Source organism: Akkermansia massiliensis, from assembly GCF_023516715.1.
Taxonomy (GTDB): domain Bacteria; phylum Verrucomicrobiota; class Verrucomicrobiia; order Verrucomicrobiales; family Akkermansiaceae; genus Akkermansia; species Akkermansia massiliensis.
This window is the reverse complement of record NZ_JAMGSI010000001.1, coordinates 687088-744758: the sequence shown is the minus strand read 5'-3', so window position 1 is coordinate 744758 and position 57671 is coordinate 687088. Positions and strand designations below refer to the sequence as shown.

General features: G+C 59.9%; 38 protein-coding genes (2 of these 38 only partly in view). 24 read left to right on the top strand and 14 right to left on the bottom strand.

The features are described 5' to 3' along the window. From ptsP to M8N44_RS03045, 5 genes are all read left to right on the top strand, one after another. Positions 1–1036, top strand: the 3' portion of a protein-coding gene (ptsP, locus tag M8N44_RS03065; RefSeq protein WP_022398069.1) for a phosphoenolpyruvate--protein phosphotransferase. Its footprint begins 743 nt before the window's first position; 1036 of the gene's 1779 nt are visible here — the last part of the coding sequence; the start codon falls outside the window, past its left edge; the stop codon is at positions 1034–1036. A 127-nt stretch (positions 1037–1163) separates the two neighbouring features. Beyond that, complete coding sequence (locus M8N44_RS03060; RefSeq protein ID WP_102721723.1) at positions 1164–2852, top strand: sulfatase; 1689 nt, start codon at positions 1164–1166, stop codon at positions 2850–2852. A 115-nt stretch (positions 2853–2967) separates the two neighbouring features. After that, positions 2968–3885, top strand: coding sequence for an ornithine carbamoyltransferase (argF, locus tag M8N44_RS03055; RefSeq protein WP_102728409.1), 918 nt, complete (start codon positions 2968–2970; stop codon positions 3883–3885). A 27-nt stretch (positions 3886–3912) separates the two neighbouring features. Further along, entirely contained in the window at positions 3913–4332 is a 420-nt protein-coding gene (locus M8N44_RS03050) for a SufE family protein (protein ID WP_022398072.1), read from the top strand. A 10-nt stretch (positions 4333–4342) separates the two neighbouring features. Next, positions 4343–4726 carry a PEGA domain-containing protein gene (locus M8N44_RS03045; protein WP_102727506.1) on the top strand — a complete coding sequence of 128 codons (384 nt, stop codon included), beginning with the start codon at positions 4343–4345 and terminating at the stop codon, positions 4724–4726. A 129-nt stretch (positions 4727–4855) separates the two neighbouring features. Here M8N44_RS03045 and M8N44_RS03040 read toward each other — a convergent pair whose 3' ends face one another. Both M8N44_RS03040 and M8N44_RS13895 read right to left on the bottom strand, forming a co-directional pair. After that, positions 4856–6895, bottom strand: a complete 2040-nt coding sequence (locus M8N44_RS03040; protein ID WP_102721725.1) for an alpha amylase C-terminal domain-containing protein — start codon at positions 6893–6895, stop codon at positions 4856–4858. Between the two features lie 159 nt (positions 6896–7054). After that, positions 7055–8026, bottom strand: a complete 972-nt coding sequence (locus M8N44_RS13895; RefSeq protein ID WP_275539874.1) for a LicD family protein — start codon at positions 8024–8026, stop codon at positions 7055–7057. A gap of 492 nt (positions 8027–8518) precedes the next feature. Here M8N44_RS13895 and M8N44_RS03030 point away from each other — a divergent pair, with 492 nt between their 5' ends. Then, positions 8519–10360 carry an aminotransferase class I/II-fold pyridoxal phosphate-dependent enzyme gene (locus tag M8N44_RS03030; protein WP_102728408.1) on the top strand — a complete coding sequence of 614 codons (1842 nt, stop codon included), beginning with the start codon at positions 8519–8521 and terminating at the stop codon, positions 10358–10360. Between the two features lie 52 nt (positions 10361–10412). After that, positions 10413–11465: an NAD/NADP-dependent octopine/nopaline dehydrogenase family protein gene (locus tag M8N44_RS03025; protein ID WP_102728407.1), complete on the top strand. Its 1053-nt coding sequence runs from the start codon at positions 10413–10415 to the stop codon at positions 11463–11465. A 115-nt stretch (positions 11466–11580) separates the two neighbouring features. Here M8N44_RS03025 and M8N44_RS03020 read toward each other — a convergent pair whose 3' ends face one another. From M8N44_RS03020 to M8N44_RS03005, 4 genes are all read right to left on the bottom strand, one after another. Beyond that, positions 11581–12936, bottom strand: coding sequence for a Gfo/Idh/MocA family oxidoreductase (locus M8N44_RS03020; RefSeq protein ID WP_102728406.1), 1356 nt, complete (start codon positions 12934–12936; stop codon positions 11581–11583). Next, positions 12933–13814, bottom strand: coding sequence for a LicD family protein (locus M8N44_RS03015; protein ID WP_180972985.1), 882 nt, complete (start codon positions 13812–13814; stop codon positions 12933–12935). Before M8N44_RS03015 ends, M8N44_RS03020 begins: the two co-directional genes overlap by 4 nt. A gap of 470 nt (positions 13815–14284) precedes the next feature. Next, positions 14285–14875 carry a tetratricopeptide repeat protein gene (locus M8N44_RS03010; protein WP_102721729.1) on the bottom strand — a complete coding sequence of 197 codons (591 nt, stop codon included), beginning with the start codon at positions 14873–14875 and terminating at the stop codon, positions 14285–14287. Between the two features lie 102 nt (positions 14876–14977). Further along, positions 14978–15826: a hypothetical protein gene (locus M8N44_RS03005; RefSeq protein WP_102721730.1), complete on the bottom strand. Its 849-nt coding sequence runs from the start codon at positions 15824–15826 to the stop codon at positions 14978–14980. A 156-nt stretch (positions 15827–15982) separates the two neighbouring features. Here M8N44_RS03005 and M8N44_RS03000 point away from each other — a divergent pair, with 156 nt between their 5' ends. From M8N44_RS03000 to M8N44_RS02985, 4 genes are read left to right on the top strand one after another with little or no spacing between them, the layout of a single operon-like run. Next, entirely contained in the window at positions 15983–16777 is a 795-nt protein-coding gene (locus M8N44_RS03000) for a methyltransferase domain-containing protein (RefSeq protein WP_102728405.1), read from the top strand. A gap of 43 nt (positions 16778–16820) precedes the next feature. Then, positions 16821–18206: a UTP--glucose-1-phosphate uridylyltransferase gene (locus M8N44_RS02995; RefSeq protein WP_102721732.1), complete on the top strand. Its 1386-nt coding sequence runs from the start codon at positions 16821–16823 to the stop codon at positions 18204–18206. Next, positions 18193–18747: a hypothetical protein gene (locus M8N44_RS02990; protein ID WP_102728404.1), complete on the top strand. Its 555-nt coding sequence runs from the start codon at positions 18193–18195 to the stop codon at positions 18745–18747. Before M8N44_RS02995 ends, M8N44_RS02990 begins: the two co-directional genes overlap by 14 nt. Further along, a complete protein-coding gene (locus M8N44_RS02985) occupies positions 18734–19096 on the top strand; it encodes a peptide chain release factor family protein (protein WP_022398086.1) in 363 nt (120 codons plus the stop codon). Before M8N44_RS02990 ends, M8N44_RS02985 begins: the two co-directional genes overlap by 14 nt. 15 nt (positions 19097–19111) lie before the next feature. On the opposite strand, the gene coaD is transcribed toward M8N44_RS02985, so the two are convergent. Beyond that, entirely contained in the window at positions 19112–19621 is a 510-nt protein-coding gene (gene coaD / locus M8N44_RS02980; RefSeq protein WP_102721836.1) for a pantetheine-phosphate adenylyltransferase, read from the bottom strand. A gap of 193 nt (positions 19622–19814) precedes the next feature. Here coaD and M8N44_RS02975 point away from each other — a divergent pair, with 193 nt between their 5' ends. The 3 genes from M8N44_RS02975 (at position 19815) to M8N44_RS02965 (ending at position 23911) form a co-directional block, all read left to right on the top strand. Beyond that, positions 19815–21419 (top strand): DUF4153 domain-containing protein, encoded by a 1605-nt coding sequence (locus M8N44_RS02975; RefSeq protein ID WP_102728403.1) that lies wholly within the window; start codon positions 19815–19817, stop codon positions 21417–21419. Between the two features lie 88 nt (positions 21420–21507). After that, positions 21508–22683 (top strand): 1-deoxy-D-xylulose-5-phosphate reductoisomerase, encoded by a 1176-nt coding sequence (locus tag M8N44_RS02970; protein WP_102728402.1) that lies wholly within the window; start codon positions 21508–21510, stop codon positions 22681–22683. A gap of 4 nt (positions 22684–22687) precedes the next feature. Continuing rightward, positions 22688–23911, top strand: a complete 1224-nt coding sequence (locus M8N44_RS02965; protein ID WP_102728401.1) for a DUF418 domain-containing protein — start codon at positions 22688–22690, stop codon at positions 23909–23911. 31 nt (positions 23912–23942) lie between these two features. On the opposite strand, the gene M8N44_RS02960 is transcribed toward M8N44_RS02965, so the two are convergent. The 4 genes from M8N44_RS02960 to M8N44_RS02945 all read right to left on the bottom strand — a co-directional run bounded on the left by M8N44_RS02960 (position 23943) and on the right by M8N44_RS02945 (position 27535). Continuing rightward, positions 23943–24362, bottom strand: coding sequence for a GNAT family N-acetyltransferase (locus tag M8N44_RS02960; protein ID WP_022398091.1), 420 nt, complete (start codon positions 24360–24362; stop codon positions 23943–23945). A gap of 76 nt (positions 24363–24438) precedes the next feature. Continuing rightward, positions 24439–25011, bottom strand: a complete 573-nt coding sequence (gene infC / locus M8N44_RS02955; protein WP_240454308.1) for a translation initiation factor IF-3 — start codon at positions 25009–25011, stop codon at positions 24439–24441. Between the two features lie 105 nt (positions 25012–25116). Next, positions 25117–27009 carry a threonine--tRNA ligase gene (gene thrS / locus M8N44_RS02950; protein ID WP_102728400.1) on the bottom strand — a complete coding sequence of 631 codons (1893 nt, stop codon included), beginning with the start codon at positions 27007–27009 and terminating at the stop codon, positions 25117–25119. Between the two features lie 127 nt (positions 27010–27136). Further along, entirely contained in the window at positions 27137–27535 is a 399-nt protein-coding gene (locus tag M8N44_RS02945) for a hypothetical protein (protein WP_102728399.1), read from the bottom strand. Positions 27536–27614: 79 nt separating this feature from the next. Between M8N44_RS02945 and M8N44_RS02940 the strand changes: the two genes are divergently transcribed. From M8N44_RS02940 to M8N44_RS02910, 7 genes are all read left to right on the top strand, one after another. After that, the gene (locus M8N44_RS02940) at positions 27615–29237 is read left to right on the top strand and encodes a hypothetical protein (protein ID WP_102728398.1); all 1623 of its coding nucleotides are present in this window, start codon (positions 27615–27617) and stop codon (positions 29235–29237) included. A 59-nt stretch (positions 29238–29296) separates the two neighbouring features. After that, positions 29297–30289 (top strand): porphobilinogen synthase, encoded by a 993-nt coding sequence (gene hemB, locus M8N44_RS02935; protein WP_180971058.1) that lies wholly within the window; start codon positions 29297–29299, stop codon positions 30287–30289. A 56-nt stretch (positions 30290–30345) separates the two neighbouring features. Continuing rightward, positions 30346–30717, top strand: coding sequence for a hypothetical protein (locus M8N44_RS02930; protein WP_102728397.1), 372 nt, complete (start codon positions 30346–30348; stop codon positions 30715–30717). A 123-nt stretch (positions 30718–30840) separates the two neighbouring features. Further along, positions 30841–31545 carry a response regulator transcription factor gene (locus tag M8N44_RS02925; RefSeq protein ID WP_022398097.1) on the top strand — a complete coding sequence of 235 codons (705 nt, stop codon included), beginning with the start codon at positions 30841–30843 and terminating at the stop codon, positions 31543–31545. Positions 31546–31548: 3 nt separating this feature from the next. After that, on the top strand, positions 31549–33186 hold the full coding sequence (locus M8N44_RS14035) for a sensor histidine kinase (RefSeq protein ID WP_102728396.1): 1638 nt from the start codon (positions 31549–31551) through the stop codon (positions 33184–33186). Between the two features lie 271 nt (positions 33187–33457). Continuing rightward, the gene (locus M8N44_RS02915; RefSeq protein WP_102721743.1) at positions 33458–34390 is read left to right on the top strand and encodes a UDP-glucuronic acid decarboxylase family protein; all 933 of its coding nucleotides are present in this window, start codon (positions 33458–33460) and stop codon (positions 34388–34390) included. Positions 34391–34631: 241 nt separating this feature from the next. Next, positions 34632–35381, top strand: a complete 750-nt coding sequence (locus tag M8N44_RS02910; protein WP_102728395.1) for an acyl-[acyl-carrier-protein] thioesterase — start codon at positions 34632–34634, stop codon at positions 35379–35381. Positions 35382–35721: 340 nt separating this feature from the next. Here the strand turns inward: M8N44_RS02910 and M8N44_RS02905 are convergent, their stop codons facing one another. After that, positions 35722–41628, bottom strand: coding sequence for an autotransporter domain-containing protein (locus M8N44_RS02905; RefSeq protein WP_215709543.1), 5907 nt, complete (start codon positions 41626–41628; stop codon positions 35722–35724). 482 nt (positions 41629–42110) lie between these two features. Next, positions 42111–51632, bottom strand: coding sequence for an autotransporter-associated beta strand repeat-containing protein (locus tag M8N44_RS02900; RefSeq protein WP_215709544.1), 9522 nt, complete (start codon positions 51630–51632; stop codon positions 42111–42113). A gap of 617 nt (positions 51633–52249) precedes the next feature. Here M8N44_RS02900 and M8N44_RS02895 point away from each other — a divergent pair. The 3 genes from M8N44_RS02895 (at position 52250) to M8N44_RS02885 (ending at position 56248) form a co-directional block, all read left to right on the top strand. Further along, complete coding sequence (locus M8N44_RS02895) at positions 52250–54412, top strand: AMP-binding protein (protein WP_022395996.1); 2163 nt, start codon at positions 52250–52252, stop codon at positions 54410–54412. A 3-nt stretch (positions 54413–54415) separates the two neighbouring features. Beyond that, positions 54416–55780, top strand: a complete 1365-nt coding sequence (xseA, locus tag M8N44_RS02890; RefSeq protein ID WP_102728363.1) for an exodeoxyribonuclease VII large subunit — start codon at positions 54416–54418, stop codon at positions 55778–55780. 141 nt (positions 55781–55921) lie between these two features. Continuing rightward, positions 55922–56248 (top strand): hypothetical protein, encoded by a 327-nt coding sequence (locus tag M8N44_RS02885; RefSeq protein WP_022395994.1) that lies wholly within the window; start codon positions 55922–55924, stop codon positions 56246–56248. A gap of 363 nt (positions 56249–56611) precedes the next feature. Here M8N44_RS02885 and M8N44_RS02880 read toward each other — a convergent pair whose 3' ends face one another. Next, positions 56612–57671: the 3' portion of a tetratricopeptide repeat protein gene (locus M8N44_RS02880; RefSeq protein WP_102728361.1), read on the bottom strand. It continues 533 nt past the right edge of the window; only the last 1060 of its 1593 coding nucleotides appear in the window; its start codon lies beyond the right edge, outside the window; its stop codon occupies positions 56612–56614.

Genomic DNA, 57671 nt, shown 5'->3' with positions numbered 1-57671 from the left:
GGAGTACTACAACCGCCTCCAGGTGGAAAAGGAAAAGGCCTACAAGGCGCTGGAAGCGCTGCGGGACCTGCCTACCATCACCAGGGACGGCCGCAACATCCGCCTTTCCGTCAACGTGGAATTCCCCCATGAATACTCCGGCATCAAGGAGGTGGGGGCGGAAGGCGTGGGACTCTTCCGCACGGAATTCTTCCTGCTGGGCAATCCAGCCGGCATGCCGGACGAGGAGGAACAGACACGCTACTACAAGAAGCTGGCGGAAGGCTGCGCGCCCCACGGCGTCATCTTCCGCACGCTGGACTCCGGCGGCGACAAGCTGCCGTGCGAACGGCTCTGTACGCCGGAACCTAATCCCTTCCTGGGCTGGCGCGGCATCCGCGTCTCCCTCAGCCGTCCGGAGCTCTTCAAGCAGCAGCTCCGCGCCATTCTCCGCGCCTGCGCGGACACGCCCGGCTGCGGCATCATGTTCCCGATGATCTCCGGCTATACGGAGGTGGTCACCGCCAAGCACATCCTTCAGGAATGCCGGGAGGAACTGGAAAAGAAAAACGTTCCCTACGCGCGGGACCTGAAGGTGGGCATCATGATTGAAGTGCCCAGCGCCGCCATCATGACGGACGTGCTCGCCCGGGAGGTGGACTTCTTCTCCGTAGGCACGAACGACCTCACGCAGTACACCATCGCCGTGGACAGGGTCAACAACCGCGTCGCCAACATGTTCCGCCCCACGCACCCCGCCGTGGTGCGCATCATCGGCATGACGATCACCGCCGGAGAACGGGAAAACGTCCCCACGGCCATCTGCGGGGAAATGGCGGGGGACATCACCCTGCTTCCCCTGCTGATCGGGCTGGGCGCCACCTCCATGTCCGTGGGCGTGCATCTGGTCCCCATCATCCGGTACGCCATCCGCAACCTGGACTACGGCCAGTGCCGGGACATGGCGCAGAAGGCGCTTCAGGCGCCCAACAGCAGGACCATCGTGGACCTGAGCACGGCTCTGGCACGGAAATCCTATCCGGCCCTGTTTGAATAAGGCCTTCCCTTCCGGCGCATGCCGTACCGGAAAAAACGGCTCTTATCCCCGGCAAACTGCCGCGGGAACACGAATCCTTGACAGAATAGCCCGTTTCATGCGTTATATGAGTACTGGTCTTTTTATCATGAAAACTTTCCGCATTGCATTTTCTCTCATCCCGTTCCTGCTGGGAAGCGCCCTGTCCGCTTCCGCAGCACCCTCAAACGCGCCCCGCGCGGAAGCCCAGAAGCGCCCCAACATCATCCTTTTCCTGGTGGACGACATGGGCTGGCAGGATACATCCCTGCCCTTCTGGAGGGAAGCGGACGGCACGCCCAAGCCCACCTTCCTGAACAAGCGCTACCGCACGCCCAACATGGAGGCCCTGGGCAAGCAGGGCATGGTCTTCACGAACGCCTATGCGCAGCCCATCTGTTCCCCCAGCCGGTGCAGCCTCATCTCCGGCATGAACTCCGCCCGGCACCGCGTCACCAACTGGACGCTCCTGCGGGACCAGACCACGGATGCCGGCCACAAGGCGCTCAAAGCTCCTGCGGACTGGAGCATCAACGGCGTGCAGCCGCTGGGCACCAAATCTTCCGGCACCACCCTTCTCCCCCTGACGGAAGAGAAAATCCAGTACAAGATGGAAAAGCCCTTTACCCCGGTGCTGGGGCTGCCCGCCCTGCTCAAAAAACAGGGCTATACCACCATCCACTGCGGGAAGGCCCACTTTGGCTCCAAAAATACCCCGGGGGCCAATCCCAAACTCTTCGGCTTTGACTACAACATCGCCGGCACGGAAATCGGCGGCCCGGCGGACTACCGGGGCTCCCAGAAATACGGCACGGGTAACTTCCACGTCCGCGGCCTGGATGAGAACAACTATTATGAAAACGACGTCTTCCTGACAGAGGCCCTGACGCAGGAGGTGCTGAAACGCCTGGACGCCATCAGGAACAACCCCAAGGAGGCGGACAAGCCCTTCTACCTGTACATGTCCCATTACGCCATCCACGCCCCCTTCGACATGCGCGGCTATGACAAGCGCTTTGCGGAAGACTACTCCAACCCGAACGACGGCCACAACTGGTCCGATAACGAAAAACGCTACTCCGCCCTGATCCAGGGGATGGACAAGAGCCTGGGCGACATCCGGCAGTACCTGGAAAAGAACAATCTGGATAAAAACACCGTCATCATCTTCATGGCGGACAACGGCGGCCTCGCCATCAGCGGGCGCATGGGCAACAAGGAATCCAACTACCCGCTGAGCTTCGGCAAGGGCTCCAACCGGGAAGGCGGCATCCGGGAGCCGATGATCGTTTACTGGCCCGGAGTCACCAAGCCGGAAAGCGTCTGCACCACTCCCGTCATCATTGAAGACTTCTTCCCGACCATTCTGGAAATGGCGGGAGCCAAAAAAATCCAGGCTCCGCAGGTCGTGGATGGCAAAAGCTTCGTCACCCTGCTGAAGGGCGGCAAAATGAACCCCAACCGCCCCCTGCTCTTCCATACGCCCAACGTCTGGGGGGAGGGGAACGGCAACAACTCGCTTTATTCCCCCAGCACGGCCATGCGCCAGGGGGACTGGAAGCTGATTTACTGGCACCCCACCCAGAAGTTCGAACTCTTCAACATCAAGGAAGACATCAGCGAGGAGCACAACCTGGCGGAACGGCATCCGGACCGCGTGAAAGCCATGGCAAAAACCATGACCGCCCTGCTCAAGGACCGCAAGGCCCAGATGCCCACCTACAAGAAAGACAACCCCGCCGGAGCCCGGGAAGGCTCCCCCGTGCCGTGGCCGGACCAGGCGGCGGCCAGGCTGTAAAGGCATCTCCACCCCTCCCCGGAAAGCCGCATTATTCCCTTTTCTTTTAAGGAAACAGGGAGTATGGTGCGGCTTTCCTGTTTTTATTCCCTTTCTCCATTCTCTTTACAATATCATGAAAAACCTTCTTTCCATCGAACAGCTTACCGGAGACGAAATCAAGGACCTGCTCGCGCTGGGCCACAAGCTCAAGGCGGAACGCGGCCATCACGAACGCCTGCCCCTGAAAGGCCAGACCTGGGCGCTTATTTTCTCCAAATCCTCCACCCGCACCCGCGTTTCCTTTGAAGTGGGCATCAGCGAACTGGGCGGACGCCCCATGTTCCTTTCCGTCCATGACATCCAGCTCGGGCGCGGAGAACCCATCAAGGACACGGCCCGCGTGCTGGGCCGCATGATCCACGGGGCCGCCATCCGGACTTACGGCCAGCAGGAAGTGGAGGAATTCGCCGGCTTCTCCGGCATTCCCACCATCAATGCCCTGACGGACGAGGAACACCCCTGCCAGATCCTGGCGGACCTGCTCACCATTGAGGAAATTTACGGCCCCGGCTCCTGGAAGGACATGAAGATCGCCTTCGTAGGGGACGGGGACAACAACATGTCCCGCTCCTGGATGTGGGCGGCCAAGCGGCTGGGCTTCACGCTCGCCATCGGCGCGCCGACCAACTACCTGCCGCTGGAAGACTTCCGCAAGCATCTGGACTGCGAGAACGTCATCTTCACCACGGACCCCGTGGAAGCCGTGAAGGGAGCCTCCGTCATCAACACGGACGTCTGGCTCTCCATGGGCCAGGAAGCGGAAGGCCTGTCCAAGGAAAAACACTTCTACCCCTACCAGGTGAACAGGGAGCTGCTGGAACACGCCGCCCCCAACCACTCCGCCTTCCACTGCCTGCCCGCCTACCGCGGCAAGGAAATCACGGAAGACGTGCTGGAACACTTCGCCCCCGTCATCTTCCGTGAAGCGGAAAACAGGGTCCACGCCCAGAAAGCCGTTCTCGCCACGCTGGCGGACGCCAACCGGGCATAACCGGCCTTTCCCACCAAAATCCGAGCCATGAACTACGAAGAACGCCTGCAAGACCTGCTGGATGAACTGGACCTGTTCCAGGACTGGACGGAACGCTACGAATACATCATCAGCCTGGGCAAGAAGCTTCCAAAGCTGGACGAAGCCCACAAGACGGAGGACTCCCTCATCAAGGGCTGCCAGTCCCGCGTGTGGCTGTACACGGAGCCGGACAAGGGCGTGCTGAAGCTCTACGCGGACAGCGACTCCCTCATCACCAAGGGCCTCATTGCCGTCTTCATCCGGCTGCTCTCCGGCCTTCCCCCGGAAGAAATCCTGAAAGCGGACATGTCCAAGCTGGACAGGACCGGCCTGAAGGACCATCTGGCGCCCACCAGGGCGAACGCCCTCAACTCCATGGCCGCCCAGATCAAGCAGGCCGCCATGAACATGGTGGAACACCATTGATTTTTCCGGTATGATGACCCACGGCCTTCTCCCGCATCTCTTCCTTCTCTCCGCGGCCTGTTGCGCGTGCCTCTCATGCAGCAGCTCTTCCAGGGACATCACTATCCGCAGTGTCCCTTCCGGGGCCAGCCTGCGCGTGAACGGAGACTATGCGGGGCAGGCACCCGTCACGCTCTCCCTGAACAGGCACAAGTCCGTGCACGTGGCGGCGGACAAGCCCGGCTTCCTTTCCACGGAAAAAACCTTTTATCCGGAGATGACCACGCAGGGGGCCATCCTGTGGGGCCGCAACAACGAAAAGTCAAAAGACTTCAAGACGGACACCCTGACCATTCGCCTGAAAAAGGCGGACTCCGGAGCGCCGCCCCTGAGGGAACTGCCCGCACAGTGGTAACGGCCTCCCGGCCATGCCTCTCCCCGGGCACGGCTCCATTCCTTCCCTGACGCGCGCGGCACGTGCCGCGCGCCCCCTTTGGGTCCTCTCCGCATCCGGCCTTGATACGCCGGTTTTTCGCGGTAATGGCTATCCTTCCTCCTGCCCCAGGTGCCGGGCCATGACGGCGGAACCCACCCTTTTCAGGACCAGGGCCGTACGCGGCAGCAGGTACAGGGAAAGATTCCCGTCTTCATCCGTAAAATGCGGCATGGAATCGTCCTGCCTTCCAAAGCCGCCGAAGCGGGCGCCGTCCGTATCCAGCACGACCCTCCATTCCCCCTTCTGGGGAGCGGGCAGCACGTAATCCATGATCGCCCTGTCTCCGGACCAGTTGAACACAAACAGCAGGCCGCCGCGGTGGAACGCCATGACCTGGTTGTTTTCGTCAATATTCAGCGGGAACGGCGGCGGATTGTTCAGCAGCCGTGCATCCAGGGCCAGGCGGACCATGGCCTGGTCAAAGGCATTCAGGAACTTGAACCTGAGGGACGGATTATCCACCAGGGACCACTGGCGGCGGCAGTGCTCGTAAGACCAGCCGTTGCCTTCACGCGGAAAATCAATCCATTCCGGATGCCCGAACTCGTTGCCCATGAAATTCAGCCAGCCTTCCCCCCCGGTAGCCAGCGTCACCAGGCGGATCATCTTGTGCAGCGCCATGCCGCGGTCAACAACAAGGCTCTGCTGGTCCACGGCCATCTTCCAGTACATCTCCGCATCCATCAGGCGGAACGCCAGGGTCTTGTCCCCCACCAGGGCCTGGTCATGGCTCTCGCAGTAAGCCACGTGCGGCTCGCCGTAACGCCTGTTGGTCAGCGTATGCCACATGTCGCCCATGCTCCATTCCTCGTCCTTCTTCTCCTTGAGCAGCTTGATCCAGTAATCGGGAATGCCCATGGCCAGCCGATGGGAAAAGCCCAGGCCCCCTTCATCCACCGGGCGGCACAGCCCCGGCATGCCGGACATGTCCTCCGCAATCGCGACGGCGCCCGGTCTTACCCGCTGGATCAGCGTGGAGGCCAGCTGCAAATAAGCCACGGCGTCCAGGTCCACGGACGGCCCGAAGTACGCGCCCAAATCCCCGAACGGCTCGTGGCCCCGGTGGAAATACAGCATGGACGTCACGCCGTCAAAGCGGAACCCGTCAAAGCGGAACTCCTCCAGCCACCAGCGGACATTGGACAGCAGGAACTCAATCACCTCGTCCCGCCCATAGTCAAAGCAGCAGGAATCCCAGTCCGGATGATGGCCGCGCTCCCCGGGCAGGAAATACATGCCTCCGGAACCGTCAAAATTATTCAGACCTTCCGCCTCATTCTTCACGGCATGGGAATGCACCACATCCAGCAGCACGGCGATGTTCAGGCCGTGCGCCTGGTCAATCAGGTACTTCAGATCCTCCGGCGTGCCGAAACGGGAGGAAGGAGCGAAAAAGGAGGAAACGTGATAGCCGAAGGAGCCATAATAGGGATGCTCCTGGACGGCCATCAACTGGACGGTATTGTAGCCCAGTTTGGAAATGCGGGGGAGAACTTCATCCGCAAACTCCCGGTACGTATGCACGCGCTGCTCTTCCCCGCCCATGCCCACATGCGCCTCGTAAACGAACGGCACCTCTATCCGGGAAGGGTCAAAGCCGTTGTTCCTCCATTCATAGGGGTGCTCCGGCATCCATATCTCCCCGGCAAAATCATAAGTGGCGGGGTCCTGCACGGCCCTGGTGATCCACGCGGGAATACGGTCCTTCCCCGTGCCGTCCGCGCCGATCACGTGCACCTTCACCTTCTGCCCGTGGGCCAGCGCGTCAGGCGGCAGCGTTATCTCCCACACGCCGCGCTCATTCCGCACCAGCGGGTGGCTCTCCCGGTCCCAGCCGTTGAAATCCCCCGCCAGGAACAGTCCGCGGGCGGCGGGCGCCCATTCCCGGTACGTCCATGCCCCCGTCTCCGGATCACGGTTGAAGCCGTAATAGCGGTACCCCTGCGCATACCCCTCCAGAGAGCCGGAACGCTGGCTGATCCTTTTCATTTTCAGGTCAAACAAACGCTGGCGGTCGCGTATCTGGCGGGAATACGGCTGGAGCCAGCCGTCCGCCATCACCAAACCGGGAATCGGGGGTCTTCTCATTATCCGATGATACTCCGCCCCAATCAGCAGGGTCAAGGAGAAAGACGTTCTTCCGGGCCTCCCCGCGCATGTCCTGCGCCCGCAGCGTCAGGAACACCTTCTTTCCGGAGAATACGCCACGGCGGAACGCCGGAACCACGCAGCTCCTCCCATGCGCCCCTAGTCACATTCCGGCAAACGCCCGGTATCCCGCATGTACAGCATCCTGAGCAGCACTTCCTTGGAAATCCGGTTCAGGTCAAAATGCACAGGCGGCGAATCAGGAAGGACACCCCAGTCTCCATATTGCCCGTATAAAACCATTTCAGGCACCCGGGGCCCGGGAAAAGTCTTTCCTTCAAACAGGACGCTGGACAGGGGAAACATCCATTCATGACGGAAGGAATGGCGGCACGGTCCGGCAAAGGGAATTTCAAAACCCAGACAGACGTTTCCATCCTCCACAGGCTCCTTCCCTTCCATCACCAACTCATCCCTGATCTTCATTTTATCCTCATAAGAACACAGCGTTTGGTAACGGCGCGACGTGTTAGCTTCATAATCAATCAGCTTAGAAGCCTTGTAATTACGCAGCATCCATTCCCGCTCCTCCGGATCATCCGGAGACCAGGAGCCGGGAGCAACATCGTACGGGAAAATGTCCACATTGCACAAGGTGCCCGGCAGCCCAATCTGGATAAACGGCTCCAGGCTGACGGAAAAGCCGCGGGAACCAAACAACTCGGCAGCGCCCGCCCTCAGTCGTTCATAGTCGCTTCGCAGCATGGAAATATCCAGATCATCATCCCAGGGAATAAACCCCTTATGCCTGACCGCCCCCAGAAGGGTCCCGAAATCCAGCCAGTACTGGTAGCCGTTTTCTTCAAGAATACTGCCCACTTCCTTCAAAAAAAATGCCATGGCCTGCTGCACAACCCTCAGCACGCCGGACGCCGCCGGAACTTCCTCCGCCCGGACGGTGGACTTCACCAGCTTTCTCATCTGTGCATGCTCATTTTCCTTCCCCACCCTGAACCGGGCGCAGGGAATGCCGAACAACCTGATGGTACGCTTCTTTCTATCCGTGATTGAAGAAAGCACCGTCAGGCCGCAGCAGCGTACTTCCGTCACCCACAGATGTTTATTTTTCATTAGCTTTCCGGTTCTTCCGGCAGTGATGAACGAAGGCAATCTCATGGTGGGCAAATCTAGGCAGTGAATACGGGAAAATATCAATCTTTCCGTAAGCGAACAACGGGGGGGTCCTGAAACGGACCTTATCCACCGGATACCATAAGTCAATGAAAAACAATGCGGCTTTTTAATGAAAAACAACCATTTCCGTATATTAAAACCATTTTCTCCAAGATGCAGCTTTTGAAAAAAACCCTCAATTCTCTTTTCCCCAACTTCCATAGCATGCGGATTGATCATCCGTTAAACGGATCGCCATCTCCATTTGAAGTTAAATCAATGAAAAGCGGGAAAATAGGGAAGGAAAATGAATTACGTACTTTTCCTTTTTCACCAATGTACTTTCCATTAACATGTTTTTGCAGAAATTTTTACTTTGACGGCGGATGATCAATCCGTTAAACATTGTTCTTAGTTCTTTTTAAGTTCTGAAGACAAATTAGAGTATTTATGCAGGCGATCATTTTAGCGGCCGGAATGGGAAAAAGACTGGGGCATCTCACCCAGGACAACACCAAATGCATGATTCAAGTGAACGGGGTAACGCTGATTGAGCGAATGCTGAGGCAACTGGACAACCTTTCCCCTTCCCTGGAGAAAATCGTCGTCGTCACGGGATACAAGGGAGCAAAACTTAAATCCTTCATCTCTCTTCTGGACATTTCCACGCCCGTGGAATACGTGGACAATCCCCTTTATGCCGCCACCAATAACATTTATTCCCTTTACCTGGCCAAGGAGCACCTGCTTCAGGACGATACGCTGCTCTTTGAATCCGACCTGATTTTTGAAGACTCCGTCATTGACGCCCTGCTCCACCATCCCTATCCCAGCCTGGCCCTCGTCGCCAAATTTGAAAGCTGGATGGACGGCACCGTCGTCACGCTGGATGAAGACGACAACATCAAGCAATTCATTCCCGGCAGCAAATTCTCCTATAAGAAAAAAACGGAATACTTCAAGACCGTCAACATTTACAAATTCAACAGGGATTTCTCCCGTACCCACTACGTCCCCTTCCTCACCGCTTACAGCAAAGCCCTGGGCAACAACGAATATTACGAGCAGGTGCTGCGGGTCATCGCCCTGCTGGACAAACCGGAAATCAAGGCCCTGCGTCTCGGCAGCGAAGCATGGTATGAAATAGACGACATCCAGGATCTGGACATAGCGGCTTCCATGTTCACACCAGACCGGGAGGAACACCTGCGCCTGATGGAGTCCCGGTACGGCGGCTACTGGCGCTACCCACGCATCAGGGATTTCTGCTACCTGGTCAATCCATACTTCCCCAACAAGCGCCTCATGTCCGAACTCAAGGCGAACTTTGAGCACCTGGTGCGGGAATACCCGTCCGGCATGAGGGTCAACAGCCTGCTGGCCGCAAAATACTTCGGCGTCAGCCAGGAATACATCTGCATCGGCAATGGCGCGGCGGAACTCATCAAGGCGCTCATGTCCCGCATGGAAGGGAAAATGGGCGTCGTCTACCCCACCTTTGAGGAATATCCCAACCGGGCGGCCCCGGATATGGTGGTGCCCTTCCATCCCGCTTCCTGGAATTTCAGCTACACGGCGGACGACCTGATGGAATTCTTTTCCGGCAAGGACATCAGCACCCTGCTCCTTGTCAATCCGGGCAATCCTTCCGGCTTCTTCCTCCCGAAGGCCGACGTGCTGCGCCTCTGCCTGTGGACGAAGGAGCGCGGCATTCGCCTGATCGTGGATGAATCCTTTGTGGATTTCTCTGAAGGCATGCCGGACAACACGTTGCTCCGGGACACCCTCCTTGAGGAGTACCCCCATTTGGCGGTGGTTAAAAGCATTTCAAAGTCCTACGGCGTTCCAGGCCTCCGCCTGGGGGTTCTGGCCTCTGCAGACAAAAAGCTGATTGCATGGATAAAAAAGGACGTTTCCATCTGGAACATTAATTCCATTGCCGAATTTTACATGCAGATCTTCGGGAAATATGAACAATCCTACGTGCGCGCATGCCGCCGGTTCATGGAGGAAAGGGACCGCTTCATGCAGGAACTCTCCCGCGTTCCCTTCCTGAACGTCCTCCCCTCCCAGGCCAACTACTTCATGTGCGAGGTAATGCCGCCCATGAAAGCCCGTACCCTCACGGGCCTCCTGTTGAAAAACCACTCCATCCTGATCAAGGATTGCAGCCGGAAAAAGGGCTTTGAGGGTAGGGAATTCATCCGCATCGCCGTCAGGAACAAGGCAGATAACGACGCCCTGGTACGCGCCATGCACGCGGAAGCCGCTTCGGAACCGCTTTCCATCTGACCACGCTGGCGGAAACCTCCCTTTTTTCATCCTTCTCCATTACTGCTTTTTCATGAACGCTACTTCTGCGCCCATCATAGGCATCTGCGGCGGCGGCAACTTGGCCCATGCCATGGCCGGGTGGCTGGGGGCCCGTGGCCTGCGCGTCAATATCCTGACCCGGAAGCCCGAACAATGGAATAAAACCATCTCCGCCTCCTTTCCGGACGGAACCGCGCTCCGGCCCCCCCTGGGCCGAATCAGCAATCATCCGGAAATACTGGAGGAATGCAGCCTTGTGCTGGTGGCGGTCCCCCGTTTCGGCATCCGGGAAATATGCCTGCGCATCAAGCCCTTTCTGCGCCGTGATCAGGGGCTCGCCATCGTGCCGGGCACTCCGGACGTCATGGACATGGCGGAAGACGCCTCATGGACTTCCTCCGTCAGCCTGATGGGAATATACAAGGTTCCCCTGATCTGCCGTACGCTTGAATATGGCCATTCCGTCTCTATTCTCGGCAGCCGCCCCCTCAACAGGATATGGGTTGCCCCCGGGAACGACGCCGGCCATTGGTCCGCATTGCTGGAAACTCTGTTTGATACTCCGCTGGAACTCCTTTCCTCCCCATGGCCTTTCCTGCTGAACAATTCCAATCCCCTTCTGCACCCCTCCCGCTGCATGAGCCTGTTTCGCCATTACAGGGAAGGAACCTTCTACGACAGGCAATTTCTGTTCTATGAAGAATGGACGGAGGAAGCCAGCGAACTGTACATCCGAGCAGATCAGGAACTTCTGGCTCTTTGTTCCCGCTGTCCCGGCATGGAGATCGGCAGGGACATCATTCCTGTTCTGAACTACTATGAATCCCGGAATGCCGCGGAACTAACCGGGAAAATCCGTTCCATCCCGGCGTTCCGCGGAGTCAAGGCACCCATGGTCCTCCGGGAACAGGGCTGGGCGCCGGACTTCGCCTCCCGCTACTTTACGGAAGACGTTCCCCTGGGCACCGGGCCGATTTGTCGTCTTGCGGAAAAACTGGGCGTTCCGTCGCCCACGCTCCATTCCTTTGTGGAATGGAACACTTCCATGCTGGACAGGTTTTCTCCGTTGCAGGAAAAATCATAAAACGGCTGACGACAACGCAGTTCAAGACAGGCCTTTCATACCGGACAGCTCCCCGGAAAGCACCGGCTCATTCCGTCAGGCGGGTTCAACGGTCCGGGAACGGCATTTTTCCTGTTCAGTTGATCTCTTCAACATCGCCGCCTTCGCGGAACCGGCAGGTCACGTCAGCCATGAACAGGGAATCATCCCGGGACATGAGGGAAAACTCATGACGGCAGCCGTGAATCAGGCGCAAAAACGCGGCCAGCTCATAGCGAAGGCCGTCGCCCTCAAACCTGATAAAATATTTCCTGTTCTGCCGGGGGTCTTCAAAACGCACCTCAAATATCTCCGTCTTCCACCACGGGGAGGGCACGTAAATATAGCCGCGCGTTCCCGTGACGCACAGGTCCCCCTCCCGCTTGGCTCCGATGGCGACCGTAGCGGAGGCTGCCGCATTGGGATAAAGGAAATCCGCCCGCGTAAAAAGGTCCACGCCCGTTTCCGGCTTCCTGCAAGTCGTGAAGCGGATGCGGCGGCTTTCCGTCCCCAGCAGCTTTCCGATGACGAAAACGGGATAAGCCCCCAGCTCCGTCCACGCCCCCCCGGCCTGCATGGGATCGAACTCCCTGCTTGAATCATCCTCAATCAATTTGGTGAACGCGGCGTCCACCGCCTTGATGGAACCGATAACTCCGCTTTCCGCCACGCCTATCAACTGCTGGAAAGCCGGGAAAAAAGCCGTTTTCAGCGCTTCCAGTAAAACGCATCCCCTCTCCGCGGCCAGCAGGAACAGCTCTTCCACCTCTTCCCGGGAAAGGGCAAGCGGCTTTTCGCACAGCACATGCTTTCCTTTCAGGAGGGCTCTTTTGACCAGTTCATAATGCAGATGATGCGGAACGGCCACGTAAACGGCATGGACCTTGTCCAGGAACCGTTCATACTCCGTGTAATATTCCAGCAGTTCATACGATTCCGCAAACCGGCGCACCTTCTCCTCGTCGCGTCCGTAAACGGCCGTTATTTCAATGCCGCTGACGTACTTGGACTCCTGGAGAAAACGGCCCGCTATGCGCCCGTGGCCGGCAATTCCCATGTGGACAATGAAATTCCGGGCGGAACGGAGGTCGGTTGAAGAAACGCCCTTCGTGCGCTCCAGGTAAACCACCTCGCAATGTTCGCGCAGATAATCGAACTTGCCCGTCCAGTCGGAACCGATCACGAAAATATCCGCCCCATACTTCTGGATGTCGTGCAGCTTCTGCCCTTCCAGCTCCTCCGTGATAATAAGGTCCGCCAATCCGGTCTTCCGGACATTTTCCACGCGTTCCTCCAGGCTTTCCAGCACATTCAGCTTGCCCCGGCTCTGGTCGTAGCTGTCTGTGGTCACGCCGACGATAAGGCGGTCCCCCAGCGCCCGTGCTCTTTTCAGAAGATTGACGTGCCCCGTATGAAGCAGGTCGAAAGTGCCGTAGGTGATAACCGTTTTCATGACTGGGATATGTCAATCTGCTTTCCGTAGACGTCAATGAAACGGTTCACCGCCGTCTCAAAGGGGACATGTTCCATCATGCGCTTTACGGAAGGGTGCTTGAACTGGATGCGGTCCGGATAGGACAGGTAATCGCCATAAAAAAATTGCAGGTACTGGCGCGCATGGTTGGGCACGGAGAATTTCATCCCCTCAAACTCCATGGATCCCAGGGGAAAGAACGTCTCATAGGGCAGATGAGTGTTTTTCGTAAATGTGATGGCCGGGGAAAGGAAAATTCCGGGGGTGTCCTCCTCCGCCGCCGGGTCCTTGCCTTCCAGAATCTCCCGGCGGATTTTCTGCTGGATCTGGTCATCGGTCATGTTCATCCGGCCATCCACCAGAACCACGTCTTTTTTAAACGCAGTAAGCCGCCTGTCCAGGCTGCCGTGCTGTTCCGGGGACACGAGGCTTTCCGAATAAAAATGATAAGGGTATACGTCAATGTTGAGAGGAGTGCCCTCATACCCTATTTGCAGGAAGGCATGCCTTTTCCAGGTAAAACCTTCCTCCCGCGGAAAGAGGGAGGGCAGCAGTTCCAGAAGGCGGTCGTACTCCGGCCTCATCATGCTTGCGTCCAGATCATCGTCCCACGGAATAAAGCCCCTGTGCCGCACCGCGCCCAGCAACGTTCCGTAATCCAGCCAGTACCGGAGGCCGTTTTCCCGGCACTTCCGCGCAAAAAGAGCCAGCAAAACGGTATTGCCTTCCTGAAGCAGCCTCAGTTTGCCCGTAGCCGGAGGAACCTGGGAAACGGGATGGTTGTAAATGAGAAGATTGCGGATATCTTCCAGCTTTGACGCCAAAGATTCGTTTCTTCTTCTCCTGAAACCATTCATAAACCGATTGATGATTTTCCGCCCATAATAAGGGAGCTTACAGAGAACCATATATTTTATATGGTTTAATTCCATCATATTCAATCAGTTTTAAAAAATTCAAACCATCTGCCGAAATCGAACGGCCTTTAATCATTGAAGAGGAATCAGTATAATGCAACCTTTCAGCTATGCAACGTTTATTATATTGATTTTCATCAATAAAAAGCTTCTTTCACTCTGGCTAGAAGCTTGAAAATACAACTTTTACCTGAAAAGAAAAAAAAGAGGGAAGCTTTCCTGAAATTCTTTTTTCCTTTTTTCTGGAACGCATTAAAAAATTACTGGAGCAACCGCTCCGTGAAAAATAACAGGCCGCATGAACAAAGACACTCCGCCAGCCGGGAAAAACCATGCGCTGCCGGTCAGCTACACAGCCCTAACCAGGCAAACTTTCCATAGCAAATGCCGCTACTTCAGCACGGGGTTATTTACAGCTTGTCCAGGGCGGAACGGCCGTAAGCCGTGTTGGGATACCTGTCCGCGGCTTCCTCCCAGTATTTCCGGGCCTTGTCCGGATTGTTGAGCTGGGAATCATAAATCACTCCTATCTTGTACAGGAACAGGGCCCGGTCCTCCTTGCGCCATCTTCTGGACTCCAGGCCTTCCTGAAGGACTTCAACGGAATCCGCATACCGGCGCATATCGTTCAGCAGGCTGGATTCCATGAGCCAGGAACGCACCAGCCCCGAATTTTCCTTCCGGTAGCGCTCCAGCAGTTCCAGGGCTCCCTGCGGATCCCCGGAATTCAGCATGCGCCGGGCGGCATCCACCAGCACTTCCTCATCCGTGGTGATGTTGGAGGAATACAGCGTCTTGGTCACCAGATCGCCCATCACGGGCAGCAGGTACTTGACCACGAGCCACACTTCAAAGGCAATCACCGGAATCAGGACGACCAGGGATTGCAGCGGGGAAAGGGGAATAGCCTGCGCCAGGAACGCAAAGAGGCCCAGGGGAAGCAGCACCAGCAGCAGCCGTATAAACGTGCGCCGGGCCAGCAGCAGAATCATTTTCAACATGGCGGGATTGTTCAAGGGAGTTAGAGGCCGTCCGGGCGGCTCCGGAGAAAAAGGAACGCCTCCGCGGCCCCGCCCGGAGGAAAGGGCCGCGGAGGCTTCCGTTTAAAAGCGGTAAACGGCTTCCACGCCCACGCGGATGCGGAAGTCCTCAATCGTGCTCATGCCGGTGTAGCGGCGGATTTCGGAACGGGTGTTTCCGGCCCAGTCCAGCTGGATGAAGGGAATGACGCGGAACCCGCGGCTGGCATCCACGCCCGTTACGCGCACGGGAGCCGCCAGCTTGATGTTCACCTGGTCAAATCCGGCCACGCCGGAGCCCCAGTAGCTGGAAGAATAGCCGGTTCCGGCGCTCAATTCCAGGTCCACCTTCTCATGAATCAGGCCGCTCCAGCGCTTGCCCGCGTTCAGGTCGATACGCCAGCCAATCATGCCGTAAAAGCCGTACTGCACGTCCAGGGAGCCAAAATAGCCGTGGCCCGGATCGTCATACGCCAGGCCTGCCGTCACGGACTGAGCCACGGAATGGGGGGCCTTCCCCATGTACTTGCTCAAATAGCCCGGCAGGCCGCCGTAATTGAATTCGTACCCCCCCCGGAAAGACAGGTTGGGGAACAGCTCCTTGACGGCCTTCCAGTTGGCGTCAAAGGCATCCTTGTCGCTCAGCAGGCCGTCGCAGAAGGCCATGTATTCCGCGCCGATTTCCTGCTTCCAGTCCCGGGCCAGGTTGAGATTCAGCTCACCGCCGATGTTGAACACGCCGCTGCGGTTCAGCAGGGAGGATGCCACCACGTCCTTGTAGGCATACCGGGAATCATAACCGATGTGGGCCGCGCCGCTGACCGTATCATTGTAGGAACTTGCGGGACGGGGGTCATAACCGTATCCGTCATAGGCGCCGGCGGAAACCGCGGCCAGGGCTGAGGCCGCCATGAACAGGGCTGTTGCTTTCATAGTAAGCTTATCTTAATCATTTCAACCCCGCCAACGCAAGCAGAATCCCGGAACGGCACGGAGAAACGGACCTTGGCGGCAGCAGCGGGAAAATCCCTTGAAAAAAGACAGGGTCTTTCTTGTAAAGAATCCCTTTCCTCCTATGATGGGGCAGTGATGGACTGGAACGCTGATTTGTACGAAAACAAGCATGATTTTGTCGCGGAATATGGCAGGGACCTGCTCTCCAACGTGCCGGAAAACCCCGGCCAGGCCATTCTGGACCTGGGCTGCGGAACCGGTACGCTGACGCACGCCCTGCTGGAAAAATCGACCTCCGTCGTCGGGCTGGACGCCTCCCCGGAAATGATTGGAAAGGCACGGCAGCTTTATCCCGGCATGGACTTCCGCGTGCTGGACGCCTGCCTCATGCCCTGGAACAACTGGTTTGACGTCATTTTTTCCAATGCCGCCTTCCATTGGATACCGGACCACGGGGCTCTTTTGAAAGCCGTCTCCCGCGCCTTGAAACCGCAGGGAAAACTGATCTGCGAATTTGGGGCCCACCGCAACATCCTCCGCATCAGGGAGGCCTTCCGGCCCAGCCTGGAGCGGATGAACCTCCCGTACAAGACACGTTTTTACTTCCCCACCGTGGAAGAATACCGCAGCATGCTGGAACAGGCAGGACTGCGCCCGGAAGTGGTAATGGACTTTGACCGCCCCACGCCGCTGAAGGACGGGCCGTACGGCTTGCGCAACTGGGCGCGCCAGTTCTTCTGGGCGGACCTGAAGTGCCTCCACGAAAAACGGCGCGTCCGGATTTTCGAGGAAATGGAAAAGGCCCTGCGGGACGAGCTGTGGGACGGCACCCAATGGGTGGCGGACTACCGGCGCATCCGGGTGATCGCTTCCAAACAAGCCGAAGGCCCCCACAGGGGGAAAGGCGCGCGGACGTGCCGGATACGCTGATAATGCTTGAGCCTCCAACGGGCATTTTGTACAAAAGCCGCCAATGAGTACGTTCACTCCTTTTGAAGAAAAGATGGAGTCCGCCGGCGTTCCGGCCGCAGCCGTCAAAGCTTTCTCCCGCTGTTACGAAGCTCTCGTCTCCAACCACTCCGGCATGATTCCGGAAATGGACATCCAGCCCGCCGACCAGGTGGAGGACTGGCAGGACATCACGGCCTCCACCCCCGCGGCGGACAAGGACCTGATCTCCCAGTGCGTGTGCATCAAGCTCAACGGCGGCCTCGGCACGAGCATGGGCCTCCAGAAGGCGAAAAGCCTGCTGAAGGTAAAGGGTGAAGATACGTTCCTGGACTTGATCGTCCGGCAGGTGAAGCACCTGCGCTCCATCTCCGGCACGCCCGTGCGCCTTCTGCTGATGAACTCCTTCTCCACCAGCGCGGATACGCTGGCCTACCTGGAGAAATACGCGTCTGACGGCTTTGCGGACCCCGCCCAGGTGGAGCTGATGCAGAACCGCGTTCCCAAAATCCTGGCGGACGGGCTCGCCCCGGCCAGTTGCCCGGAACAGCCGGAACTGGAATGGTGCCCGCCCGGCCACGGTGACCTGTACCCGGCGCTGCTGGGCTCCGGCTGGCTGGACCGCCTGCTGGCGGACGGCGTCAAATACGCCTTCGTCTCCAACTCCGACAATCTGGGCGCACAGCTTGACATGAACTTCCTGCGCTGGTTTGCGGAGAGCGGCGCCCCCTTCGTCATGGAAGTCACCCGCCGCACGGAGGCGGACAAGAAAGGCGGCCACCTGGCCGTCAGGAAGGCGGACGGCCACTTGATCCTGCGGGAAGTTGCCCAGTGCCCGGATGCGGACATTCCCGAATTCCAGAACATCTCCAAGCACCGCTATTTCAATACCAACACGCTCTGGATACGCCTGGACGCCCTCAAGGAAATCCTGGACGCCAACGGCGGCGTGCTCCCTCTGCCCATGATCCGGAACAGCAAGACGCTCAACCCCCGCGACCCGGAATCCGCCCCGGTGTACCAGCTGGAAACGGCCATGGGCGCGGGCATCGAGTGCTTCCCCGGCGCAAGGGCCGTCAACGTTCCGCGTTCCCGGTTCTTCCCCGTCAAGACCACGTCCGACCTGCTCCTGCTGCGTTCGGACGCCATCGCCGTGGATGAAGACGGCAAGGTGGCCCTGGCTCCGGAACGGGAAGGAAAAACTCCCGTTGTGGACCTGGACTCCAAGCTGTACAAGCTGGTGGACTCCCTGGACAGCCTGGGCCTGCCTTCCCTGATCGGGCTGGACAAGCTGACCCTGCGCGGCCGCTTCCACTTCCAGGACGGAGCCGTTCTCCAGGGCACGCTGCTGATGGAAAACGATTCCGAAGAAACGAAGGAAATCCTCCCGGGCGTTTATGCCGGAGCCTGAACTCCATTCTTCCGCCTCCGCCCCCCGCCCGGTCAAAGCCGGGCTGGGCGTGGAGGACATCCGGCACATTCCCGCCCGGGAAAGGGAGCTGCGCTTCACCCGCAACCGCGCGGGCTCCGTCCTGCTGGCGGCGGGATTCCTGCTGATCGCCACCGCCGCCTTCCTCCAGCTCACGGGTTACGATACGATCACCCCGTACCTGCCCGCCCCCCTGTGGGCCATGCAGGCTGCGGCGCTTGTTCCCGCCGTCCTCTGCCTGATTGCGGGGAGCCGCTGCCTGAAGCACGCGGCCGTCATCGTCACCCCGGTAGGCGTGGAAATCCTGCCCTTCCTGCGGGCGCGCCGCGCCATGCAATGGTGCTTCTGGCAGCAGATACGTTCTGCGGACCGGAAAGGCGGACGCCTGAACCTCCGCCTGACGGACGGCTCAACCGTCGCGGTCAGCCTGCGCTCCATGACAGCCGCCAGCCGGGAAATGCTGGTCCATGCGGTCCGGCAGCGCGTCAACACCCTGCAATGCTCCGGTTATGGTAAGGCCTGAAAAACTGGCCGCTCTCCAGGAGCGGATGGAAGCCCTGGGCATCCGTGAACAGGATCTGGAGGAAAGCTTTGTCCGCGGAAGCGGGCGCGGCGGCCAGAAGGTGAATAAAACCAACAACTGCGTTTATCTCAAGCACATCCCCACGGGAATCGCCGTCAAATGCCACGTGGACAGGTCCCGCGAGCTCAACCGCTTTCTGGCGCGCAGGGAACTGTGCGACGCGGTGGAACAAATGCAAACGGGCCGATGCGCCGCGAGAGCCCGCGTCATCCAGCGCATGCGCCGGCAGAAGGACCGTAGAAGACGCAGGCGTTCCAGTCCTCCGGCTCCCTCTCCGGACAACGAATAACGGCTCCAAAAGCCGCTAGGAACGCGGGAAAACTTCCCGGTACTTCTCCTTCAGCATGGCGAATACATTGTGGGGGACATAGCGGCTTACCTGGCTTTCCCAGCCTTCCGGGCCAATCAGCCCCTTGATCATGCTGGAGGACAGTTCCGCCGTATCCCGCGGAGGCATCAGGAACACCGTGCAGACCTTGGGAGCCATGTCCGCATTAATATGGCGCATCACGCGTTCATATTCATAATCCTGCGTGGAACGGATGCCGCGCAGCATGAACGTGGCCCCGTGTTCGTTGGCAAAATCCACCAGAAAGCGGTTGTGGAACTCGGCAATGCGCACGTCCGGCATGTCGGAAAGCGCCACCCGCAGCATGGTCATGCGTTCCTCATGGGAAAACGTGTAGTGCTTGTCCGGATTGTCGCCTATGGCCACAATCAGCTCATCAAACATCCTCGCCCCCTGCTTGATCATCCATAAGTGACCATTGGTCAGAGGGTCAAAACTACCGGCATACACGGCGATGCGCTTCATTCGTGCCATGCTATACGCCCTCCTGCGGAAAATACAATCCTTTTCCATGCGGCGGACCCGCCCTCTCCATTCAGGCCCGCTCTTTTCCGGACATCCCTGCTTGACACTCCTGCAATAACGGCTAAACATTAACGGACAGCGCCTCACTCCCCGCGTGCGGGCGGCTGTTCCGCAACTATCCGACCTTTCTCCTATGACAGAACCTTCCTCTTCCTTTCCGGAGCGTCCATCCCTTCCGCCTTCCTGCCCCACCTCCGTCCGCAGAGATCCGCAGTCCCTGCTTTCCCCTTCCTGGTGGAGGCATGGGCACATCCCGCTGCTTGTCCTGATTGCCAGCGGCTTTGCCGCGGATTTCATGTTCGGTACATTGGAGGGCCTGGGCATCGGCACTGCGCTGGGCCTTCTGCTGTACACGGCGGCCTTTCTGGCACTGAGAACGGACCTCAGCCGGAAGGAGCAGGTGTTCCTCGTTTTCATGGCCGTGCTGAACGCTGCTGCGGCAGGCGCCAACCTGACTTCCTTTACCCAGTTCAATCTGCTCATCGGCCTGGGGCTTCCCGTGGTGATAACGTTCCTGCCGCGGAAAGAGGGCAACAGCTTTGACCCTGCCAAACGGTACGTCACCTGGTGGGGCTATAAATTTTTCCGGATGACCCAGGCAAAAGAGGCGGCCGCAAACGTCCTGGGGAAAATTCCGCTTGCAGGCAGCGTCGCCATCGGAGTCATTCTGTTCCTGGTCTTCCTGTCCATCTTTGCGGACGGGAACCCTGTGGTCGCCGCTGTCAGAACAGCCATGAACAAATGGTTCTGGAGCTATTGCTCCTGGCTGGTTCCGGATATGGGAACGGTAGCGGACATCCTCCTGTGGTGCCTGGGAGCCCTGGCATTCGGCATTGCAGCCATGCCGCGCTCCCGCTCTTCCTTCCCGGAACAACACCCCGTGCGTCCGGGCAGCCCCTGGCTCCCGCACCTCCCCGCCGTTTCCCTGCTGTTCATCAACCTGGCCTTTCTGGTCAACAACGGCACGGACGTGGCGTTCTTATGGCGGGGGAGCGTTCCTGACGGCATCTCCCAGACCGCCTATCTGCACGACGGGGCGGACTCCATCATGCTGGCGGCCTTTCTTTCCGCCCTGGTGCTGCTGGTCCTGTTCCGTCCGGAAGGCTCCGTGCGGGCGTCAAAAACGGGAATCGTCCTGGGCTTCATCCTGGCGGCGCAGACCGGACTGCTCGCCGCCAGCGTGGGCATGAGGCTGTATTTCCAGATAAAAGATTTCGGCTTCTCTCCCAACCGCGTCACGGCCGGCATCTATTTGCTGATGGGAGCCTGCTTCCTGTACCTTCTCTTCCGCTACATGGCCGGTCATGGAAACTGGCTGCGTTATGGAAAACTCTGCGGCGCCACAGCCCTTGTTTTCCTGGCCCTGACCGGGCTCCGCAGTCCGTCCCAACTGAGCGGCGACCTGAACCTGATGACGATGGACAGGCAGCCGGACTGGTATTTCAGCGATGGAGACCTGCCGCGCTTTGAACTCCGGGACAACATCCCCTTCGCCATGGCCGTCTACCGCCGGCTGGGAGGGGATACGGAAGCCGGAGCCAACGTTTACGCCATGACCCGGGAAGCCCTCCATGCCGAAAGCCGCATTTGGAACTGGCGTTCCCGCAACCTGCGGAAATGGAGACGGGACCGGCAGAGGATGCAGTTCCGGCAGCTTCCCGAACCCACGGCACAAGCCACCTACGGCACGGATGCGTGGCGTCCTTCCTCCCGGCCCACCGGAATGAGGCCGAACTGACGGAGGGGCCGGTCCCTGCGGCGCGGGGAAGATTTTCATCTCCCCGGCTTGTCAAGGAGCCGTATTTTTTGCATCATGCTTCTCCGTTATGCAGAAACGACGCGTCGTCATCCTGGGCTCCACCGGTTCCATCGGAACCAGCGCCCTGAAAGTCGCCCGGGACATTCCGGACAGAATGGAAATCGTGGGGCTGGCCGCCGGAACCAGCGTGGAGGCCCTGGCCCGCCAGGCGTGCGAATTCAACGTCCGCAACGTATGCATTTTTGACCCGTCCGGGGCGGACAAGCTGGCGCGCGCCCTTCCCGGCGCCCAGGTGGAAACGGGCGAGGAAGGCCTGTGCCGCCTGGCGCAGCTTCCGGAGGCGGACATGGTGCTGATCTCCATCGTGGGGACTGCCGGCCTCAAGCCCGCACTGGCCGCCATTGAAGCAGGCAAGGACCTCGCCATCGCCAGCAAGGAAATTCTGGTCATGGCCGGCCAGATTGTCATGGAAAAGGCGCGCCAAGCAGGTGTGCAGGTGCTTCCGGTGGACAGCGAACATAACGCCATCTTCCAGTGCCTGAACGGCAGCCACGGCGGACCGGATGCCGTTTCCCGCCTGATTCTGACGGCGTCCGGCGGCCCCTTCCGCACCTGGAAGAAGGAAGACCTGGAGCACGTCACGCTGGAACAGGCCCTCAAGCACCCCACCTGGAGCATGGGCCGGAAAATCACCATAGACTCCGCCACCCTGTTCAACAAGGGGCTGGAAATGATTGAGGCCCGCTGGCTGTTTGACGTTCCCATGGAAAAGGTGGACGTCATCGTTCACCCGCAGAGCATCGTGCATTCCATGGTGGAATACCGGGACGGCACGGTGCTGGCCCAGATGAGCAGCTCGGACATGTGCTTCCCCATCCAGTACGCCGTCACGTGGCCGGACCGCGTTCCCAACTCTCTCAAGCAGCTCAACTTTGCGGAGATAGGCCAGCTGGTGTTCGAGGCGCCCCGTCCGGACGCCTTCCCCGCCCTGGACCTGGCGCGCAGGGCCGGCGCCAGCAGCAGCACCCTGGCCGCCGTCTACAACGCCGCCAATGAAGTGGCGGTGGACGCCTTCATTCAGGGAAAACTCACCTTCCCCGGCATCTGGAAACTGGTGGAAGCCGTCATGAACGACCACACCCCGGCAGATCCCCGCGGAGAGCTGGCCCCCATCCTGGAAGCGGACCAGTGGGCCAGGCGGCGCGCGGCGGAACTGATTCCTTCCCTTTCCCGCCCTTCCTGACGCCATGACCGCCCGGACTCCCGCCGGAGCGCCCCCCCGGGCGGCGCGCATCACCATCCTGGACATCCTCCGGGCGCTGGCCCTGCTGGGCATCGTCACCGTCCACGCGCACGACCACTTCAACCTGTACCTCCCCATGCCCCCGGCGGAGGGATGGCAGGCCGCGGCCAACAGCGCGGCGGACTGGGCCTACGAACACCTTTTCGTCAGCAAATCCTTCCTTCTCTTCTCCTTCCTGTTTGGCCTCAGCTTCTTCATCCAGCTGGACAGGCAGGAACAGAAAGGCGTCGACTTCCGGAAGCGCTTCATGTGGCGGCTGGCGCTCCTGTTCCTGCTTGGGCTGGCGCACACCCTTTTTTATGACGGGGACATCCTCACCATCTTCGGCGTGCTGGGTTTTGCCCTGGTGGCCCTGTACAAACGCGGTACGCCTCTTCTCGTCATCCTCTGCCTGCTGTGCCTGATGCAGCCCGTCGCCTTCATGGACACGCTGTCCCGCGCCGGACTGGCGGACCTGTGGCCGCATTCCTCCGGCTGGTTCCACCCGGCCTCCCCGGCGGCAGGCCCTTCGCGTGAATTCCTGTACGCCCACGGCAGCTGGGGGGAAGCGGCCCTGTGGAACCTGACGCAGGGCCAGGCGGGCAAATGGCAGTTCTTCCTGCTCAGCGGCCGCATCTGGCAGACGCTGGGCCTCTTCATCCTGGGCATGCTGGCGGGGAGATGGCAGGTCTTTGTGGACGCTCCGAACAAGCGCCGCCTGTTTCTGCGGATGCTTGGAATCTCCGGAACCCTGTTTCTGGCTCTGCTGGCGGCGCGCCTACTCCTCACCTCCCGGCTGGACTCCGCGTTGGGAACGGACGCTGGACACCTTCTGCACCAATGGGAAAACCTAGCCTATACCGCGGCCTTCGTCTCCGCCGCCGTCCTGCTGTTCACCCATCCCGGCCTTCCCCTGCCATCCAGGCTGCTCAGCAGCACCGGAAAATGCACGCTGACGTGCTACGTCTCCCAAACGCTGGTATTCACGTTCCTGTTCTTCGGGTGGGGGCTGGGACTGGCGCAGGGCATGGGACCGTGGGCTTGCCTGTGCGCCGCCGTTGCCGTCTTCCTGCTTCAAGCCTGGGCCTGCCGCCTCTGGCTGAGCCGCTTCCTGTACGGCCCCCTGGAATGGCTGTGGCGCACCGCCACCATGTGCCGCATGCAGCCGTTCCGCAAGCGCATGCCATAGGAAGGGCGGCTCTTCTTCCTCCCTGCGTCTGTTAAAGCCCGGTTTCCCCGGAAGAAGGGGGAATAAAGCGCATGGCCTCCTGCGTCCGGTCCGCGATAAAGCCGTTCCTTTCGTAAAAAGGCACTCCTTCGCGGTAGGAGGTGAGCACCACGTTCAAATACCCGGCATAGCGCTTTTTGCACAGCTCCAGCAGGCGGGAGCCGACGCCGCACCCCTGGTACAGCGGATGCACCAGCAGGTAATGGACATACGCCGTCATGGTTCCGTCATCCATGGCGGCGATCAGTCCCGCCAGCCTGCCGCCGTCCCAGGCGGAAAACACGGTCCCGTAATGGAGCAATGCTTCCGCCAGGCGTTCCGGATGCCGCCCGGATTCCCATTGGACGGAAAGGAACAATTCCTCCAGCGCCGCCGGGGAAAATTCTTTGGTGTCAGTGTAGGAAAGAACCATGGAAAAAGGCATTTGTCCGTAAAAAAGGCTTTCCGCCCTGCAGGGCGGAAAGCCTGAAAAAAGAGGGAAAAGCGCTTCACTCGTCGTCTTCCGCGTCAAAGGCGGAATCTTCCGAATCAAAGTCCTCATCCAGGTGGGCGGTGAATTTCTTCACGCGCTGCTGGACGGGCAGCGGGGAGAGCACCATGTGCATGGTGTTGCCGGCCAGGCGCGGAGCCTGGTCCACCTGCGCCATGGTCTTCAAGTCCGCAATGACCTTGTTGAACATGTCATAGCCAAGTTCCTGGTGGGCGTTCTCACGGCCGCGGAAGCGGAGCTGGAAACGGACCTTGTGGCCGTGGTCCAGGAAGCTTTCCGCACGGGCCAGCTTCACGTTGTAGTCGTTCGTGTCCGTCCCGATGCGGAGCTTGACTTCCTTAAGCTTGATCGTGCGGCTCTTGTTGTTTTTCTGGAGCTTGGACTGCTGGTACTTGTACCGTCCATAGTCCACCACGCGGCACACGGGCGGATCGGCATTGCCCGCCACTTCCACCAGGTCCAGGCCCAGGGCCTTGGCCTTTTCCAGCGCGTCGCGCGTATTCATGACGCCGAGCTGGTCGCCGTTGGCGGTCACCACGCGCACGCGGGGGGCGCGGATGCGTTCATTCACACGGGTTTGATCACCGCGCTCACGGCGGCGATTACCATCATTATTCTTCGTTGGCTTGATTGGCACGTCCGGATACTACTAAACTAAATAAAATAACTTGGCAACTCAAATCATGGGGGAAATATGACGCTCCGCAATTTCCCTGACCACAACGTCCGCAAACTGTTCAAAGGGCATCGCCCCCAGGTCTCCCTTGTCCCGGTGGCGGACGGAAACGGTGCCTTCCTCCGCCTCACGCTGGCCGAGCACCAGCATGTAGGGAACGCGGTCCAGGCGGGCGTTGCGGATCTTCGCGCCGATCTTGTCCGGCGTTTCATCCACCGTCACGCGCACTCCCCTGGCGGCCAGGGCGGCGCGGTGCGCGGCGGCCACGTCCATCACCTTGTCGGAGATGGGGAGCACGCGCACCTGTTCCGGTGAAAGCCAGGTGGGGAATTTCCCTTCAAAGTGCTCAATCAGCAGGCCCGTGAAGCGCTCCATGGAGCCGAAGGGCGCGCGGTGCACCATCACGGGGCGGTGCGGCTTGTTGTCCGCTCCGGTGTAATGTAGGTCAAACCGTTCCGGCAGGTTGTAGTCCACCTGCACGGTGCCCAGCTGCCATTCGCGCCCGATGGCGTCGCGCACGATGAAGTCGATCTTGGGGCCGTAAAAGGCGGCTTCCCCGGCTTCCTCGCTATAGTCCGCGCCCAGCCATTCCGCGGCTTCCCGCAGGGCCTGTTCCGCCTTGTCCCAGTTTTCCGGAGAGCCCACGTACTTGTCGCTTTCCGGGTCGCGCATGGAAAGGCGCACGCGGTAGTCCGTCATGCCCAGGGTGCCGAAGATGGTTTTCACAATGCCCAGGCACTGGCGGATTTCCCCGGCCAGCTGGTCAGGCGTGCAGAAAATGTGGGCGTCGTCCTGCGTAAAGCCGCGCACGCGGGTCATGCCGCCCAGCTCACCGCTCTGTTCCCAGCGGTACACGGTTCCGAATTCCGCCAGCCGCACGGGAAGGTCCCGGTAGGAATGGGCGTCATTCGCGTAAATCTTGATGTGGTGCGGGCAGTTCATCGGCTTGAGCATGTAGCCCTCAATGGTGCCGTCAGCCAGCCCGTTGAACAGTTCCGCGCAGGAAGCTCCTTCCTGGCTCAGCTTTTCCATGGCGTCCCGTTCCGGGATGGGCGCGTACTGGCTTTCCTGGTAATACGGGAAGTGGCCGGACGTGCGGTACAGGTCCAGCTTGCCGATGTTGGGGGTGTACACCTGGGAATAGCCCAGCTTGTCCAGCTCCTGCGTAATGAAATCCTGAAGGGAGCGGCGGATGAGGGCTCCTTTGGGCTTCCAGAGAATCAGGCCCTGGCCCACGGCCTCGTCAATGCAGAAGAGACCCAGTTCACGGCCCAGCTTGCGGTGGTCCCGGCGGCGCGCTTCCTCCAGCCGTTCCAGGTGCTCGTCAAGCTGGGTGCGGTTCGGGAAGCAGGTGCCGTAAATGCGCTGGAGCATGGGACGGTTCTTGTCTCCCTTGTAGAAGGCGCTCGCCACGCTCATGATTTTGAACGCCTTGCAGTTGCCCGTACGGCCCACGTGCGGGCCGGCGCACAGGTCCGTAAAATCTCCGTTGCGGAACAGGGAAATCTCCTCGTCTTCCGGAATGTCGTTCAGCAGGTCAATTTTAAACTGGGAAGGCGTATTGCGCGGCCCAAGGGCGCCCAATTCCCCGGATTCCGCCATCTTCATGGCCTCCGCGCGGGAAATAACTTCCTTCTGGAAAGGCTGGTTTTCCTTCACCACCTTCTTCATCTCCTCCTCAATGCGCTCAAAATCCTCTGTGCTGATGCGGTGGTCCAGCTCCACGTCGTAATAAAAACCGTTATCCACGGCAGGGCCGCCGGCCAGCTGGGCGTCCGGCCAGAGGCGGCAAATGGCCGTAGCCAGAACGTGCGCGCAGGAGTGGCGCAGCCGTTCCAGATCAGACATCTGATGGCGTTCTTCAAGAGTCTTTCTTTCCTTGTGTTCGGACATACGCGCATTAGTTAACCTCCCCCAGGCACTGTTGGCAAATGCAAAAAACCCTCCTCTCCAAAAATTCAAGGCATGAACGCCGCGGAGACTTTCCGGAAGAGAACGAACACTCTCCCCTTTTTCTTCTTTACGGTTGCCGCACTGGAAAATCCGGTATAACAAGAAATTCATGCTGAATGTCATCTGCCATACCTTGGGAGCCGCTCTTCTTCTGCTTGGCATACGGATCATTCTGCAGGACTGGTACGTTTTCATCTCCCTTCATTTCACCAAGTCTGAACGAAGGAACAGCTTTTCCTTCACACCATTCGCAGGAGGAATCCTCGGTTGCGCCGCTCTCTAGCTTCTTCCTCCTACCCGAGAAATGGGCATCCGATGGCTTCCCATCCTTCCGGATTCCGGTGTCATCCTGTACAGCGTCCATCTGGTTAAACAATTCTTCAAGTTTCTTTTTCGTCGTTCCCCATAAGCATTTTCTCATTTTGCACCATCGCGGGGAGAACAGGAAAAAACGGAATGCAACCATTTACCTTCCATCCGCTATTCCTCCCTCAACGAGTGATTTACACCTGCGGCCGTTTATGCCATAGTGGCGGCCAGCGGTTATGAAAATCCTCCCCCTCTCCCTTCTCTGCCTCTGCCTGCCCTGCGGCCTCTCCCGGGGCGACCAGCCGCCGGACGGCTCCCCCGTCCGCTTCCAGATCAGCATGGACCAGGCCGCGGAACACAAGGCTCCGGAACCGGACCCTGTTCCGGACCAGAGCACGCCGTTCAATGCGGCCAAGCTGCTGCTCCGCGCCCTTCAGGAAAAAACTGACTGGAAAAACGAACCGTACAAATCCCTGCCCGCCACCTCCCCCTTTGTAGGCCAGCTCAAGCTGAAAAGCATCCTTTCCCGCATGGAGGCGGTCCAGGCGTATGTAACCGGAGCGGCCCCGGAACGCCCCCCTTTTGTGGATGAAGCCTCCATCATCACCCAGGGAGACCTGGCGATGGCCTACATCCTGCTGCCGGACAAGACAAACCCGTACGTCTATGCAGCCACTGCGGTGGCCCTGGTGAAAAAGGGCGGCCAGTGGAAGGCCTCCCTGACCCCAGGGAGCTTTGACAATACGTTCCTTCCCTTTGACGACCAAATCCGGGAGGAAGCGAAAAAAATATCAGCGGAAGCCAAGAAGAAAATCTTCGGCCTCGCCCACCAGTACTCCGTGGCCGCCGTCAAAGCCGCCCTGGAGCACATCAAGCGGTTCCGTGTGGAAGCCGTAAAGGGGAAAACGGACGACGAACTCAAGACCCTGCTCATCCGCACCGTGAAAGGGGATGACCCGGCACGCATTGCCGCCCTGCTCGTTTCCCCGTACTACATGGAATCCGCCATCACCCAGAGCGCCCGGCTCACCCCCGTGGTCAAGGCCATGCGCCTTCAGGACAGGAGGGAGGAAAGCCGCTACATCCAGCCCACCAACCTCAGCTTCATGACCTTTCCGAACACCATCCTGGTTCCCCTGCGCCCCCATCCGGACGACCAGACAGACCCGAACAAACGGGATGAGGACCAGCAGGAGGAGGCCAATAAAAACAACGCGAAGAAAAGCGGCAAGGATATCCACAGCATTGCGGCCATGACCATCCTGCCCCCGCGCATGAGCATGCCGGACACGGACAAGCCCGCTCTCATTTACCGCTATGCGCTGGAGAAAATCAAGGACCCCACGGATGGCTTCCCCGTTTTCAAAATGTATCTGACGGACGCCTTCACTTCATGGAACCTGAAAGCGGACGAATCCACCACCGCCCGCATCATGGCGGATTTCCACCGGACCTACCCCCCCCTGGCCTTTCCCACGCCGGAAGAGGCCGTGACCGCCGCCGGGCGCGCCCTGGCGAACCGGGACAGCCTGGCCATGATACGCATGCTGGCTCCGGCCAAATTCGCCTCCGTGAAGGAATTTGAAGACGCGCTCTCCCAGTTGAAAACGGTCATGGGCAGGATTCCCGCCCCCCGGACCGAGGTGAAGGAAAAAGGCGCTCCCGTCGTCAAGGCTGCCTACGTTCCCGTCACCAGAGACGGCGCCCCCGGCATCAAGGCCACCATCGGCGTGCGGCCCGCTTCCAGAAACGGATTCTCCGTCAACAACCTGTACCTTACCAAAACAGACAGCGGCTGGATGGTCACCGGAGCTGATGTGGAGAACCCGCTGGCGCTGGACGAACAAAAAAAACCCTGAAAACCGCCCGGGGAACGCCCGCCCCTCTATCACACAACCTTTTCCATTATCACACCATGATGAATCTACCGATACGGCCGCGCCGCAACAGAAAATCCGCCAACATCCGGGGTCTCATCCGGGAAACCTCCCTCTCCCCGGAACACCTCATTTACCCGGTCTTCGTCCATGAAGGAACCGGGAACCAGCCCATTTCCTCCCTGCCCGGCTGCACGCGCTGGAGCGTCAAGGGCCTGGTGGAGGAAGCCAAGCGCCTGATGGACCTGGGCATCCGCACGCTGGACCTTTTCCCGGCCATCCCGGACGGAAAGAAAACCCCGGACGCCTGTGAAGCCTGCAACCCTGACGGCCTCATTCCGCGCACCATTTACGCGCTCAAGAGCGAGGTGCCCGGCATCACCGTCATGACGGACGTGGCGCTGGACCCCTACAATTCAGACGGTCACGACGGCCTGGTGGAATTCCGCTCCGACGGCACGATGGAAATCCTCAATGACGACTCCGTGGAGGTCCTCTGCCGCCAGGCTTTGTGCCACGCGGACGCCGGGGCGGACATCGTCTCCCCCAGCGACATGATGGACGGCCGCGTGGCCGCCATCCGCGCCACCCTGGATTCCGAGGCCCTGGACGACGTCTCCATCATGGCCTATACCGCCAAGTACGCCAGCGCCCTGTACGGGCCGTTCCGCGGCGCGCTGGAAAGCGCGCCGAAGGAGGGGGACAAGAAAACGTACCAGATGGACCCCGGCAACATCCGGGAAGCCCTGAGGGAAGCGCAGCTGGATGAAGCGGAAGGCGCGGACATCCTGATGGTGAAACCCGCCACGCTGTATCTGGACGTGATGGCCGCCATGCGGAAGCACGTGACGCTGCCGATAGCCGCCTACCACGTCAGCGGGGAGTACCTGATGATCAAATCCGCCGTGGCTTCCGGCTGGCTGGATGAACGGGAAACCGTTCTGGAGACTCTAACCTCCATCCGGCGCGCCGGGGCGGACATGATCCTCACGTATTACGCCCCCCAGGCCGCCGAATGGCTTAAACAACGCTGACGCCGCACGGCCTCCGCACAGGAGGTGGACGTACGGTCCAGAATACCGCTCTCCGCATGTCTACCTCCACAAAAATATTTGTCGGCATCGTGATCGTCGTCGTCATGGCGCTCACCTCCCTCTGGGGCGTCTATGCCCCCACCTTCTCGGAAGCCTACGTACTGCCCGTACAGATGACGACGGCGGACGGCGCCCCGCTGGGCAACTTCCAGTGCCGCCCGGTGGCCGCGGAAAACGGGAAGACGCTCCTGGTCTTCCGGGATACGGACTTCCTGCGCCAGACCACGGGGAACATGGTCCATTCCAAGATCATCCTTTCCTACAAGGGCACGCCGTTCTTTGAAGGCATCGTCCCCGGCCCCATGGAGGCCATAGAAATTCCCTCCGGGAGCCTTCCGCCCCAGTTCCAGGCGCTCCAGCAGAACTGACCTGGGCTGCTCCGGAAAAGAAAACCTCCGAACCGGGAACCGCCCTGTTATGGCATTGTTACTGAAAGGGCGCAGGTTTCTCTATACAAACAGGGAAACATTGTGGTTTTATAGAATCAAACGATGAGTGATTCAGCCTATACCATTCTGATTGCGGAGGATGACGACAGCATCAGGCACGCCCTGACGGACGTGCTGACCGCATCCGGCTACGAGGTGCTGGCGCTGGAAGAGGGCCTGGCCGCCATCCGCGCCGTGCGGGAACGCAACTTTGACCTGGCCCTGCTGGACGTAGCCATGCCGGGAGCTGACGGCTTCCAGGTGCTCCAGGTCATGTCTGCGGAGCGCCCCGGCACGCCCGTCATCATGCTCACGGCGCGCGGGGAGGAGGAGGACCGCGTGCAGGGGCTCAAGCTGGGGGCGGACGACTACATCGTCAAGCCGTTCAGCATCCGGGAGCTGCTCGCCCGCATCGAGGCCGTGCTGCGCAGATCCCCGGAACGGCCGCGCCAGCTCCGGGAAATCCGGATCCCCGGCGCATCCCTGGACAGCGCCAACCGCCTGCTCACCTTTGAGGACGGAAAGGAAACCTCCCTGACCGCACGGGAATTCGAATTCCTCACGTACATGGCCACCCACCCCAACCGCGTCATCACGCGGGACGAACTGCTCCGGCGCGTGTGGGACGTGGACCCGCGCCTGACGGATACGCGCTCCGTGGAAATGACCGTCATGCGCCTCCGGGACAAGCTGGGGACCGTCGCGGCCGCCCCGCTGGAAACGCTCAGAAGCCAGGGCTACCGCTGGAACTCATCCTTCGTCTCCTGACCCGTGAACCGGCGCATACGCATCACTCTGCTGGCAATCAGCCTGCTGCTGGTCATCGGCACGCTCGGATGGCTCACCCACGTTCTGCTGGTGCAGGCGGAGGAAACGGGCCGCTCCGAACAGCGCATCAGGGTGGAGGCCCTGGCTCATGAAGCCAAGCTGGAAATGGACCGCCTCCTGACCTCCTTCATCACCTTTGAACAGGCCCGCGGCTACTTTGAATACCAGCCCTTTTACGCCTACAAGCGCCCTTATGACCAGCGCATGGGCTCCCCGGAACCCGGAGAGGCCGCCCGCGGCTCCAACCTCTCCTCCTACCTGCCGGACTACGTCACGGCCTATATCCAGATTTCCCCCTCCGGCCATGTAACCGGACCCGCGCTGGACCCGCAGCTTGCCGAACATCTGAATGAGCAGAAGGACCTCTACCAGCGGCTGAACGGCAAGGTCTCCGCCCTCACCTCCGTGCCGTCCAGCGGCAACCTCTGGACGGACATTCGGAATGAAATCCTGCATGAAGCCCCGGAACCTGAGCCGACGGCATCCGGCACGCCGGCCCAGGTGGAAACCGTCACCTCCTTCGTCCCAGTGGAAGACGGGGGGAACCTCTATATCCTGCGCCAGGTGCACACCAGCCGCGGCGTCTATTTGCAGGGGGCCCTGATGAACATGGACAACCTGAACCGGCGGCTGCCCGGCCAGGTAAAGCTGTTGCTTCCCCACAGCCGCCTGGCTACCTTCGATCCCTCCGCCCCGCCTCCCGCAGAAGCGCGGCAGACGGGCACGCTCCCCTTTGCCAACGCCCCCCTGGTCTTTCTGCCGGGAGACACCGGAGCCGTCCCCCTCCAGGACCACAAGAAAATGCTGACCTGGACGCTCACGCTCATCTGGAGCATGGTACTGCTGGGCGCGGCAGGCGTCATCTGGCTCATGCTGGGCACCTTCCGCCTGGAGCAGCGCCGCGGGGACTTCGTCTCCGCCGTCACCCATGAACTCAGGACGCCGCTCACCTCCTTCTCCCTGTATACGGAAATGCTGGAGGACGGCATGGTGCCGGAGCAGAAAAAGCCGGAATACTACGCCAACATGCAGCGGGAATGCCGCCGCCTGGAACACCTGATTGAAAACGTGCTCTCCTACTCCCGGCTCCAGCGGAACGCCATCCGCCGCACGCGGGATACGCTCACCTGCCAGGAACTCTTTGAACCCATTGCGGAAAAAATAGACCGCCGGCTCCGGGAGGCGGGCATCAGCTTCTCCTTTGCCCTGGCGCAGCCCATCCGCATCCTGCCCATTCATACGGATGCCGTCTCCGTGGAGCAGATCATGGACAACCTGACCTCCAACGCCATTAAATACGCCAAGGGGGAAAACGCCAAAGTCCAGCTCACCGTCCAGGCGGACCGCCACAACATCGTCATCCGCTTCCGGGACAACGGCCCGGGCATCTCCCCGAAAAACCGCAAGCTGGTGTTCAAGCCCTTCCGGCGCACGAAGGACGCCTCCGACAGCCGCAAGCCCGGCGTAGGCCTGGGGCTGGCGCTGGCCAAGGATACGGCACGCTCCCTGGGGGGGGACCTGAAACTGGAATTCGGCACCTTGGGGGGAGCCAGCTTCCTGCTGACACTTCCCAAATCCTGACCCCGCCAAGGGGCCTGCACGTCTCCATCTGCTTCCCGGCCCGCACGGAACCATCTTTCCTCTTCCATCGCATCCCCTTCCCTTGCCCGGCTGTTCCACAAAACATCCCGCCCGGGAAAATCCTGTCCGGCATGCTATGCGCTTGCCTTCACGTGACGGATATGTGACATTGAACCGCAACGCACGGCGGGACGAAAAATTCCCGTTCCACGCAGGAATATCCGCCTTCCCTTCCGGCGCGGCGGAGCGCAAAACGCATGGACATGCTATCATGAGTAAAAGGATTTTGATCACCGGAGGAGCCGGCTTCATCGGCTCCCACCTCAGCGAACGGCTTCTGAAAGAAGGCCATGAAGTCATCTGCATGGACAACTTCTTCACGGGCAGCAAGCAAAACCTCCTTCACCTGGCGGACTATCCCGGATTTGAAATAATCCGCCATGACGTCACCGTTCCCTGCGTGATGGAAGTGGACCAAATCTACAACCTGGCCTGCCCCGCCTCCCCTCCCCATTACCAGTTTGACCCCATCCACACGGTTAAAACCTCCGTGCTGGGCGCGCTGAACATGCTGGGCCTCGCCAAACGGTGCAAGGCCAGAATCCTCCAGGCTTCCACCAGCGAGGTATACGGCGACCCCATGGTCCATCCCCAGCCGGAAACCTACTGGGGCAACGTCAATCCCGTGGGCGTCCGCTCCTGTTACGATGAAGGCAAAAGATGCGCGGAAACCCTGTTCATGGACTACCGCCGCATGAACGGGGTGGACATCCGCATCATCCGCATCTTCAACACCTACGGACCGCGCATGAACCCGAACGACGGCCGCGTGGTCTCCAACTTCATCGTGCAGGCGCTGAAAGGGGAAGACATCACCATTTACGGAACGGGCAGGCAGACCCGCAGTTTCCAGTACGTGGACGACCTGGTGGAAGGCATGGTCCGCATGATGAACACGGAAGGCTTTTCAGGCCCTGTGAACCTGGGAAATCCCGTGGAATTCACCATGCTGGAACTGGCGGAAAAAGTCATTGAAATGACGGGTTCTTCTTCCAAAACGGTCTTCCGTCCCCTGCCCCTGGACGACCCGGCCCAGCGCAAGCCGGACATCCGGCTGGCGGGAGAAAAACTGGGTTGGAAGCCCAATATTCCGCTGGAAAAAGGCCTTGAAAAAACCATCGCCTACTTCCGGAGCATTCTGTAGCGTTTCCGAGGCGCCGCATGCTTATGCGGCAACTTAATCATTATTGGCGAACTGATTTCATTAAAAGGCGTGGCTTACAGCCGCGTTCCTTTCGGTTGCCGCATAGGCAAGCGGCGCTCCAAGGAAGCAATCCGGAAATTCCGGGAAGCTTCCCATGCGGTCCATGAACTCCGGCATGCCGAGCGGCTCATTACCCGTTTTTGGCTGGTGCGGTAAAACGGTTCGGCTAAAATGAATTGTTATGAAACATGCCGACGCCCACGGAATCTATTCCACTCAAGCCACTGTCCGCACTTATGAAAGCGGTGCGGACGGCCTCATGAAACCGGAAACGGTTCTGCACTGGTTTCAGGAAATAGCGGAGGCCCACGCCTCCTCCCTCGGCTTCGGCTATGACTTTGTGATGTCCCGCGGCCTGGCCTGGGTGGAAGTGCGCCTAAACACGGCCATCAGCCGCCTCCCCCGGTGGAAGGAAACGGTGGAACTCCGCACCTGGACCGCGCAGGAAACGCCGCTGCTGGCGCGCCGCAATCTGGAAATAAGGGACGCCCTGGGAAACCAAATCGTCACGGCAAGCTGCCTGTGGGCCGTCATTGACGTACGCCGCAGACGCCCGGTGCCGTTGAACAGGCACATTGATGCCTTCCCGGATACTCCGTGTGAAGAAACGGTGGCTCCGGCAGCCATGGATACCTCGGGCCTTCTGCCGACCATCCGGGAATGGATGGCGGAACGCCGCGATACGGACTTCAACCGCCACATCAACAATGCCGCCTACCTGGTCTGGGCGCTGGAATCCCTGCCGGATTCCTGGCTGGAGAACCATGAATTGACGGGAATCCACCTGCATTTCAAGAAGGAAACCCATGCGGGAGAATCCATGAAATCCCTGCTGTTCCGCCAGGACTCCCTCACCTCCCACCACATCATGCACGGAGACGAACTGCGGGCGGAAGCAGTGCTGGAATGGAAAGCCGCCGCAATCGCATAAAAAAGGCCCTATTCCACGCCTTCCGGATTTTTCTGACATCAGACAGCGGACGAGGGCGCGCAGGAGTATTCTGCGCCGTTTTATAGAATCGGAAGGGGCGTGCCGTGTGGAGGGCAGAGAGCGGCGCAGGGAGAGTAGTGGACAAAATGGACTTGATGGACAGGATGGACACCATTTTTTTTTTTCTACTCTGTCCTTTCAGCCCACACGGCCTATTACTCCGGAGGACGCTATTTCCTTACACAAGCAGGGCCGCCCCGGCTCTTGTCCGCAACGGCCCTGGAAGTCCGGAGAGCAGAGCGTCTCCGCTCCACTCTCAACTCTCAAACCTCAACTCTCCTTAAAAGTCATACCGGTAGCCGATACTTCCGTTCACCGAGTTGGCTCCGTCCCGGAAGTCCGCGTTCCCGTTGATGAAGACCGTTCCCTGCGTTCCCACCGGCACGCTCAGCCCCGCTCCGATTTGCAGAGCCGTCGTTCCAACCTTGGCCCCACGCACGCTCTGCATGAAGCCGGGGTTGCCCAGCAGCGCCACATTGGTTTCTCCGCGGCGGTCGCCCATGTCCTGGGCCGCGTTCACCCGGAACTCAGCCAGCGCTTCTCGACCGAAGATGTTGCTGCCAATGAGCCCCATCCAGCGGCCGCCCAGCGCAACCGTTCCCGTCGTCCATTCCTGCTTGCCTACATTCAGGCCCGCGTTCCCCGCTCCCGTTTCCGTGTAGCCGTCCATGCGCGTCGTCACTACCGAGGCGTTGGCCAGGGGCTGCAGGATGCTGCTCTTGTCTTCGTTGAGGTACACGTCGTAGGTCAGTTCATACATCGCTCCAAAGCCCCACCCGCTGGTGTTGCCCTGCGTCCTGTAGCTGCCTTCCCCGTAGTTGACCGTGCGGTTGAGCTTCGCGTCGTTCCAGCCTCCCGTCAGAATCAATGTGTGCGCCCAGCGCTTGCTCTGGTAGCGGCCGAAGAGGTTGGCGTAGTAGCTGTCCAGGTGGCCGTCCGCGCTGTCCGCCGCGCTGGCCGTCAGGTCGCCGTAGTTGGCCGTGAAGGCCGCTCCCATGGTAAAATGGTCGCTGAGGTCCACGTCCATGCCCACGGTGCCGCCCCAGGTGGTGAGCTGGTAGCCGCTTTCATCCCCCCTGGTATCCAGCTTGGCGTAGGAGCCCGTGCCTTCCATCCACATGTGGAAGTAGGGGAGGTCTTCGTTGATGTAGGCGGGGTTGACGCCCATGAGGGTGGTGCGGTTCCTGATCCAGCCCATCTGGTCGCGCAGGGCGTCCTTCTGGGCCGTGCCCAGCGCGTTGACCGTGCTGCCCGCTACGGCGGCCAATGCCCTGGATGCTCCCGCCAAATCAGGATTGCTCCCCGTAACCATGGTGCTGATGGCATTCATGACCTGCCCGAGCCGGGAAGTGGCGTCCAGGTTGTTCCTGGCTCCCCACAGAAGTTCGGAACCTGCTCCGGAATTATGGGAATTCACCGCAGGCTTAAAAATATTATCCTGCTGTACCGTGGCGTTCAGCACAATATTGTTTCCTTCCCGGACCATGGTCGCATCCTTGTAATACACGGCAAAGAGTCCGGAAGTACCCACGGACATGGATTCCCCTTCCGCCATGCCGTCAATCGCGTCCGCGGTCATCAGCACCACTCCGTCCAGGTTGTCATACGTTCCCAGGCCCGTGTTGCCGGTCATGTTGGCAAGCGTAAAGCCGGCGCCGTTCCCGATAGTAATGGAATCCGCCGTCAGCATGGCGGAGCCGAAAGGATCGGCCGCGCTCAGGTTATACACGAATTCCGTCATGGAACCGCTCTGGAAGTCAACGCTGCCGACGTTCAAGGTGGTATTGGGGTCCCCTGCTCCATTCCCGATGGCCTCAATGCGCAGGGTGCCGGAAGCGCCTACCGTAACGTTGCGGTAGTCAAGCGCGGGAGCGGCGGACGTGCCTTTCAGCACCAGGGTGCCCCCTCCGTGCACGCCCAGGTCATACGTGGAGCTTCCGGTCTGCATCACCTGGGTTACCTTGCCGGAGACGTCAATGCTCCCTTCCCCGTCCAGTGTGCCGGAGAAAGAGCCGTTCACGGCGGATGCGGAGGTGACGGACAGTGCATTGCCATTCAGGGCCAGCGTTCCAGCGCCGGAGAGGGCCAGAATGGACTTCTCCCCGGTCCCGGACAGGCTCAGCGTTCCGTTCAGCGTCACGGAGGTTCCGAACAGGCCGGCTTCCCCTGCCAGGGTGAGGGAAGAACCTTCCTGAACGTTCAGGCGGCCTGCTCCGGAAATGGTGGTCGCCTGGTCCAGGGTGGAATCCCCGGCAGTCTTGAGCGTTCCGCCCGCAGAGATTTGCAGGGAGCCGCCCTCCGCGTCATCTGCCAGGGTGGCCGTCGTGGTCCCTCCGATCACGACGCGGACGGGTTCATCCGCAGAGGCGGAGGACAAAGTCAGCGTGCCGATATTATTGGCGCTCCCGTTCAGGGCCAGCGTGCCTTCCCTGGCAACCACCGCATTGGAGGTATTGACATTGCCATTCAGCACCAGGGTCTTTTCTCCCGTCTTGATCAGGTCCGCGCCGTCACCGTTCACGGTAAGATTGCCGTTGAACACGGAGTCGTCCAGATCGTTCGCAAGTTCGATATCCAGCGAACCGTCCCCGGCGGCATTCACCACCAGGTTGCCCGTGCTGCCGGTGCCGGAGGAAAGATGCCGGATGATGGTCTTGTCCGTATTGGCCGCAGGCACGTCAAAATTCAGGGTGAGGTTTGTGTCCACAATCACCTGCGCATAGGAATTAAGGGCCGGAATTTCCGTCACCGTGGAACCGTCCACGGACGAAATGTAAATCTGGTCCGTTCTGCCGGAAATGATGATGCTGCCGCCTTCCACCCCCTTGATGCCGAATCCCAGGCTTTCCAGCGTGGCATTGAACGTAAGGTGCTGGTTGAGCCACGCCACCAGGTCGCTGGAAGGCAGGCCGGTGATCGTTCCGTCGGTCAGCAGAATGCCTACGGATTCCAGTTCGCGCATGGCGATCAGGATATCCGTATCAATGTCCATGTGCAGCGTGAGGTCGGAAGCGTCCCCGCCGAAGGAAACGGTGCCCGTGGCCGTGTCATTGAACTGGAGCAGGCTCTTCTGGTCCCCGGCAGCGGCATACGTGGTATTGTTCGCACCCACATGCAGGGAATTATTCCCCGTCAGCGTCAGATTTCCCGTCAGGCCGGTAATGGCCGTTCCCGCCGTGGCGGTATTGATGCCGCCCACCTTGTCCCCGGACAGGCCGCCCAGGTCAATATCCCCGGAATTGGCCTCCGCATTCACGGTTACGCCGCCGGCAGTGGCGTAGGCTCCTGCATGTTGCAGCCCTCCCTTGGTAATGGTGATGTTGTTGGCAATCGCCTGGTTGTTCATGTCCAGAACGGAACCGCCGTTAACGGAAACATTCCCGGTCCCCAGGGAACCGGCGCCCAGCGCCTTCACCGTGCCGCCGTTCAGGGTGGTTCCTCCCTGGTAATTGTTAGCGGCGTTCAGTTCCAGGACCGGGGACCCGCCGGCCCTGTTCACGATCAGAGCTCCTGCCCCGGTAATCTGCCCGACCCAGGAGCCTGTGCCCTCTCCATTGCCCAGCTGAACCGTGCCGCTGGTAATGGTGAGCGTCCCCGTAGCGGTATTGTCCTGCGTCAGCACCAGCGTTCCGGTTCCGGCCTGTTCCACCCTGGCGTTCAGGGCGCCTTCCGCTCCTACGGTGGCGTTCATCAGAACGAGGTCATTGGTGTAGGAGAATTTGAACAAGCTTGTTCCGCCGTCAGCCTTTAACACCACACCATCCCCGAAAAGCTTGCCATCATTCAGGGTCGCCGCCGTATTGTTGCCGAATGCCCAGGTAAACAGGGCATTGCCAGTGCGGGTGAACGCCCCGTGGAACCCGGTCATGTCTCCCGTCAAGTAGGCGAAGGCATCCCCCAGTGCGGTGGTCACCGTACCTGAACCGGTGAATGCCCCGCCAAAGTAATAGGACTTGCCGCTCCCTCCGTTTAGGTAGGTTCCTTTCTCCAGCACATTGATCGTTGCCATGACGGCGGTATCCGCCGTGTTGACGGCATCCATCCAGAAACCGCGTCCATTCAGGGTTAACGTCCCCCTCCCCATGCTGGCGGCGGTGGCAAACTGGAGGTCGCGGGCATCATTTGTACTGCCCGGATTATTATTCAACCCGGATGCAACCAGTTCCCCGGTAAAGGATGAATTGTCTCCTGAAATGTAAAAACGGGATTTGGCCGCCTGGTTGTCCAGCTCAATCCGGCCCGCTCCGCTCATGCCGTTGATGACGATGTTGGCGCTGTTTCCGGAAGGCATTCCATCGATGGCGCTGGAAATGGCGAGGGTTCCTCCCGCATTCACCGTGACTCCCGCGGAAAACCTCGTTTGAACACTTCCGGAGGCAATGGACACGGAACCTCCGTCCACCGTCAGAGCGCCCGCATACACGGCGGCGCCAAGATTCAAGGTGCCGTCTCCGGATTTTTCCATGGCCATCGCCTTGTAATTATCCACGGAAGCCCACGTTACGGCGTTCCCGTTGGTATCCACTTTAATGGAGTTCTTGCTCGTGGAGGAAATCTGTCCGGAAATATCCGCCGTCACGCCAGCGCCATACTGGAGGATACCGCCGTCAAACGACAGACTGCCGGCGCCGAGGGCGGCGTCATCTCCCATTTCAAGCGTGCCGCCGCCCAGGATCACCTTTCCGGTATAGTTGGTATTGGCCGTATTGATGGTCAGCTTGGCGTTGCCGGTCTTTTCCAGATTACCGTTGCCTTCCAGAGAGCCGCCCCCTGCCGCGGCATCCCATACATAATCCGTCGTATCCGCCTGCACCATGATAATCGTGGGAGAGACGGCGCCATCAATGGTCACCGTCTGCGGGGCGCTGCCGCCAATGTCTCCCATGACGACTCCGAAATTATCATTGTAAACGCCGTCGTCCTTCCACGGGGAAGCGGCGGGAGCAGTGACGGACCAGATTCCGTCGCCCCCCTTCCATTCAAGCAAAGCCACCTGCGCCACCACCAGGGTAAGCTTGCCGTTCCCCGTGCTCCAGGAACCCAGAAGATTGTCGCCCAGGACAAAGGAACTGGCAGGAACTCCGGTGACGGTGCCCGCGCTGATCAGGTCATAGGAACCCTCCGTCCAGGCCACGCCGTCTATCGTTCCCTGCCCCAGAAGCAGTTCGCTGTTCACGGTCAGCGTTCCGGTCACATTAAGCAGAGACGCGCCGGAAGCCGGAAGAGCGGAGAAATTCAGGAGGGACGAGTTTCCCAGCGTCAGGTTTCCCGTAATCGTGCCGGACGCGCCCAGCGTCAGACTGCCAGCAGCGGCAATACCAAGAGTTCCACCATTCATGTTCAGGGAACCCGCGGCGGCAAGAGTCACATTGGAAAACTGCGTGGCGGCGTTTACCGTCAGGCCAGATGAACCACTCACGGTCAGCGTATTATTGTAGGTAGCATCATGCTGCGCTTTCAAATTGCCTCCATTCAGGTTCACCATTCCCGAACCCAGAGCAGTAGCATTATTCAACTGCAATGTTGCCCCTCCCGTAACCATCCAGTTCGCTGTCATGGCCTGACGGTTCCTGTTGACGGATTGATCAGTTACATTCGTCGTCTGTGCGGCCGAATTCAAAATCAGCGTACCAGAATACCCCACACCTCCCACAGTAATTGTGGGGGGATCAGTAATCCCTTCCCCAACCGCAAGCGCTCCATAAACGTTCATGGTCTTGCCTGCAGCGATCTGGAACAAGGTATTCGCATAAAATGAAACGCCCTCCCAGGCCGTACCCGTTGATCCTAACGAAAAATCCTCCCCGATGTTGAAAACCGTCGCCTGCCCTTCTCCCGGAGCACGGAAATTGACGACGCGGGAACCGCCGTCGCTGGAGGATACACTGAATCCTGAAGCACCTGCCGCCACATTAATGCCACCCAGCGACAAGCTATTGAACTGGGCCTTGACGGCCTTTTGAACATTATCTCCATATGGTCCGCTGAATTGCATAATATTGGCACTGGTTCCGGCCCACACGTTTGCATAATTGGTCGGCGCCGGATTCCAGTTGGCATTTGTATGGATCCAGCCATCCGTTCCGCCAAGCCATGTATAGGTTTCCGCCAAGGCATGCGGTGAGGAAACGGCGGCCATGCAGGCAATCAGAGAGGACAGGAGACCCAAGGGAAGGTGCAGCTTCATAATTTTTAATGAAAATGAACGTGAAAATACCTCCTGAACCTGACAGGAGGCTTTTTATCATCATTAACGGATTAAAAATCCTCCTACAAGCTTAAACGTTGATTCCGTAGGCGTTGCAACTCTCCTGGAAGACCGTTTTCATGCTATATCTGGTCCGCAATCAGGTATGTTCGTGGTGGTATCCTTATCAGTATAAACATGCAAGCAGGTTCATTCTGGTATATTGGCGGCTTTTCCGTTCCCTAGCGGATTTTTAATCCGCCTTGCGAATCATTCCGGATGGAATCAATAATCCATTTTAACATCATTTATTCCACTATATGATATCAACTGCGCTACTGCACCATGCCGGCAGAAGCGCCGCACAGCATGCAATGTTCCGTGACGCAGCAGGGCCGTTCCGGACAATGCCGGAACGGCCCTGGAAGTCCGGAGAGCAGAGCGTCTCCGCTCAACTCTCCACTCTCAAACTTCAACTCTCCTTAGAAGTCATACCGGTAGCCTACGCTTCCGTTCACCGAGTTGGCTCCGTCACGGAAGTCCGCGTTCCCGTTGATGAAGACCGTTCCCTGCGTTCCTACCGGTACGCTCAGCCCCGCTCCGATTTGCAGCGCCGTCGTTCCAACCTTCGCTCCTCTGACCGTCTGCGTATAGCCGGGATTGGCCAGGAAGCCTACGCCCGTCTTGCCGCGGTGGTCGCCCATGTCCTGGGCCGCGTTCACCCGGAACTCAGCCAGCGCTTCTCGCCCGAAGATGTTGCTGCCAATGAGCCCCATCCAGCGGCCGCCCAGCGCAACCGTTCCCGTCGTCCATTCCTGCTTGCCTACGTTCAGGCCCGCGTTCCCCGCTCCCGTTTCCGTGTAGCCGTCCATTCTCGTGGTTACTACCGAGGCGTTGGCCAGGGGCTGCAGGATGCTGCTCTTGTCTTCATTGAGGTACACGTCGTAGGTCAGTTCATACATCGCTCCAAAGCCCCACCCGTTGGTGTTGCCCTGCGTCCTGTAGCTGCCTTCCCCGTAGTTGACCGTGCGGTTGAGCTTCGCGTCGTTCCACCCACCCGTCAGGATCAATGTGTGCGCCCAGCGCTTGCTCTGGTAGCGCCCGAAGAGGTTGGCGTAGTAGCTGTCCAGGTGGCCGTCCGCAGAGTCCGCCGCGCTGGCCGTCAGGTCGCCGTAGTTGGCCGTGAAGGCCGCTCCCATCGTGAAGTGGTCGCTGAGGTCCACGTCCATGCCCACGGTGCCGCCCCAGGTGGTGAGCTGGTAGCCGCTTTCATCTCCCTTGGTGTCCAGTTTGGCGTAGGAGCCCGTGCCTTCCATCCACATGTGGAAGTAGGGGAGGTCTTCGTTGACGTAGGCGGGGTTGACGCCCATGAGGGTGGTGCGGTTGCGGATCCATCCCATCTGGTCGCGCAGGGCGTCCTTCTGGGCCGTTCCCAGCGCGTTGACCGTGCTGCCTGCCGCGGCTGCCATGGAACGTGCCGCCCGGGAGGTGTTGCCGGACTGGATGTCGTTTCTGACGGCTTCCCTCAGGTCACCGAGCTGCGTGCCTTTCGGCGCGTTGCCGCGGTTGTTCCAGAGCAGGTTGGCCCCCGCTTCCGAGTTGGCCGTGTTGGCCGCGTCCATAAAGGCGTTCTCCGTCTTGACCATGCCCGTCACCACAATCTTGCCGCCTTCCGTCCGGATGCCGAATTCCTGGTAGTAGAAGTCAAAGTAGCCGGAGGCGTCCACCGTGGCTCCGTTGGCCGAAACCGTTCCGGCTCCCGTCGCGTCCACCAGCGTGAAGTTGAGGTTGGCCGTCGGGTCCGCCGGATCGTCGTAGTCCCCCAGGCTTCCCAGGGAAACGGTAGTTCCGTCCAGATTGACGTCTCCGGCCTGCACGGTGATGACCGGGCTGGAGAAGAGGTCGTCACGGTTGGTGTTGATGACCAGGTCCAGATGGGAGTTTTGCAGGTTGAGTCCGTTGGCGACGGTGAGCGTCGTGTTGACCGCTCCGGTTCCCTCCCCTACCGGACTCAGGCGCACATGGGCGCCGCTTGCCGCCGTGAGGCTCTTATAGGTAACGGAGCCGTTGCCGCCTTCCGCTCCCGTCAGTTCCAGCGTGCCCTTGGTGACGCTGAGGGCCTGCCCGATCGCGCCGTTCCCCTTCAGAACCTGCGTGCCGGTGCCGTTCATGGTGATGCTGCCTTCCCCGCTGAGGGTGCCTTCATACAAGGCATTCCCGGCGGTGGTGATTTCCAGGGCAGACCCGTTGTTCAGCGCGCCGGTTCCCGTCAGGCCGGAGATGGTGTTGGCCGCGTTGCCGAGTTCCAGCATTCCGCTGCCGTCCAGGTCCACCTGCACGCCGTCAAGCTTGGAGGTGCCGTTGAGCGCGAGGGAGGCGGTGTCCGCCACATGGAGCACGCCGGTTCCGGAAACGGTGCTGTTGGAAAGTTCGGAGCCGGCTCCCGTAAGCGTGAGCGTGCCGTTTTTACCGATGGCGAGGTTGCCGCCGTTGCCTTCATCCGTGAGCGTTCCCGCTTGCGTTTTTCCAGTGATGTCCAGGGAGGAAAGGTCTCCGGAGTTGGTGGAGTTGAGCCTGATGGAGCCCAGGTCCGCCGTGCCGGAGAGGATAAGGCTGCCGTCCTGCATGTCCAGCGTGCCGCTGGTGTTCAGGGTTCCGGCGAGTTCCAGGGAGCCTTCTCCCGTTTTGGTAATGTTGGCCGTGCCGCCGTTGATGGTTCCGGAGTACTTCGTATCGGGACCGGACGTATTCGGATCTGTTCCCAGCAGCTCGTTGTTCAGGATGACGGATGCCGTCTTGTCGTTCGTGCTGGTGATGTTGATGACGCCGGAGGCCGCGCCGGAGAGGTTGTTAATCGTCAGGCCGTCAGCCGTATCGTCCACGCCCGGGAGGTTGAGTGCGAGGTTGCCGTCCACGATGACCGCGCGGTACGGGTCGAGTTCGGAGTTGCTGGAGACGGTTTTGTCTTCACTGCCTACCGCGTAGATTTGCGTGGCGTCACCGGTGATGCCGATGGAGCCGCCGTTGATGCCCGTGACGGCAAAGCCGAGGGTTTCCAGCAGCGGGTTGAAGACGGCCGTGCCGTAGCCCAGCGCTCCGTTCGTGAGGTTGAGCCACGCGGTGCGGTCGCCCGCTCCCCAGCCCTGCATGGCATTGATGAGGTCGGCGGAGAGGGTGAGGGTGAGGGTTTCAATTTCCAGCTGGGTGCCGTCCGCGTCAAATTGGATCATGGAGGTGCTTCCGGCCAGGTCCTGTGTTTTGGAGACGTTGCCCGTTCCCACCACCAGGCTGGCACTGTCCAGGCTGGCGGCGCCGTTGAGGCCGCTGATGACCGTTCCGGCGTCCGTCATGCCGATGGTTTTAAGCGAGGAGCCGGAGAGGCCGCCCAGCGAGATGGAAGTGACGCCGGAGGCCGCGTTGACGGTAACGTTTTTGGTTCCTTTGTGGTTGTTTCCTCCCGTGAGGGTGCCTCCGGTGATGTTGAGCGCTCCCTTGTAGCCGTCCGCCGTGAGGGCGAGCGTGCCGGAGGTGAGCGTGACCGTACCCGTGTAGCCTGCGCTGGCGTTGCCGAGCGTGAGTGTGCCCGTGCCGGTTTTCAGGAGGCTGCCAGTGCCGCTGAGCGCGCCGTTGAGGGTGATGCTGCCGCCCGTAGTGTCCACGGTGGCGGTTTTGCCGGAGGCGGCGTTGAGGAGGACGCTGAGGGAGGCGCTCCAGTCCGCCGTGGAGTTGAGCGTGCCTTCTCCCAGGGTGAGAGTGCCGGAGGCGCCGGTGATGTCACCGCCCAGCGTGAGGGTTCCGTTGCCGGCCAGCGTGATGCCGGAGTTGGAGTCGTTTTCCAGGTTGATGCCGCCCAGGACGGCCGTGCCGCCGTTGATGTTGAGGTTGCCGGCCAGGGCTCCCTGGCCGTTGGCCCCGCCCAGCTTGACGCTGGTGCTGGTGAGGGTGACGCCCGTGTTGACGTTGACCGCGGAGGCTTGCGTGTTGCTTCCCATGGTGCCGCCGCCGATTTGAAGCGTGGCGATATCAAGGTCTTTCTTCAAGTCCAGCGTCACGCCGTACGTGACGTCAATGAGGTCGGCATTCAGCGTGCCGTTCACCGTGACGGTGCGGTTGGCCGTGGCCGCTCCGTAGCCGGAGAGGACGATGCTGCCTCCGGCATTGGAGAGCGTGCCGTTGAGCGCGTCATGGCCGTTGGCCGCCTTGACGAGCAGGGAGCCCCCGTCCGTCTTGGCGAGCGTGCCGCTGATGTTTTTGAGTACGCCGGAGAGGGCGATTTCATTGCCTCCGGAGAGCTTGAGGGTGGAGCCGCTGGCCACCGTCACGGTTCCGGAGAGAATCTTGGTATTGGCGATGTTCCCCAGCGCCACGGCTCCATTCCCGGAGATGTTCCAGTTGAGGGACAGGAAGCTGTCCTGCCCGGCCGTGTCCACCGTCAGCGTGGTGCCGGTTCCGGAGGCAGCCAGCTTGACCGCGTCCCCGGCGTTTTTCTGCACCATGGTCTGCGTCAGCGTCACGTTCCCGGAGGCCTGCAGGGTGCCGCCGCCGAAGATGATGGAACCCGTTCCCAGCGCTCCGTCTCCGTTGATGTCCACAATGCCCCCTTCCAGGGACGTGGAGCCTCCGTAGGTGTTCGTGTTGCGGATTTGCAGGGTGCCGTCCCCCCTCTTGGTCAGGATGGTCGTGGCGCCCGTGATGTGCCCGTCTCCCTGGAAGGTGTAGGTGTTGTCCGCGCCGCTGTTGCTGACGACGATGGAGGAGGGAGCCACGTCTCCCGTAATCGTCACGGTTTTGTTGGCTGCCGTGTTGTCAAAGAGCAGGGGCTGCCCGTCCGTGGTCGCCGGCGCGGAGCCGCTTCCGCCGTAGGTCCAGTTGCTCACGTCGCCCGCGCTCCATGTTCCGGCGTCCGCCGTTCCGTTCCAGGTGAGCATGTTCGCGGAGGACTCAATCTTGAGCTGAAGCGTTTTGCCGTCCGCGGAAAGTCCCAGCGTGTAGGTCAGTTCCGGATGGGCGTCATTGATGAGATCTCCGATGTTGAAGGAGCCGAGCGTGAGCGTTCCGCTTCCCACCGTCAGCAGGGAATAGTCTCCCGCGTCGGTGAGCGTGTCGTAGTTGTTGAGGGTGACGTTGTGCGTTCCGGTGAGCGTCAGTCCGCCGGTGAGCGTCACCAGGGCGTTTCCTCCCGCCGTCAGTCCCGTCATGTCAAAGGTGAAGGAGGAGCCCGCAGCCATGGCCATGTCTCCGGTGACGTTGAGGCGCGAGTAGCTGCCCAGCGTCAGGCTGCCGATGGAGCCGCCGTTGCTGGTGATGGCGCCCGTGGAGAGCGCATCCGCCGTGCCGGCTTTCACGTTGACCGCGTTATTCACCGCATAATTGCCGATGTCCAGCGTCGCTCCGGAGGAGATGGAGACCGTGCTGGTCCCGAACGCCGTAGCGCTTCCCGCCGCCAGCGTTCCGGCTTCCGCATTGGTCGTGCCGGCATAGGTATTGGCGCCGCTGAGCGTCACCTTGCCCGGACCCTTCTGGGTGATGGAACCCGTTCCGCCGATGGCGTTGGCCACCGTCTGGTCCGCATCCACCGCATAGGTCAGGAAGGCGTCTCCATTGCCGCCGAGCGTCACCGCTCCGGAACCCAGGGAGCCGGCTCCCGTCAGCAGGATGGTCCCTTCCTTGATCAGGGTCTGGTTGGTATAATCGCTGGCCTTGGTCAGTTGAAGCACGCCGTTCCCCTGCTTTACGAGGTTGGCGCCGTTGCCTTCCTTGGCTACGATTACATCCAGCTTCAAATCTGCCGTATTAGTATCGTCCAGCGCAAAATTCCCGCGCGCTATGTCAAAGATGACCGTGCCGCCGCGGAGGGTCAGGGCATTCGCCTGACCGGTGGAGGGGGCTCCCTCCGCCACAGAGAAGACGCTCATTCCGGTAGCGGACTGCTGCGTCACAATGGTATTGGTGCCGCTGAACAAGTCGAAGCCGTTTAATCCCCCGCCGGGTATATTCAGAATGACCCGGCTGTTGTTGAACACCATTCTGGTATTGGCCATGGTCGTATTGCCGCCGCCGACATTCCAGGTGCCGTTGTTCAGGGTCAGCGTGCCGAAGTTCCCGCTATTATTGTAGCCGAACGGATCGCCCGCCGTAGTATTCAGCGTGCCGCCGTTCACCATCAGGTTGCCGTAAAGGATGGACTCTCCTCCGTTTCCATTCTTGCCGAGGTTCAGGACCGCGCCCTCGCCCACCGTGGTCAGCGCGGTTTTCGTCTGGGCGGTGGAAACCGTCAGGGCCGTTCCGGCTCCCGACACTTCCAGATTGATGCCGGAGCCGTTGGCCAGATTGGTTCCAAGCGTATTGGCGCCTCCGGAAGCAAAGGCGATCGTGCCTCCGTTAATCGTCGGCATCGTGGCTCCCAGAATATCCGCAATTCCGCCCGTTACGCCGATTTCCAGCCGTCCCGTCCTGTCCACGGTCACCGTTCCGGTCCCCAGGGCCATGTTCGCCTTCACGGCAACGGTTCCTTCCTTGATGTTGACCGCGCCGGAATAATCGTTATTGGAGCTGTTGAAGGTCACTTTTCCTTCACCCAGCTTGGTCATGGCGCCGTTTCCGGAAAGCTTGCCTCCGTTGTTGGTCAGCTCCAGGTCCTGCCCTGCCCCGTTGTTGAAATAAATGGCCTTGGCATTCACGTCCCCCGTCAGGGACGCCACTCCCGTGTGCGTACCGTCAAACAGGTAGGTTGTGGTGTTGTCCACGGCGCCGATCGGGTTGCCGTCCCAGACTACCACGCCGTCCGCCATGCTGACGGAAACGGTCACCGTCTTGTCCCCGGTGTTTACGTTGAAGGTTCCCTGGTACAGGCTGGCCAGCGCCCCGGTCAGGGTCATCGTCCCCGCATCCGCGAAGTTGCCGGCCGTCAGGTTGTCCCAGGAAACCAGCGTATAAGTCCCCGCGGTGATATTCCCGTTAATGTCCAGGCTGACGCCCGCATCCGCGCCCAGCGCCAGGTTGCTCACCGTCAGCGTCGCTCCGTCCGCGCTCAGGGCGCTTCCGTCAACGGCCAGTGAAGCGGCGTTCAGCGTTCCGGTCACGTTCTGCTTCCGCAGCGCCGTCACCTTGGCGGTGGAGGCGTTCAGCGTTCCGGCCAGCGCCGTATCCGCATTCAGGTAAAGGTTGGCTCCGGAAAGGTTCAGCATTCCGGAAAAACCGGAGACGTCCCCGCCCAGCGTCAGGGCTCCCGCATTGTTGCGGGTATTGACAGCCAGCGTGCCCGTTCCGCCCAGGCCGCCGAGCATCTGGAGGCTGTCCCCGCTCGCGATGGCCGCCGTTCCCGTGCCGGACGTTTCCACGGATACCTTGCCGTTGAGGTTCACGTTCACGGTGGCTCCGTTAAAAATGCTCAGCGCCGTGGCCGCATTCGTCCCTTTCAGGGTGATGTCCCCGTCCAGGGAAACTCCCCCCGTGACGGTATTGGAATTCAAGTTGCTGAACGTCACGGTGACGTTTTTCTCACTGCCGCCCAGCGTTACGTTGCCCTGCCCCCACGGGGTCAGGGTCTGGCCGGAGACGATGGAGGCGTCCCCGATATTGTACGTCAGATTGACCAGGTTGCCCGTTCCGGCTATTTCCGTATCCCCGTCATAGGAATTCTTCACCCAGCCCGTTTTAAAACCCCACCTGTTCCCCCCGGCATCGGAAATGATTTTAAGGCCGCCCGTTCCGGTGATGGTGGATGAAACCGCGGTGGCATTTCCATAAATGGCTCCATTCAGGAAAGCAAATCCTCCTGCGGCATCCAGGACGATTTTCATGTCGAAATTCGCGCCGGCGGCATTTCCGTTCCTCAGATGCAGGGTGGAGCCGTTCCCCATGGTAAGAGTACCCGTCCCCGTCACCTTGGTTCTGGCGCCCGCTACGTCCATCACGGTATTTTCCCCCAGCGTAATGTTCAGGTTGGAGCTCCATGTTCCGGTTTCGTCCGCAAGCATCACGGTGCCCTGTTCCACAACCAGCGTTCCTCCTCCTGAAGCGTTGAAGGAATTAAGGCCCAGCGTTAACGTTCCCGTACCCGTCTTGGTGATGGTGCCGTTGATTCCCCCGTTCAGGGTGGAGTCCCCCGCGCCAATGACCAGGGAACCGGGGCCGCTGTTGGTCAATTTGCCTCCATAAGTGCCGGCCCCCAGCAGGAGGCTGCCGCTTCCCGTACGGGTGACGGTCCCCGTCCAGCCGGCCAGTGAAGCCCACGTTACGGCATTCCCGTTCGTGTCCACCAGAATGGAGTTGGAAGCCAGCGCATCCGTCTTGATCTGGCCGGAGACGTCTGCCGTAATGCCCGTGCCGTACTTGAGCGCGCCTCCATTAAAGATGATGCTGCCGGTGCCCAGCGCGGAGGCATGCTGCATTTCCACCGTGCCGCCGCCCAGCAGGACTTCTCCGGAAAAACCGGCGTTGTCCGTGGCGATGGACAAGGTTCCGCTGCCGGTCTTCTGCAGCTTGGAGCTTCCCACCAGGGAACCGGACCCCGTCCACGTGTAACCGGTTGCCTCAGCATTGACGACGATCAGGCCTGGATTCACCTGTCCGGCGATGTTCACGGTCTGCGGTGCATTGCCTGCTACGTCGCCGAAGATGACTCCGTTGCCGTTGGCAAAAGACAATCCCGCATTCCAGGGGGAATTCCCCGTTCCTCCCACCGTCCACGTATTGTCTCCGCCGCCCGTCCAGGTCAGCGACGTGACCTGCGCCACGACGAATTTCAGGGTATTGTCCGTCGTGCTCCAGTTGCCGATGTATTCGGTCCCCAGCAGAATGGTATTGGCCAGATCCCCGGTGATGCCGCCCGTGGCATTAATCAGATTGTACGTGCCCGCGCTCCAGCTCACGCTGTCGCTATTCTCCAGCAGCAGGCTGCCGTTCACCGTCAGGGCGCCGTTCAGGGCCAGCAGGGGATTGCCGTTCACCGTCATGTGAGTGGCGTCAATCCGCACGGCCGCTCCCAGGTTCAGGTTGCCGGTCATCGTATTCTGCCCCCCAAGGGACAGGACGCCGCCGGTCATGGACAGGCCGGCATTGCTGTCCACGGCGGAGACGTCCAGGCCCGCTCCCGCGGACAGGGAAAGCCCGCCGTACCCCGCGGAAATGCCGCCGATGGCCGCATTCCCCGTTACGGAAAGGTTCTTGTTCGTTCCCATTCCGGAGGCATGGCTGACAATGAGGGTGCCCCCTTTCAGTTCCACGCCGCCCGTGAAGGAAGAGGAATTGGCCAGGGTCAGCGTTCCGGAGCCGTCCTTGATCAAACGCCCGGTTCCACGGAATGCATTGTCACTGCCCGTGATCATGTTCCCTGCTCCGGTAATGGTCAGGGCGCCGTTCAGCTGGATATTATGAGTGTTGTCAGCAGTGATGGACATGGTGCTGCCGGCATTCACCACCTCCACGGCGCCGCCGCCCGCGGCGACTGTCAGGCCGTTCCCGAAGGTTCCGTCGCTTTCCTTGGTAATCTCCAGGCGCCCGTTGTTCAAGGTCCAGTACCCCGTATTGACGGCCATGGAACCCAGCCCCGCGCCGTCATAGGCATATTCTCCCACGCGCAGCACGCCGCCGTTGGTGACGGTTACCTTGTAGCGCGTATAATTATCCCCTTTCATGCTGAGGCTGGCTCCCGGAGAGCTCAAATCCAGCGTGGCGTTGTCAATGGTCAGGGTCCTGGTTCCGGAGCCATTCCCCGCTTTCACGGTAGCCGCCGTTTCAATCTTGAACACGCCGCCGCCGGTAATGGTAAGGCTGTTGTCCCCGACGTTGAACGCTCCCTCCGCCTGGGTAAGCGTCTTTCCGGCCTCAATGGTCAGCGTCAGGTCGTTGGCGCCGATGGTCGTAGCCTCATTCCAGGTAACGTCCGTATCAAACGTCTGGTTGGTCGTAATGGTGAGGGGATCAGCCTGAACAGAGGCGGACAACGCAGCGCAGCAGGCAAGAAGAGCGGACAACAAATTGAGGGGCAAATGCAGCTTCATAAAGAAAACAATTAATTATAAATATATTGAGAAAGACGTGGTCTTTTAGCAGAAATGAGACATGCTATTAGGTAGATGAAATATCGGATTTGAAATCCGGTGTCAATCTGGAAGTGCCGTTTCCAAAGCTTTAAATTATTTCCGTTATCTCCATTCTATTCCATGCCCTCATTCAAATTAGCCACATTATTCAAAAAACAAAACCAACAGAATTTAAAATAAACATCTGATCATAAACAAATTATTTCATTTCCACCACTCTCACGACTTCCCTGACGCCCTTCTTGTCCGGATTTCAAATCCGTTCATTTTCTTTCCCTGCATGCAGGGCCTTCAGGCAGCCGGGAAGCCATCCATGAAGGGCACAGTAAAAAACCTCCTAAGGATTTCATCATGAAACCGCTTGTTTCCGGAAATTCCGCCGCGGGAGCAGAAGCGTGAAATCCAGTCAGTCCCATGAAAAACAACATCCTTCCCATAAAAGGCATGCCGGAGCCAGGGACAAATTCCGGGACCGGTCCGGAGGGAGCAAAAGCAGCGCGGGATGTATTCTTTCCTCCTTGCTCCCCGCCCGGCAAGTTGCTAGAATACGTCAAGCAAGTTTTTCCCCTTTTCCCATGGCCATTTTTGGTTCCTCCAATCTATCCGACTCCGGCGACCTGCTGATTTTCAACAAAGTATCTCATAAAACCCTGCTGATGTTCGAAAAGGAACTGGGCAGGGACCGCATGACGTACCTGGTGGAAGAAAGCCTCCCCCCGGATGCGGCCACCGCCGCCCATCTGGAATCCACCAAGGCGGACGGCATCCTGTTCCAGGCCGGCGGCAGCGATCCCATTGCCCTGCGTTCCGCCATCATGGAACGCATCAACGAGGGCAGAAGGGTAGTATTCCTGCCCGGTCCCGTAGCCCACGTGAAAGGCTCCATCAGCCACATTCCCCCACGGGTGATCAAGGCCCTGGAAGCACTCCATATTTCCCCCGTGCCGGTATGCACGGGCTTTTACACCAGCTCCGTGCTGGACGCGGAGGCGGATACGGACGCCCAGGCGGATATCCAGGTGCACATTCTCCCCAAGCTGGCTCCCGGGGCGGAAATGGCGGCGCGCCTCACCTCCGCGTGGCTGGAATGCTCCGCCCAGGCCTATGCCACGCTGCCGCAGCTGCACGGCTCCCTGTCCGCCCTGCTGTTCCGCAGCCTAAAGCTTCATTCCGACTGCCGGGTGATCGACGGCATTGACGATACCACGCTGACCTACGGCCAGCTTCTGGCCATCTCCGTGGCCTTTGCCAAACGGCTGAAAAAGATCACCACGAACCGCCGCGTAGGCATCATTCTGCCGCCCGGCAAGGGAGCGGCAATCGCCAACCTGGGCTGCCTGTTCGCCGGAAAAACGCCGGTGAATTTCAATTATTCCGCCTCGGAAGGGGCCTTTGCCAGCTCCGTGAAGCAATCCGGCGTGGACTGGTTCATCACGGCGGATACCTTCATGCGCAAGCTCCAGAACTTCCCGTGGCCCCCCCAGCGGGACCTGATCCTCATGGAGCGGGAGATTCCGCTGCTCAAGGGCTCCGCCAAACGCTGGGGCGTGGCCATCAAATTCCTTACAGCGGGGTTCATGATTAAAAAGCTGGGGCTGGATGCGCCCACGGGCGCGGATGAAGCCGTGCTGATGTTCACCTCCGGCTCCTCCGGAGAACCGAAAGGCGTGCCGCTGACCCACCACAACATCCTTTCCAACATCTCCCAGTGTTCCTCCCGCATCACGCTGGCGCCGCAAAGCAGATTCCTGGGCAGCCTCCCCGTATTCCACTGCTTCGGCATCACGATCGGGCTGTGGTACCCGATGATCGGCGGGTACGACATGGTCACCTACCCCTCCCCGCTGGAGGCCAAGCGCCTGGGCGCCCTCATCAAGCAGTACGGCATCAGCCTGGTGGTCACCACCCCCACCTTCCTGCGCGGTTTCATGAAGCGCTGCGAGCCGGACACCTTCAAAACCGTGCGCTACCTGATCGTAGGAGCGGAAAAATTGCCGGACGAGCTCTCCGCCGCCTTCCGGGAAAAGTTCGGCACCGTTCCGTGCGAAGGCTACGGCCTGACGGAAGCCTCCCCGGTCTGCTCCGTCAACTTCATTGACCCGGCCCCGTCCAACGCCGCCGGAGACTTCATTCCCGGCATGAAAAAGGGCTCCGTGGGCGCTCTGCTTCCCGGCATCGCCGTACGCATCACCAGCCCGCATACGGGCCGCGTGGTACCCGTGACGACCTCCGGCATGATCTGGCTGAAGGGGCCGAATATCTTCCCCGGCTACCTGGGCGGTCCGGAAGCCGACCGCGACATTTTCGTGGACGGCTGGCTGAAAACCGGAGACATCGGTTCTGCGGACGAATTCGGCTTCCTGAAAATTGAAGGCCGCATCTCCCGCTTCTCCAAGATAGGCGGGGAAATGGTGCCCCATGAAGCCCTGGAAGCCGCTATCATGAACATCTGGAACCTGGACCCGGCGGACGAGGAACGGCGGATAGCCGTCGTCACCATTCCGGACCCCGTGAAGGGGGAGGCCGTGGCCCTGCTCACCACCCTGGTGACGGACTACGTGCACCAGGCGCGCACCCTCATCAGGCACGGCCTGATTGACCAGGGGCTCCCGGCCCTGTGGTGCCCCAAGGAAATCATTCCCGTGGAGCACATTCCGGTGCTGCCCTCCGGCAAGCTGGACATCAAGCAATGCAGGATGCTGGCTTATGAAGCGCTGAACATTCCCTTTGAACCATAACCCATGGAATTCCCGGAGGAAACGCCTGCCGCTCCCAGGCCCATCACGGTCAAACAGCTCGTTTACCGCCTGAGGGATACGGTCAGCATTGCCGTGGGGACCCAGTGGGTGGTGGGAGAGCTCAGCAACGTCAAGCACCATACCAGCGGCCACGTTTACTTCACCCTGAAGGAACAGGGCGCGGAAATCTTCTGCGCCTTTTTCAAGGCTGCGGCTTCCAAATGCCCCGTACGGCTCCAGGAAGGGATGAAGGTCCATGTGCTGGGCAGCGCCACCGTGTACCCGGACCGGGGCCAGCTTCAACTGGTCATCAGGCAGGTGAAAGCCGCCGGCCAGGGAGACCTGCAGGCGCGCTTTCTGGAACTGAAGGAAAAACTCCAGCGGGAGGGGTTGTTTGACGCTGAACGCAAAAAGGGCATCCCCGCCTTTCCCCGCGCCATCGGCATCGTCACCTCCCCTACCGGCGCCGTCATCCAGGATATACGCCATGTGCTGGAACGCCGCGCCCCGTGGGTGAAAGCCTACCTGCTGCCCGTGCGCGTCCAGGGGGCGGGAGCGGAGCATGAAATAGCCGCTGCCGTGCGCGCCTGGTCCGCAGCCCCTCTCAACGGCCTGCCGCCCGTGGACGTGCTCATTGTGGGCCGCGGGGGCGGCTCCATAGAAGACCTGTGGAACTTCAATGAGGAAACGGTAGCGCGCGCGATTTACGAATGCACCGTTCCCGTGATTTCCGCGGTAGGCCACGATACGGACTTCACCATTGCGGACTTTGTGGCGGACCTGCGCGCGCCCACCCCGACCGCGGCCGCGGAGCTGGCTACGCCGGACGGTCCGGAATGGCTCCGCAAACTGGCTAGAATGGAACAGGCCCTGCACGCCTCCGCACGGCATTCCCTGTTGCGTTCCAAGCTGAAACTGGATGTTTACCTGCGGGGAAAACTGTTGGATGCGGATTCCCTGCTCTCCCCTTACGCCCAGCGCCTGGACGACATGGAAGAAACCCTGCTGAATGTCGCGGCCACGCGCATTTTTCAAAACACGCTCCATATCAACAAACTGGAACATCAATTACAAATGCGCCATCCCACCCACCGCAACAGGGAGCGCGCGCAGCTTCTGGCCTCCCTCCAGGCCGGACTGGCCCATGCGGCCGCCGTGCGCATGGCGGACTTCTCTTCACAACTGGCTCTTATTCAAGCCCGGCTGGAAGCTCACAGCCCGGAGCAAACGCTGCGCCGCGGATACGCCCTGGTGGAAAACCAGAATAAGCAGCTCATACGGCAAACGAACCAGGTACATGCAGGAGAAAAATTGAAAGTCCGTGTCTCCGACGGTTGTTTTTATGTCAGGGATGACACACCGCAATAGGCTGTCCACAAGAGCCTAGCATTGCATTTTTTGCACTCAATCTAACAAATTGTGTTTTTTCTGGATTTTACAGGAAGTGGAACCTATCCTAATAGAAGCCTGTCACTGCTCCTATTACCCGGTCCCATAACTTCTGTACATATGCCTTGTAAAAACATCACCCGCTACACTTACGAAACGACAGCCTTTCAAGGCTATCGGTTGGCGATCTGTAAGAACAAGCGCTTATTCACTCGTTATTTCTCCGATTCTCAATACGGGGGCGCTGATGCGGCGCTTCAGGAAGCGATGAGAGTGAGAGATAACATTTTCACACTTTTTGAACAGGGGAACCTTACGGTTAGCCAAATTTTCGCAAAATATACCGTGCGTTCCCGCCGTCAGTCCGCCGCTGACCGCCGTGAAAAAATGATCCACGGAAAAAGGGCTCTCGGCCACGTGCGGCAGAAAGCCAAAGTCCGCAGCTGAGGAATCTGCGGAAGCTGTTTTTTCAGCTTCCCCGGAGCCTTGAATCATACCGGAAACGTTGCATCCGGTACAGGTGGAGCATACTCCTATCACATCAAAAAGCCGTTCTCCGTCCGGAGAGCGGAAATACCGCAGCATGCGCGGCGGAGAAAGCGGCAATCTGTACCAAAGCGCCCCCTTTCCGCCATCCGCGCCCGGGAAAGCCAAGAGCGGCCCGGCAAAGCAATTCCGGCACTAATGCGGCTGTGCCGGATAAGCCGATCAAAGGCCTGCGGCACGCTGCCAAGGCATTCTTCCGCCGTCTGTCGCCCGCGGCGCTTCCCGCGGAGGGGGCGCGGGTCAGCCTGCTGAAAAGGGCTTCAATTATCTGCGGCGGCGGCGCGAAGCAGGCTTTTCCGGTTCTTCCACCGGGGCTTCCCCTATCTTCGCCAGCACCCGCCGGGCCTCCGTGGTCCGGTTCTGCTTGAGACACACGTCAGCCCAGCTCCGGTGAATTTTGTTGTAAAGGTCTCCGGACTGGATGGAGGCCAGATTATTCTGGAGCTTCGCCTTGTCTTCCGGACTCAGCGCATCCCATTCTTCAACCAGCTTTCCATACTGGGCTTCCGACAGGGACCACTGTTCTCTGCCCGCGCTTATCTCAGCCTGAAGATTCAGAATGACCGGCTGGAGGGCCTGGACAAACGTGGTGTTCTCACGGGCCACCTTCATCGCCTGGTCCAGATATTTCATCGCCTGGTCATAATCCCGCGCTTTCAGGAAGGCGGCGGCGATGTTCACGTCCTCATAAGCCCGTTTCACCAGGGCCTCCGCCTGGCCGTACTTCTCAAGCTGGGAACGCAGAGCCTCAATGTCCTGGCTTAGGCTGGAACCGCTCAGAATGCGCGGGGCATCCACGCCCAGGGTCATCGCTGTCCCTTCCGCACGGGACAGCAGGCGGGAAGCCTCCTTCAAATCCCCCATCTGCATCCTTACCCGCGCCAGGGCAAGCATCGTTTCCGGCGTGCAGTCCATCTCCGTTTCCGCGGCGCGAAAGCAGATCAGGGCGGCTTCCAACTGGTCAGCCATGGCTTTCAGCTCCGCCTGGGAATACTTACGGCGCGCATTGAGCGGCATATTCAGCTCGTTCAGGATGATTCGGCCCATATCCGGACTGGCGGTCAGGCGGAATTTGGTGAGCAGTTCCCGGGCAATGGCGCTTCCTGTGCCGCCGGGCTGCCCCGTAGTCTTGTCCGGCAGAGTATCCTGAAGCAGCAGAATCTTCACCATGCTCTTCACGTCCTCCGGCTTTTTCAGCATGCTCCTCATGACAGGGGAGGCGGCCTGCTTGCACAACGCGGAAAAACGCTCAAACCTGGCCTGGTCATACGCATAGTGGGCCAGCGGTTCCAGGCATGCCAGACGGACGGATACCTGCTCCTCC

Coding starts and splice junctions, on each gene's coding strand:
- M8N44_RS02905 (WP_215709543.1), bottom strand. CDS start 41,628: ATGAAGCTGCACCTTCCCTTGGGTCTCCTGTCCTCTCTGATTGCCTGC.
- M8N44_RS02885 (WP_022395994.1), top strand. CDS start 55,922: ATGCCTTGTAAAAACATCACCCGCTACACTTACGAAACGACAGCCTTT.
- M8N44_RS02910 (WP_102728395.1), top strand. CDS start 34,632: ATGAAACATGCCGACGCCCACGGAATCTATTCCACTCAAGCCACTGTC.
- M8N44_RS03060 (WP_102721723.1), top strand. CDS start 1,164: ATGAAAACTTTCCGCATTGCATTTTCTCTCATCCCGTTCCTGCTGGGA.
- hemB (WP_180971058.1), top strand. CDS start 29,297: ATGAATCTACCGATACGGCCGCGCCGCAACAGAAAATCCGCCAACATC.
- M8N44_RS13895 (WP_275539874.1), bottom strand. CDS start 8,026: ATGAAAAATAAACATCTGTGGGTGACGGAAGTACGCTGCTGCGGCCTG.
- M8N44_RS02900 (WP_215709544.1), bottom strand. CDS start 51,632: ATGAAGCTGCATTTGCCCCTCAATTTGTTGTCCGCTCTTCTTGCCTGC.
- M8N44_RS02945 (WP_102728399.1), bottom strand. CDS start 27,535: ATGGTTGCATTCCGTTTTTTCCTGTTCTCCCCGCGATGGTGCAAAATG.
- M8N44_RS02895 (WP_022395996.1), top strand. CDS start 52,250: ATGGCCATTTTTGGTTCCTCCAATCTATCCGACTCCGGCGACCTGCTG.
- coaD (WP_102721836.1), bottom strand. CDS start 19,621: ATGAAGCGCATCGCCGTGTATGCCGGTAGTTTTGACCCTCTGACCAAT.
- M8N44_RS02995 (WP_102721732.1), top strand. CDS start 16,821: ATGAGTACGTTCACTCCTTTTGAAGAAAAGATGGAGTCCGCCGGCGTT.
- M8N44_RS03040 (WP_102721725.1), bottom strand. CDS start 6,895: ATGAGAAGACCCCCGATTCCCGGTTTGGTGATGGCGGACGGCTGGCTC.
- M8N44_RS02965 (WP_102728401.1), top strand. CDS start 22,688: ATGACCGCCCGGACTCCCGCCGGAGCGCCCCCCCGGGCGGCGCGCATC.
- M8N44_RS03010 (WP_102721729.1), bottom strand. CDS start 14,875: ATGTTGAAAATGATTCTGCTGCTGGCCCGGCGCACGTTTATACGGCTG.
- M8N44_RS02975 (WP_102728403.1), top strand. CDS start 19,815: ATGACAGAACCTTCCTCTTCCTTTCCGGAGCGTCCATCCCTTCCGCCT.
- M8N44_RS03025 (WP_102728407.1), top strand. CDS start 10,413: ATGAACGCTACTTCTGCGCCCATCATAGGCATCTGCGGCGGCGGCAAC.
- M8N44_RS03015 (WP_180972985.1), bottom strand. CDS start 13,814: ATGAATGGTTTCAGGAGAAGAAGAAACGAATCTTTGGCGTCAAAGCTG.
- M8N44_RS02915 (WP_102721743.1), top strand. CDS start 33,458: ATGAGTAAAAGGATTTTGATCACCGGAGGAGCCGGCTTCATCGGCTCC.
- M8N44_RS02960 (WP_022398091.1), bottom strand. CDS start 24,362: ATGGTTCTTTCCTACACTGACACCAAAGAATTTTCCCCGGCGGCGCTG.
- M8N44_RS02925 (WP_022398097.1), top strand. CDS start 30,841: ATGAGTGATTCAGCCTATACCATTCTGATTGCGGAGGATGACGACAGC.
- argF (WP_102728409.1), top strand. CDS start 2,968: ATGAAAAACCTTCTTTCCATCGAACAGCTTACCGGAGACGAAATCAAG.
- M8N44_RS03045 (WP_102727506.1), top strand. CDS start 4,343: ATGATGACCCACGGCCTTCTCCCGCATCTCTTCCTTCTCTCCGCGGCC.
- M8N44_RS03050 (WP_022398072.1), top strand. CDS start 3,913: ATGAACTACGAAGAACGCCTGCAAGACCTGCTGGATGAACTGGACCTG.
- M8N44_RS03005 (WP_102721730.1), bottom strand. CDS start 15,826: ATGAAAGCAACAGCCCTGTTCATGGCGGCCTCAGCCCTGGCCGCGGTT.
- M8N44_RS02970 (WP_102728402.1), top strand. CDS start 21,508: ATGCAGAAACGACGCGTCGTCATCCTGGGCTCCACCGGTTCCATCGGA.
- M8N44_RS03020 (WP_102728406.1), bottom strand. CDS start 12,936: ATGAAAACGGTTATCACCTACGGCACTTTCGACCTGCTTCATACGGGG.
- xseA (WP_102728363.1), top strand. CDS start 54,416: ATGGAATTCCCGGAGGAAACGCCTGCCGCTCCCAGGCCCATCACGGTC.
- thrS (WP_102728400.1), bottom strand. CDS start 27,009: ATGTCCGAACACAAGGAAAGAAAGACTCTTGAAGAACGCCATCAGATG.
- M8N44_RS02985 (WP_022398086.1), top strand. CDS start 18,734: ATGGTAAGGCCTGAAAAACTGGCCGCTCTCCAGGAGCGGATGGAAGCC.
- M8N44_RS02930 (WP_102728397.1), top strand. CDS start 30,346: ATGTCTACCTCCACAAAAATATTTGTCGGCATCGTGATCGTCGTCGTC.
- M8N44_RS02940 (WP_102728398.1), top strand. CDS start 27,615: ATGAAAATCCTCCCCCTCTCCCTTCTCTGCCTCTGCCTGCCCTGCGGC.
- M8N44_RS03000 (WP_102728405.1), top strand. CDS start 15,983: ATGGACTGGAACGCTGATTTGTACGAAAACAAGCATGATTTTGTCGCG.
- M8N44_RS03030 (WP_102728408.1), top strand. CDS start 8,519: ATGCAGGCGATCATTTTAGCGGCCGGAATGGGAAAAAGACTGGGGCAT.
- M8N44_RS02990 (WP_102728404.1), top strand. CDS start 18,193: ATGCCGGAGCCTGAACTCCATTCTTCCGCCTCCGCCCCCCGCCCGGTC.